Origin of the sequence: Pseudoalteromonas sp. SWXJ133, assembly GCF_015864365.1 — a bacterium.
In the GTDB taxonomy this organism is placed as follows: Bacteria; Pseudomonadota; Gammaproteobacteria; order Enterobacterales; family Alteromonadaceae; genus Pseudoalteromonas; species Pseudoalteromonas arctica.
Window position 1 is genome coordinate 115344 of record NZ_JADYXJ010000007.1, and the last position, 57671, is coordinate 173014.

59 protein-coding genes and 1 other RNA gene (2 of these 60 cut by a window edge) are annotated in these 57671 nt (G+C 38.9%); 29 read left to right on the forward strand and 31 right to left on the reverse strand.

From position 1 onward, the window contains the following. From I6F40_RS07505 to I6F40_RS07515, 4 genes are all read right to left on the reverse strand, one after another. A protein-coding gene (locus tag I6F40_RS07505; protein ID WP_166376755.1) for a PAS domain-containing hybrid sensor histidine kinase/response regulator crosses the window boundary here: on the reverse strand, positions 1-1054 show its beginning. Its footprint begins 1757 nt before the window's first position; 1054 of the gene's 2811 nt are visible here — the first part of the coding sequence; its start codon is at positions 1052-1054; the stop codon falls past the left edge of the window. 15 nt (positions 1055-1069) lie between these two features. Further along, positions 1070-1237, reverse strand: a complete 168-nt coding sequence (locus I6F40_RS19670; protein ID WP_331460299.1) for a hypothetical protein — start codon at positions 1235-1237, stop codon at positions 1070-1072. Between the two features lie 99 nt (positions 1238-1336). Next, complete coding sequence (locus I6F40_RS19675; RefSeq protein ID WP_231609323.1) at positions 1337-1594, reverse strand: hypothetical protein; 258 nt, start codon at positions 1592-1594, stop codon at positions 1337-1339. Between the two features lie 78 nt (positions 1595-1672). After that, on the reverse strand, positions 1673-2710 hold the full coding sequence (locus I6F40_RS07515; RefSeq protein ID WP_166376756.1) for a response regulator: 1038 nt from the start codon (positions 2708-2710) through the stop codon (positions 1673-1675). Between the two features lie 257 nt (positions 2711-2967). On the opposite strand from I6F40_RS07515, the gene I6F40_RS07520 reads away from it, so the two are divergent. Together I6F40_RS07520 and I6F40_RS07525 are read left to right on the forward strand one after the other, a co-directional pair. Continuing rightward, positions 2968-3231, forward strand: coding sequence for a GrxA family glutaredoxin (locus tag I6F40_RS07520; RefSeq protein WP_007585470.1), 264 nt, complete (start codon positions 2968-2970; stop codon positions 3229-3231). 160 nt (positions 3232-3391) lie between these two features. Next, the gene (locus I6F40_RS07525) at positions 3392-5257 is read left to right on the forward strand and encodes a DEAD/DEAH box helicase (RefSeq protein ID WP_166376757.1); all 1866 of its coding nucleotides are present in this window, start codon (positions 3392-3394) and stop codon (positions 5255-5257) included. Positions 5258-5455: 198 nt separating this feature from the next. Here I6F40_RS07525 and I6F40_RS07530 read toward each other — a convergent pair whose 3' ends face one another. The 8 genes from I6F40_RS07530 to prmB all read right to left on the reverse strand — a co-directional run bounded on the left by I6F40_RS07530 (position 5456) and on the right by prmB (position 11425). Then, positions 5456-5731 (reverse strand): YfcL family protein, encoded by a 276-nt coding sequence (locus tag I6F40_RS07530; RefSeq protein ID WP_002962183.1) that lies wholly within the window; start codon positions 5729-5731, stop codon positions 5456-5458. Continuing rightward, positions 5728-6891: an ATP-NAD kinase family protein gene (locus I6F40_RS07535; protein ID WP_166376758.1), complete on the reverse strand. Its 1164-nt coding sequence runs from the start codon at positions 6889-6891 to the stop codon at positions 5728-5730. The genes I6F40_RS07530 and I6F40_RS07535 overlap by 4 nt, the downstream gene beginning before the upstream one ends. Beyond that, positions 6881-7435 carry an elongation factor P hydroxylase gene (locus I6F40_RS07540; protein WP_166376759.1) on the reverse strand — a complete coding sequence of 185 codons (555 nt, stop codon included), beginning with the start codon at positions 7433-7435 and terminating at the stop codon, positions 6881-6883. The genes I6F40_RS07535 and I6F40_RS07540 overlap by 11 nt, the downstream gene beginning before the upstream one ends. A gap of 336 nt (positions 7436-7771) precedes the next feature. After that, positions 7772-8014: a hypothetical protein gene (locus I6F40_RS19680; RefSeq protein ID WP_166376760.1), complete on the reverse strand. Its 243-nt coding sequence runs from the start codon at positions 8012-8014 to the stop codon at positions 7772-7774. A gap of 62 nt (positions 8015-8076) precedes the next feature. Beyond that, positions 8077-8724, reverse strand: a complete 648-nt coding sequence (locus tag I6F40_RS07550) for a glutathione S-transferase family protein (RefSeq protein ID WP_024593902.1) — start codon at positions 8722-8724, stop codon at positions 8077-8079. A 106-nt stretch (positions 8725-8830) separates the two neighbouring features. Then, positions 8831-9208 carry a DUF4112 domain-containing protein gene (locus I6F40_RS07555; RefSeq protein WP_024591638.1) on the reverse strand — a complete coding sequence of 126 codons (378 nt, stop codon included), beginning with the start codon at positions 9206-9208 and terminating at the stop codon, positions 8831-8833. A 119-nt stretch (positions 9209-9327) separates the two neighbouring features. Then, entirely contained in the window at positions 9328-10425 is a 1098-nt protein-coding gene (gene aroC / locus I6F40_RS07560; RefSeq protein WP_166376761.1) for a chorismate synthase, read from the reverse strand. Positions 10426-10489: 64 nt separating this feature from the next. Next, the gene (gene prmB, locus I6F40_RS07565) at positions 10490-11425 is read right to left on the reverse strand and encodes a 50S ribosomal protein L3 N(5)-glutamine methyltransferase (RefSeq protein WP_166376762.1); all 936 of its coding nucleotides are present in this window, start codon (positions 11423-11425) and stop codon (positions 10490-10492) included. Between the two features lie 152 nt (positions 11426-11577). On the opposite strand from prmB, the gene smrB reads away from it, so the two are divergent. The 7 genes from smrB (at position 11578) to I6F40_RS07600 (ending at position 16066) form a co-directional block, all read left to right on the forward strand. Beyond that, positions 11578-12135 (forward strand): endonuclease SmrB, encoded by a 558-nt coding sequence (gene smrB, locus I6F40_RS07570; RefSeq protein WP_007377742.1) that lies wholly within the window; start codon positions 11578-11580, stop codon positions 12133-12135. Between the two features lie 27 nt (positions 12136-12162). Then, entirely contained in the window at positions 12163-13092 is a 930-nt protein-coding gene (locus I6F40_RS07575) for an AEC family transporter (RefSeq protein WP_166376763.1), read from the forward strand. A gap of 300 nt (positions 13093-13392) precedes the next feature. Next, positions 13393-13851, forward strand: a complete 459-nt coding sequence (locus I6F40_RS07580; protein WP_166376764.1) for a hypothetical protein — start codon at positions 13393-13395, stop codon at positions 13849-13851. 72 nt (positions 13852-13923) lie between these two features. Beyond that, the gene (locus I6F40_RS07585) at positions 13924-14526 is read left to right on the forward strand and encodes a DUF2589 domain-containing protein (RefSeq protein WP_166376765.1); all 603 of its coding nucleotides are present in this window, start codon (positions 13924-13926) and stop codon (positions 14524-14526) included. Positions 14527-14555: 29 nt separating this feature from the next. Further along, a complete protein-coding gene (locus tag I6F40_RS07590) occupies positions 14556-15215 on the forward strand; it encodes a DUF2589 domain-containing protein (RefSeq protein WP_166376766.1) in 660 nt (219 codons plus the stop codon). Positions 15216-15269: 54 nt separating this feature from the next. Beyond that, positions 15270-15491: a hypothetical protein gene (locus tag I6F40_RS07595; protein WP_166376767.1), complete on the forward strand. Its 222-nt coding sequence runs from the start codon at positions 15270-15272 to the stop codon at positions 15489-15491. Positions 15492-15715: 224 nt separating this feature from the next. Then, a complete protein-coding gene (locus I6F40_RS07600) occupies positions 15716-16066 on the forward strand; it encodes a hypothetical protein (protein ID WP_166376768.1) in 351 nt (116 codons plus the stop codon). Positions 16067-16141: 75 nt separating this feature from the next. On the opposite strand, the gene I6F40_RS07605 is transcribed toward I6F40_RS07600, so the two are convergent. The 3 genes from I6F40_RS07605 to sixA are packed head-to-tail and all read right to left on the reverse strand — an operon-like array spanning position 16142 to position 17736. Next, on the reverse strand, positions 16142-16879 hold the full coding sequence (locus I6F40_RS07605; protein WP_166376769.1) for an SDR family oxidoreductase: 738 nt from the start codon (positions 16877-16879) through the stop codon (positions 16142-16144). Positions 16880-16887: 8 nt separating this feature from the next. After that, complete coding sequence (locus tag I6F40_RS07610) at positions 16888-17241, reverse strand: RidA family protein (RefSeq protein ID WP_024591642.1); 354 nt, start codon at positions 17239-17241, stop codon at positions 16888-16890. A 24-nt stretch (positions 17242-17265) separates the two neighbouring features. Continuing rightward, entirely contained in the window at positions 17266-17736 is a 471-nt protein-coding gene (gene sixA / locus I6F40_RS07615; RefSeq protein ID WP_166376770.1) for a phosphohistidine phosphatase SixA, read from the reverse strand. Positions 17737-17928: 192 nt separating this feature from the next. Here sixA and I6F40_RS07620 point away from each other — a divergent pair, with 192 nt between their 5' ends. After that, a complete protein-coding gene (locus I6F40_RS07620; RefSeq protein WP_010554661.1) occupies positions 17929-20652 on the forward strand; it encodes an insulinase family protein in 2724 nt (907 codons plus the stop codon). Positions 20653-20706: 54 nt separating this feature from the next. After that, complete coding sequence (locus tag I6F40_RS07625; protein WP_166376771.1) at positions 20707-22959, forward strand: sensor domain-containing protein; 2253 nt, start codon at positions 20707-20709, stop codon at positions 22957-22959. Here the strand turns inward: I6F40_RS07625 and I6F40_RS19685 are convergent. Together I6F40_RS19685 and efpL are read right to left on the reverse strand one after the other, a co-directional pair. Continuing rightward, positions 22956-23150, reverse strand: coding sequence for a hypothetical protein (locus I6F40_RS19685; protein WP_231609324.1), 195 nt, complete (start codon positions 23148-23150; stop codon positions 22956-22958). The two genes, I6F40_RS07625 and I6F40_RS19685, sit on opposite strands and share 4 nt — an antisense overlap. A gap of 352 nt (positions 23151-23502) precedes the next feature. Then, a complete protein-coding gene (gene efpL / locus I6F40_RS07630) occupies positions 23503-24075 on the reverse strand; it encodes an elongation factor P-like protein EfpL (RefSeq protein WP_007580599.1) in 573 nt (190 codons plus the stop codon). Between the two features lie 194 nt (positions 24076-24269). Between efpL and I6F40_RS07635 the strand changes: the two genes are divergently transcribed. Then, positions 24270-24656 (forward strand): MmcQ/YjbR family DNA-binding protein, encoded by a 387-nt coding sequence (locus I6F40_RS07635; protein WP_166376772.1) that lies wholly within the window; start codon positions 24270-24272, stop codon positions 24654-24656. A gap of 36 nt (positions 24657-24692) precedes the next feature. Here I6F40_RS07635 and I6F40_RS07640 read toward each other — a convergent pair whose 3' ends face one another. The 3 genes from I6F40_RS07640 to fadI all read right to left on the reverse strand — a co-directional run bounded on the left by I6F40_RS07640 (position 24693) and on the right by fadI (position 28793). Continuing rightward, positions 24693-25202, reverse strand: a complete 510-nt coding sequence (locus I6F40_RS07640) for a GNAT family N-acetyltransferase (RefSeq protein WP_010554658.1) — start codon at positions 25200-25202, stop codon at positions 24693-24695. A gap of 73 nt (positions 25203-25275) precedes the next feature. After that, positions 25276-27483: a fatty acid oxidation complex subunit alpha FadJ gene (gene fadJ / locus I6F40_RS07645; RefSeq protein WP_166376773.1), complete on the reverse strand. Its 2208-nt coding sequence runs from the start codon at positions 27481-27483 to the stop codon at positions 25276-25278. Then, positions 27483-28793, reverse strand: a complete 1311-nt coding sequence (gene fadI, locus I6F40_RS07650; protein WP_024608908.1) for an acetyl-CoA C-acyltransferase FadI — start codon at positions 28791-28793, stop codon at positions 27483-27485. Before fadI ends, fadJ begins: the two co-directional genes overlap by 1 nt. Positions 28794-29099: 306 nt before the next feature. Here fadI and I6F40_RS07655 point away from each other — a divergent pair, with 306 nt between their 5' ends. The 9 genes from I6F40_RS07655 to I6F40_RS07695 all read left to right on the forward strand — a co-directional run bounded on the left by I6F40_RS07655 (position 29100) and on the right by I6F40_RS07695 (position 38408). Continuing rightward, the gene (locus I6F40_RS07655) at positions 29100-30056 is read left to right on the forward strand and encodes an AAA family ATPase (protein ID WP_024598407.1); all 957 of its coding nucleotides are present in this window, start codon (positions 29100-29102) and stop codon (positions 30054-30056) included. A 3-nt stretch (positions 30057-30059) separates the two neighbouring features. After that, positions 30060-31004 (forward strand): DUF58 domain-containing protein, encoded by a 945-nt coding sequence (locus I6F40_RS07660; RefSeq protein WP_010554656.1) that lies wholly within the window; start codon positions 30060-30062, stop codon positions 31002-31004. A gap of 2 nt (positions 31005-31006) precedes the next feature. Next, positions 31007-31441, forward strand: a complete 435-nt coding sequence (locus I6F40_RS07665; protein ID WP_004335624.1) for a DUF4381 domain-containing protein — start codon at positions 31007-31009, stop codon at positions 31439-31441. Further along, positions 31434-32420, forward strand: a complete 987-nt coding sequence (locus I6F40_RS07670; protein ID WP_033028574.1) for a vWA domain-containing protein — start codon at positions 31434-31436, stop codon at positions 32418-32420. Before I6F40_RS07665 ends, I6F40_RS07670 begins: the two co-directional genes overlap by 8 nt. Beyond that, positions 32420-34360 (forward strand): VWA domain-containing protein, encoded by a 1941-nt coding sequence (locus I6F40_RS07675; protein WP_166376774.1) that lies wholly within the window; start codon positions 32420-32422, stop codon positions 34358-34360. Before I6F40_RS07670 ends, I6F40_RS07675 begins: the two co-directional genes overlap by 1 nt. Beyond that, positions 34354-36012: a BatD family protein gene (locus I6F40_RS07680; protein ID WP_166376775.1), complete on the forward strand. Its 1659-nt coding sequence runs from the start codon at positions 34354-34356 to the stop codon at positions 36010-36012. Before I6F40_RS07675 ends, I6F40_RS07680 begins: the two co-directional genes overlap by 7 nt. 61 nt (positions 36013-36073) lie before the next feature. After that, complete coding sequence (locus I6F40_RS07685) at positions 36074-36631, forward strand: sigma-70 family RNA polymerase sigma factor (RefSeq protein WP_032827217.1); 558 nt, start codon at positions 36074-36076, stop codon at positions 36629-36631. Then, the gene (locus I6F40_RS07690) at positions 36631-37383 is read left to right on the forward strand and encodes a DUF3379 family protein (RefSeq protein ID WP_024608912.1); all 753 of its coding nucleotides are present in this window, start codon (positions 36631-36633) and stop codon (positions 37381-37383) included. Before I6F40_RS07685 ends, I6F40_RS07690 begins: the two co-directional genes overlap by 1 nt. 164 nt (positions 37384-37547) lie before the next feature. Beyond that, positions 37548-38408, forward strand: a complete 861-nt coding sequence (locus I6F40_RS07695) for a Tim44 domain-containing protein (protein WP_166376776.1) — start codon at positions 37548-37550, stop codon at positions 38406-38408. Between the two features lie 48 nt (positions 38409-38456). On the opposite strand, the gene ggt is transcribed toward I6F40_RS07695, so the two are convergent. Both ggt and I6F40_RS07705 read right to left on the reverse strand, forming a co-directional pair. Further along, positions 38457-40130, reverse strand: a complete 1674-nt coding sequence (gene ggt, locus I6F40_RS07700; protein WP_197192715.1) for a gamma-glutamyltransferase — start codon at positions 40128-40130, stop codon at positions 38457-38459. Between the two features lie 75 nt (positions 40131-40205). Further along, a complete protein-coding gene (locus tag I6F40_RS07705; RefSeq protein WP_166376777.1) occupies positions 40206-40643 on the reverse strand; it encodes a GNAT family N-acetyltransferase in 438 nt (145 codons plus the stop codon). A gap of 51 nt (positions 40644-40694) precedes the next feature. Between I6F40_RS07705 and I6F40_RS07710 the strand changes: the two genes are divergently transcribed. Next, positions 40695-41060, forward strand: a complete 366-nt coding sequence (locus I6F40_RS07710; protein WP_166376778.1) for a hypothetical protein — start codon at positions 40695-40697, stop codon at positions 41058-41060. Between the two features lie 103 nt (positions 41061-41163). On the opposite strand, the gene fabB is transcribed toward I6F40_RS07710, so the two are convergent. After that, positions 41164-42375, reverse strand: a complete 1212-nt coding sequence (gene fabB, locus I6F40_RS07715) for a beta-ketoacyl-ACP synthase I (protein WP_166376779.1) — start codon at positions 42373-42375, stop codon at positions 41164-41166. A gap of 178 nt (positions 42376-42553) precedes the next feature. Between fabB and mnmC the strand changes: the two genes are divergently transcribed. Both mnmC and I6F40_RS07725 read left to right on the forward strand, forming a co-directional pair. Beyond that, positions 42554-44563: a bifunctional tRNA (5-methylaminomethyl-2-thiouridine)(34)-methyltransferase MnmD/FAD-dependent 5-carboxymethylaminomethyl-2-thiouridine(34) oxidoreductase MnmC gene (gene mnmC, locus I6F40_RS07720; protein ID WP_166376780.1), complete on the forward strand. Its 2010-nt coding sequence runs from the start codon at positions 42554-42556 to the stop codon at positions 44561-44563. Between the two features lie 342 nt (positions 44564-44905). Then, entirely contained in the window at positions 44906-45541 is a 636-nt protein-coding gene (locus I6F40_RS07725; protein WP_166376781.1) for an NAD(P)-binding oxidoreductase, read from the forward strand. Between the two features lie 179 nt (positions 45542-45720). Here I6F40_RS07725 and I6F40_RS07730 read toward each other — a convergent pair whose 3' ends face one another. Next, the gene (locus tag I6F40_RS07730; protein ID WP_166376782.1) at positions 45721-46479 is read right to left on the reverse strand and encodes a sulfite exporter TauE/SafE family protein; all 759 of its coding nucleotides are present in this window, start codon (positions 46477-46479) and stop codon (positions 45721-45723) included. A gap of 184 nt (positions 46480-46663) precedes the next feature. Between I6F40_RS07730 and I6F40_RS07735 the strand changes: the two genes are divergently transcribed. After that, positions 46664-47668 (forward strand): YHYH protein, encoded by a 1005-nt coding sequence (locus tag I6F40_RS07735; RefSeq protein WP_166376783.1) that lies wholly within the window; start codon positions 46664-46666, stop codon positions 47666-47668. A gap of 35 nt (positions 47669-47703) precedes the next feature. After that, a complete protein-coding gene (locus tag I6F40_RS07740) occupies positions 47704-48000 on the forward strand; it encodes a hypothetical protein (RefSeq protein WP_166376784.1) in 297 nt (98 codons plus the stop codon). Between the two features lie 485 nt (positions 48001-48485). Here I6F40_RS07740 and ssrA read toward each other — a convergent pair. After that, positions 48486-48842: a transfer-messenger RNA gene (gene ssrA / locus I6F40_RS07745) on the reverse strand. 297 nt (positions 48843-49139) lie between these two features. Further along, complete coding sequence (rnt, locus tag I6F40_RS07750) at positions 49140-49826, reverse strand: ribonuclease T (protein WP_166376785.1); 687 nt, start codon at positions 49824-49826, stop codon at positions 49140-49142. A gap of 202 nt (positions 49827-50028) precedes the next feature. Between rnt and I6F40_RS07755 the strand changes: the two genes are divergently transcribed. Further along, positions 50029-50907, forward strand: a complete 879-nt coding sequence (locus I6F40_RS07755) for a flagellar protein MotY (protein ID WP_010554639.1) — start codon at positions 50029-50031, stop codon at positions 50905-50907. A 5-nt stretch (positions 50908-50912) separates the two neighbouring features. Here the strand turns inward: I6F40_RS07755 and I6F40_RS07760 are convergent, their stop codons facing one another. After that, positions 50913-51806, reverse strand: coding sequence for a DMT family transporter (locus I6F40_RS07760; protein WP_166376786.1), 894 nt, complete (start codon positions 51804-51806; stop codon positions 50913-50915). A gap of 216 nt (positions 51807-52022) precedes the next feature. Here I6F40_RS07760 and tyrP point away from each other — a divergent pair, with 216 nt between their 5' ends. Beyond that, positions 52023-53225 carry a tyrosine transporter TyrP gene (gene tyrP, locus I6F40_RS07765; protein ID WP_166376787.1) on the forward strand — a complete coding sequence of 401 codons (1203 nt, stop codon included), beginning with the start codon at positions 52023-52025 and terminating at the stop codon, positions 53223-53225. Positions 53226-53309: 84 nt separating this feature from the next. Here the strand turns inward: tyrP and I6F40_RS07770 are convergent, their stop codons facing one another. From I6F40_RS07770 to I6F40_RS07785, 4 genes are all read right to left on the reverse strand, one after another. Then, positions 53310-54500 (reverse strand): amino acid aminotransferase, encoded by a 1191-nt coding sequence (locus tag I6F40_RS07770; protein WP_166376788.1) that lies wholly within the window; start codon positions 54498-54500, stop codon positions 53310-53312. 80 nt (positions 54501-54580) lie between these two features. After that, positions 54581-55240, reverse strand: coding sequence for a GAF domain-containing protein (locus I6F40_RS07775; protein ID WP_166376789.1), 660 nt, complete (start codon positions 55238-55240; stop codon positions 54581-54583). Positions 55241-55296: 56 nt separating this feature from the next. Beyond that, positions 55297-56946, reverse strand: a complete 1650-nt coding sequence (locus tag I6F40_RS07780; protein WP_166376790.1) for a SpoIIE family protein phosphatase — start codon at positions 56944-56946, stop codon at positions 55297-55299. Continuing rightward, entirely contained in the window at positions 56946-57251 is a 306-nt protein-coding gene (locus I6F40_RS07785; RefSeq protein WP_002962948.1) for an STAS domain-containing protein, read from the reverse strand. The genes I6F40_RS07780 and I6F40_RS07785 overlap by 1 nt, the downstream gene beginning before the upstream one ends. A gap of 135 nt (positions 57252-57386) precedes the next feature. Between I6F40_RS07785 and I6F40_RS07790 the strand changes: the two genes are divergently transcribed. Next, positions 57387-57671, forward strand: the 5' portion of a protein-coding gene (locus I6F40_RS07790) for a stress response translation initiation inhibitor YciH (protein WP_166376791.1). The gene runs 45 nt beyond the window's last position; 285 of the gene's 330 nt are visible here — the first part of the coding sequence; it begins with the start codon at positions 57387-57389; its stop codon lies off the right edge, out of view.

Below are 57671 nucleotides of genomic sequence, written 5' to 3' on the forward strand. Positions count from 1 at the left end.
GTATATCAAAGCGACGTATATCACGCTTACCTTGTTTATAATCAAGCAGAGTGTTACTAATTTTTTCTACATCTTCTTTTGCTATAAACTTAATTATAGGTAAGCCAAGGCTCTCATCTACATTGCTATGTAAGACGCGTTGCCATGCTTGATTTATAAATAATAAATTGCCAAATGTATCAAGGCGTAAAACAATATCAGGAATATTATCTACAACAGAGTGGTAGTTATATTCTATCTCTGCCATTGCTTGTTCAGCTTTAACTCGCTGCGTAATATTAGTTTCTATAGCGATAAAATGCTTTACTTTACCTTCATCATCTCGCACTGGGTTTGCATCAATAGCAACCCAATAAACGTTACCATTCTTATCGTAATTTGTAGTTTCAACTTGAAAAGGAAGCCCATTTTTTACAGCGTGAGACATAACCTTACGACTCTTTTCACATGTTTTTGGCCCTTGTAGCAATTGACCTGGGCTAGTGCCTATAACCTCATCACAGGTGTAGCCTGTAAGCACTTCAAAACTATTGTTAACCCACTCAATCACACCAAACTTATCTGTAATAATTACTAAGTTATTTGTATGGCTCGCAACAAGCGATAAACGTTTAACATATTTTTGCTGTTGCGTTAGCAAAAATTGAGAATCTTTATGACGTTGAATGTCATAGAACGAGCCTATAAAGCCGCTTTTTTCGTCATAAACTAACCTTAACTCAAACCAGTTCATGAGCCCGGTGCTGCTTTTAATTTGTATTTCTACACTGGGAGCCTGCTTCCCTTCTAGTAAACAACAGCTATATGCAACAAAATGCATAATATCATCGTAATTCATTAACTTAGTAATATTGGAGCCAATTAATGAATCGTTTGAGTAACCTAGTTTTTTCTCCCAAGCTTCATTGATGTAAGTGAGATTTAAATGTTTATCACACTCAAAAATACACTCATCTAAAATAGCTAATAGCTTTGCTTGACGTTGATTACTATTGGAAAGTTTTTCAACTAGTGCATATTGGATTTGAACTTGTAGCTCATCATTATTATTCATGGTCTCTCTAATACTTCATAAAAATATTACTCTCACAAACTCGTGTATAAAGAGAGGAACCTTTTCACAGTAGAATGTTTGTTCAAAAGGAGTGCGTCTCGGTGTGCAGACGCTTAAAATAGTGACATTAGAACCAAATGCAACAGCAGTGCGCACAGTTGAATCAATACAGATAGAAGACACAGTACCCGCTAAAATTATATTAGTGGCCCATGTTTTTAATGTTTTCGGCTAAACCTATATGTGTAAAAGCATTTAAACCTCTTTTCCCTAGCACCACTTCTATAATATTACTAAAAGGTCTAGCTGCTTAATAGTTTGAGCGCCGTACGAACCCGTTTTAAATGCCCCCACCGCAATGGCTTTTAATATACCAATTCGATTTTTCAGCTCGCTGTAGTTTTGCGTAAAGTGAATGGGTGTATTAACAACTAAAGCAAATTGCTCTGCACATAAGGTCAATAAATAGAGTGTATTTTTTACCATGCCAGTAATTTTTGATGACTCTTCAACCGCGTCATAAAAAATGCCTTTTGGCAAAAAAAATTGTTTTGAAAACCAATTAAAATAAATGCTATTTTAGAGAAATTATCCATAACTCTCTCTTTATTAATCAATTTAAGAGGCTAACTGCCAAGGTTTAATAAATTTCTCAAGTACCGCTTTTGTCACTGGCTTTTGTAAATAGTGAGTAATTCCTTTATCAAATAACTCAGCTATTTGCTCATCGCCTGTTAACCCCGTTAAAATAACTTTAGGAGTATCGTTATTAGGTGTATTTTGCCTAACTAATTGCTGCGCCACATCGCTACCAAACATTCCTGGCATACGCTCATCTAAAAGTAGTAAGTCAAATTGCTCATTTTGAGCAAGCGTTAATGCACTAGCACCATTTTCTGCACACGTTACTAAGCAGCCCAGCATTTCAAGCATTACTTTTGTAGCAATTTGGCTCGGTAAGCTGTCGTCTGCAACTAATACCGATAAACGTGTTTGTGTGTGAAATGTTGTTAAAATAGTAATTAAGTCGGTATCAAAAAATGGCCAGCCTAATATTTTTTTAGAGAGTTTATGAGCTTGGCTCAGCTCATAAACATCGTTAATAGAGCACAACTTTATATGTGTATTTAAGCTGTCACTATTTAATTTATCAATTAATGCGTCACCACTAAGATGGCGTAAATCCTCGAGCTGTGCAGACTCTCTAAGCGTGCTATTGAATAATTTAAAATTTAGACCAAAACGGTAGTGAGTATCAGCTGACATTTTTAAACAGCTTTTGAGTAACGCCTCGCAATCAGTTAAAACGTCTACATTTTGTCTAATATCAAGCGCTAAACTAACAGATTTTTTAGTTACTAAAAGCCCGTGAAAATCCAACGTATTTACTTGTTCAGAATCATCAACCTGATAGTGAATACTAACCCCATGAATATTTTCTTCGAGGTTAAGTAAAAAGCACTGCTTTACAGCTGCTAGCGCCGGAATAAGAAACTCCTCGCATTGTGCAATCATTTGCTCAGGCGGAATTTGCAAACAGACATAGTTACATTGCAATTTGTTGATCAAGGTAATAGAGAAATTTCGACTTTGGGTTTCACAATATTTACCTATTACCCCTTGGATAATTTCTAAAACGTGACTATTGATATTCATAAAGTATTCTCGTTGACCCAATGTATAACTCTAGATTATCAAGTTATGTGCCATAAATTAATTCTTGTAAACACACCTGCATTCATAGACTTAAGTATTAGGCGAACAGGGCTCTGATTTGTTATTCGCATTTTGCAAATCATATTGCTATGCATAATATGATTTATGTTTTTATTAGAATGGTGCAATCGATTTTTTCCGCTTTAAATAATTTTTCAATCATTTAAACTGATATTAATCAAATTGAGGAGAAAACTATGTTAACCGTAATTTTTGGCCGTGAAGGCTGTCCATTTTGTGTTCGTGCGAAAGATGTTGCTGAGCAATTATCAAATGAACGTGATGACTTTAAATTTCGTTATATCGACATAATTAAAGAAGGCATTAGTAAAGCCGACCTTGAAAAGTCAGCGGGTAAGCCTTGCCCTACTGTTCCACAAATTTTTGTAGACCAAAATCACATTGGCGGATTTACCGAATTTGAAGCTTACGCAAAAGAAAACCTAGGCTTGTACAAATAAGCTTTGTATTAAATATGTTAACCAGTTTAATAAACCCTGCATTGGACTGGTTAAATTTCATCCAACATCAAACACATACAAATTAGTTTCAATTTATACAAGCATTTGCCTCGCGAATCCTATATAATGCGCGCCTCTTTAAATTCGTTGAGGCGTATTAATGTCAGAACCAGTCACGTTTGAATCTCTAAATCTTTCTCCTGCAATTTTGAAGGCAGTTGAAGAGTTGGGTTACAAGACACCATCTGAAATCCAAGCTCAATGTATACCGTTATTGCTAGAAAGAAAGGACGTACTGGGACTAGCTCAAACGGGTACAGGTAAAACCGCAGCATTCGCACTGCCATTGTTAAATAATATTGACCCGTCTGTAAAACAGCCGCAGATCCTTGTACTTGCACCTACACGCGAGCTTGCGATCCAAGTTGCTGAAGCATTCGAACAATTCTCTAAACACATTCGTGGTGTTGAAGTATTGGCACTGTATGGTGGCCAAAGCTACAGCATCCAATTAAGCGCACTTCGTCGTGGCGCGCAGGTTATTGTTGCAACACCTGGTCGTTTAATCGATCACATTAACCGTGGTACTATCAAGTTTGATGCTTTACAAGCACTTGTACTCGATGAAGCCGATGAAATGTTACGTATGGGCTTTATCGATGATGTAGAAAGCATCATGGAAAAAACACCGCGTGAAAAGCAAACATGTCTTTTCTCTGCAACCATGCCTAAGCAAATTCAAAACATCAGTAGCCGTTATATGAATAACCCTGAACAGGTTCATATTTCTGCGCGTAACTCAACAGTATCATCTGTAGAGCAGGTTTTTTGGAACGCTAGTGTACATAAAAATAAAGCAATTGTTCGCTTTTTAGAAGCTGAACAATATGAAGGTGCCATTGTTTTCGTACGTACGCGTAACGATACAGTACAACTTGCTGAGTTATTAGAGCGCGAAGGTTTTTCTGCAGCTCCACTTAACGGTGACATGAACCAGCAAGCACGTGAACGCACTGTAGAACGCTTAAAAAGCGGCATGCTTAATGTTGTTATTGCAACAGATGTAGCAGCACGTGGTCTAGATGTTGACCGCTTAAGCTTAGTTATCAACTACGATATTCCACAAGATTCTGAAGCCTACGTTCACCGTATTGGTCGTACAGGTCGTGCTGGTCGTACTGGTAAAGCAATTTTATTCGTAAAACATAACGAACGTTATTTACTTAAAAATATCATTCGCCATACGAAGTCTGAAATTGCACAAGTTGAATTACCAACTGCAAAAATCGTTGAAGAAAAACGTATTGAAGCGTTACAAGCAAAATTAACTATTGCGCTTGAAAACAAAGATATAATGTTCTTCAATGACGTAGCAACTAACATGGCTGAAAAACTTGACCTTCCTCTTGAAAGCTTAGCGGGTGCGTTACTGTGTTTAGCACAGCAACAGTCTCCGATTAAAGTTGAAGAAGTTAAGATTCAACCTCGTGAACGTAACGAGCGTAACGATCGCAACCCACGTAGTAACGACCGCAATGATCGCGGTGGTGACCGTGGGCGTCGTAACGAACGTGGCGGCGAACGTGGTGGTGAACGCGCTGAGCGTAAACCTCGCGAACGTAACAGCCGTGATGCAGGCCCTATGGATACTTACCGTATCGAAGTAGGTCGTGAACACGGTGTTCAGGTTAAGAACATTGTTGGTGCTATCGCTAACGAAGCTGACATCTCAAGCAAGTTTATTGGTGATATTCGTTTACACGACAATCACAGTACGGTTCAATTACCGCAAAATATGCCTAAAGATGTACTTGATCATTTCCAAAAAGTGTTTATTTGTAAACGTCCTATGGGCTTAACAATTACACAAGATCAAGGCCCTGCTGAGCCACGTGCAGAACGCTCTGAGCGTCCAGCTGGTGACAAAAAGCGCACCTTCAGTAAAGATAAAGACGACAGCCAACGCGGTGATAAGCGTACTGGCCCTCGTAAAGAACGTCGCCCAGTAAGCTTCACAGCTAAATAAGCAACGACTCTTTAATAAAAAAACCTTGCCACGAAAGTGACAAGGTTTTTTTGTGTCTGGGATAAACTCCCGCTTACCACATGTTAAGCCAATAAACAGTAAGCCTTTGCGTCGCGCACATAAAATAAAACCAAGCTAAAAATAAAAAACACGATCGCGCTAAGCAAGTCGTGTTTGTGTGTTGTGCTAAAAGAGCTGTTAAGCGAGGGCTTTAACTTCTTCCCACAAGCGTGCAACTAATGTCTTATCTTCTTCGTTAAGCTCACCATTACGATACGCTTTAACTAAGCTCTGCTCTACAGTTTCGTTTAGCTCATCTATACTGATTGTCAGCTTTTCTACTTCGGCATAACCAACTGCAAGATCAAAATGACCTCGTAAATAGCCGCCTGCAAATAACTCATCGTCAGTTGCTTTTATTACTAAATCATCGAAGTACTGCTGGGCTGCATCGATATAGTTCACTAAACTCATTTATTAATCTCCTGGTTTTGCAAAGCACCTGTATTTTCAAGGTTTTGGTGCCCTACTGCATACATAATATGGTCGTTAAATCCGGTGGTTACTTTAATATAACCCGTTAATTCATCATCTAATTCGCCATCGCCTGTATCACAAATAAGGGGGCGACCATTAAGCGCTTGTAGTTTTGTTTTAGTTGCTACTACAATAATGTTTTCTTTTCCAATTGCGCGTATAAGCGCAGGGCTCAATTGCTGATTACCACGGCCAAATATATGCCCTTGCCCGCCAATGAGCGTAATGACTAACTTAGTACTTTGCTCATGAGTAAGCTCAAGTAATTGCTTAGCCGTTAAATCTTGAGCAACTAAGGTTTGATCTTTTATTAAATCAACGCCAAGCAACGTATTCTCAAGTCCCATTTCTTCCATTATGGCCTCAACCGTTGAGCCGCTACCCATTATATAAAATGTGTCTTCATCCATTTGCGATACAATATGCGCAGCAATGTCGGCAAGTACGAGTTCGTCGGTTTCTTTGCCGCCATTTTTAACCGCTTGCATATAGCGTACTTCGCTAGGTGTTTGCATTTCGCCGTAGCGCTTTGCTTTTACTGTGCCTTGTCTAAAGGCATCTTCATCTATATCCATTACATCTGCATCAGCTAAGGTAACTAACTCCCCCTTAACCAGCATTTCGACTACGCGCCCTGCAGCTTTTGGTGTAATAGCGTAAACACCAGAGTGAATTTTACAGCCTGCAGGAATACCAAGTACGGGAATGGTATCCTCTATTGCATGGCAAATATTACGCGCTGTACCATCGCCTCCAGCAAATAAAACTAAATCAACACCAAAGTCTTTAAGTACTTTTGCTGCTTGTTCTGTGTCATCTGGGGTTGTTATTACTGCAGAGTTGTATACAACCTCTACATTAAAGCCCAAGGCTTTTGCTGTTTGCTCACCCATGTCACCGTTAACGGTGTAAATGGTTAAGCGTTCTTTATAAGGCAATAGCACTTCAAGCGCTGCTTTTGTTCGGCTATTTGCTTTTGGTTCTGCACCTAATTCGATTGCTTTAGCGGCTGTGTGTGCGCCATCACTACCTTTTAAAGCAACTGTTCCGCCTAAACCCGCTACTGGGTTTACAATTAAACCTAATTTAAACGCCATTACAAAGCTCCTTCGGATGTTGCCAATTAAATTGCTGCGCTGTTAATGGCCACTGTGTATTATAAAAATCAGAGAGTGCTTTTAAAAGTGACTCTGTACGAGAGTTAAAGCCATTTTCGATTAACGATAATACACGTGCATGTACTCGCTGCTGAAAATCAAACCGACATGTTTGCTCGCCGTTTAAGTTATCCACCGACACATTAAAATTAAACCCTGCTGCGGTGCTTAATAACCACTCTATAGCTTGAGGCTTTACTTCTACGTTTTCAAACTCAGCTTGTTTTTGTTTGTCGCGCCCATCAGGACAATACCAATAGCCGTAATCTTCTAATAAACGACGTTCATCGCCTGCAACCAACCAGTGTGCAACCTCATGTAATGCACTAGCATAAAAACCATGCGCAAATACAACTTGGTGATATGGCACGTGCTCTGTTGCTGGTAAATACACAGGTTCAAAATTGCCTTTTATCAGACATGTATTATGACTTTGATAAAAAGTGCGTTCAAAAATTGAAATTAGATCAGCTATTTGATGCATAAAATTAGGCTAATTTTTCTCGGTTGCAGCGCTATTTTGCGCAGTAAAAACGAGACGAATTGTACGGGCTTTTACAACTAAAGTAAAAATAAGGCGTGATAGTAAAATATAAGCGGACTAATCTTTCACTTTATTGATATTTTTAATAATACCTAAACAGTAAAGAGTATTACCAAGTTTTTTACGCTGTGTTTTTTCACCTGAGGTTTTATTGGCTAAGCTAGTTAACATATCGTACCGTTTACGTAGAGTTAGTATATATCTGGCATGTCTACGGCATTCAAAGCAATGAGTACAGTGTGAATCGACCCAAAATCTTAATGTTTCAAACCAATATTACTGCTCTTGAGCAAAAAAAATAAATGCCTTAGAGCAAGTCCCGCACTTCTCTTCAATATCAACATAAAGTGCCCGAGGATAAATGGCATAGTTTTGCTTTTTTATATCAGCCAATATTACCGTATTAGGGAAGTATTTAAGGCTCGAGTAACGCCAGTGCGCATTCTCTATCGCCTCTATTGTCACTGGGGTATTGGTAGTTATTGGTGTATTGCCATACCTTGGGTGATTTAGATACATGAGCTGCCTAGTTTAAACTTATGATTTTAAGGCATAAAACATGCCATATAAGAAAACAATAATTATACAGGCGTTCCTGCTTCATCACACTCTACTATGTCGGTCTCGGTTAATGCCTGAGTGATCCATGCTTGCAATACTGGGCAGCGCATAACAAAGTCACAATATTGCTGTGCCTCTGGCGATAACGTAATTTGATAGGTTTTTAAGCGCAGTACAACAGGCACATACATGGCATCAGCAATACTAAAGTCACCAAAAAACCACTCATTTGGAAACACATCTTGTTGCTGTGCAAATATCTCGTCTATACGGGCTATGTCTTTTAGTGCTTCGCTCGATAGGTCTACTTTACGGGTTGCTCTTATATTCATTGGCATTTCACTGCGCAGTGCCATAAAGCCTGAATGCATTTCAGCGCTTAGCGCACGCGCTTTAGCTCTTTGGGTAATATATTTTGGCCATGCAGCGCCTGATAAGTAAGCATCGTTAATATATTCACAAATTGCTAGCGAATCCCATACCTGTAAATCGCCATCAATTAACGCTGGGACTTTTTGCAAAGCAAAGGTCTTTTTTAGTTCATTGTAAAAGTCGGGGGTGTCGAGTACCAGCTGGGTTTCACTAAACTCAACATCAAATTTACTCATTAAATACCATGCACGTAATGACCAGCTAGAGTAGTTTTTATTACCGATAAATAATTGCATATTGTAGATACCAAAGTGAATAGACGCTCCTACCTTACTAGGTGATTTAACAACCAACAACATTTTGTTTAAAGTCTCTTTGCTAACTGTTACTTAAAGCTATTAATTACTCACTCAACTGCTTGTTTAAATGCTTTTTTAATAGTTGTGTATTACGCGTGTTAGCTTTAAAAAAGGCATCAAAAATATCACCAAAAAATGGCACTAAACCGCCCACAAAATCTATGAGCATATTGATAATCATCTTAGTTTTTATACGTTTACTCACACCTAAACGCTGGGCTTCTATCAGCACATAACTTGATAAAATTAGCCCTGCGGCATCACCTATAACGGGAATTAAACCAATCACAGCCTCCAAACCTATATTAAATTTAGTAAAAGGAATGCCAATGCTGCTATCAGTTAACTTACTGAATCGCTCTAAGCGGGCTATTGCAGCTTGGGCTTTTATTTGTGAGTGTTCATTAATATTATCGTTCATGATTGCTACCCTCCTTCTTGCAGTATATAGGGCTTACTTGAACAACTCCTGAAAGGCTTTAAACTAAATTACAGACATAAAAAAACGCGGTAATCCGCGTTTTTTATAATTATAAATACTTACACAGAGCCGTTGATTGGCCCGTGTTTGTGGTTTACATGTGGATTTTGTCCGCGTTGACGCAGTAAATGATCCATCAGTGTAATGGCCATCATTGCTTCAGCAATAGGCACGGCACGAATGCCCACACACGGATCGTGACGACCTTTAGTGATCATCTCTACCGCTTCGTTTCTTGTATTAATGCTGTTACCTGGGATGGTAATGCTCGACGTTGGCTTTAGCGCAATAGAAGCAATAATGTCTTGCCCTGTCGAAATACCGGCAAGTACGCCACCCGCATGGTTTGATGTAAAACCTTCAGGGGTTAACTCGTCACGATGCTCAGAGCCTTTTTGCTCAACTACGTCAAAGCCATCACCAATTTCAACGCCTTTAACTGCATTAATACTCATTAATGAGTGTGCAAGTTCGGCGTCAAGGCGGTCAAATACTGGCTCACCAAGACCTACAGGTACGTTGCTTGCCACTACTTTTACTTTAGCGCCAACTGAGTCACCTTGCTTTTTAAGGTCACGCATATATTCGTCAAGCGCTTCAAGCTTACTTGCATCAGGGAAGAAGAATAAGTTATTTTCAACTTCATCCCAATCAAACGTTTCCGCCTTAATAGGACCTAGCTGGCTTAAGCATGCTTTAACTTCAATACCATGAAATTGCTTTAAGTATTTTTTAGCGATAGCGCCTGCCGCTACGCGTATTGCGGTTTCACGTGCAGACGAACGACCGCCACCACGATAATCGCGCAGGCCGTACTTATGCCAATACGTGTAATCGCCATGACCTGGGCGAAATACATCTTTAATTTTGCCGTAATCTTGCGAACGTTGATCGGTGTTTTCAATTAATAAACCAATGCTAGTACCTGTGGTTTTACCTTCAAAAACGCCTGCTAATATTTTTATTTGATCGCTTTCGCGGCGCTGCGTTGTATAACGGCTTTGGCCTGGTTTTCGGCGATCTAAATCAATTTGTAAGTCGGCCTCTGTGATTTCAAGACCTGCGGGAGTACCATCAACAACGCCGCCTAATGCAACGCCGTGGCTCTCACCAAAGGTGGACACTTTAAATAACTGTCCAATGCTATTACCTGCCATTAACTTTCCTCATTCCTAATGACTACCAATAGCCAAGCACACGGCTTGGCTATTCATTTTTTACTTATTTTACAAAATACTCATCTAGCTGCTTTTTGCTAATTACAAATACACCTAAGCCGCCTTGTTCAAATTCAATCCATTCAAACGGCGCGCCCGGATACAGTGCATCCATATGTACCATAGAGTTACCAACCTCTACAAATAACAAACCGTTATCAGTTAAGTGTTCACTCGCTTCACTTAAAATAGTACGGGTTACATCTAAACCATCGTGGCCTGATGCTAGCCCAAGCTCTGGTTCATGATGAAATTCACGTGGCAGATCAGCCATATCTTCTGCATCAACATACGGTGGGTTTGCAACTATTAGGTCGTATTTTTGACCTGGCACACCGCTAAATACATCAGACTGAATGGGTAACACACGATCGTTTAACATGTAATCGTTAATGTTTATGTCTGTGACTTCAAGCGCTTCATACGATATATCTACCGCATCAACTTGGGCCTGCTCAAAAGCTTGCGCAAGTGCGATTGCGATACAACCCGACCCCGTACATAAATCTAATATGCGGTTAACCGATTGTGGCTCTTCAAGCCAGGGGGTAAAGCGATTACTAATAAGTTCAGCAAACGGTGAGCGAGGTATAAGTACACGTTCATCCACATAAAATGGCATACCCGCAAACCACGCTATGTTTGTTAAGTAAGGGACTGGTGTGCAGTCATTCATACGCTCTGCAATAAGACCCGCAAGTCGGTTTTTTTCTGTGCTTGTTAAACGCGCGTGCATTAATTCTTTTGGCGCATCAACAGGCAAGCTAAGCGCAGGCAGTAATAAGCTTACAGCTTCATCCCATGCGTTATCTGTACCGTGTCCAAAAAATATACTACTACTTGCAAATTGGCTTGTAGTCCAACGTAACCAGTCATGTAAAGTTGACAGTTCTGCAACGGCTTCTTCGAGTGTTGCTTCTTCTATTTGTAAATCGCTCATATATTTTTACCTGTATTAGCTTACTGACTGTTTTGAGTCTTTAAGACGATTGCATTGCCTATCTGCGCTGGGCAAATTACAATTGCCCCTCATTTAAGTATTGTACCGCCTTTTGCGCTGCGTTTTTACGTTTTTTTGTTTAGGTAATAGTTATGAAAAAAGACACTCCATCACATTCGTCCCTAAGCAATGACGACATAAGCTTATTTCGTCAAACGATCACAGGCGCCAAAGTATTTAAACAAGATACTCATCGTTTTGATACAAAGCCTAAGGTGTCACAAGCTAAGCAATTTGCCCAGCAAAAAAAGCAGGCTCAATCTGAATTTTTCTTCTCAGACGTTTATATTCCCGATATAGACACCCACGGCACGGTTAAATATGTAAAACCTGGCCAAGATACCTTCCTAGCTAAACAGCTTCGCCGTGGTGACTTTGCACCCGATTTGACGCTAGATTTACATGGCTTAAATAAAGAACTTGCTAAAGATGAACTCGCTGGACTCATTCACGAATGTAAAAAGCAGCATTACTATTGTGCATGTGTAGTGCATGGTATTGGTGGCGGTGTACTAAAACACAAAGTACCGCAGTATTTAGTACAGCACCCTGACGTAATAGCGATGCACCAAGCCCCTCTCGAATATGGTGGAAGAGGCGCTGTACTTATTTTAATTAATTTACCGCAAAGTGATGAATTTAGACGCTAACTTTAGCTATTACTAGGATGTAACTACGTGCATATTTTTTCAATTATTTTTCCGCTCATTTTTATTGTTGCGTTTGGTTACAGCTGTTGCCGATTAAAATTTTTCGAAAAGCAGCATATTGCAGGCTTAAGTAAATTTACTTTTTATATTAGTTTGCCTGCTTTTTTATTGTTAAATATGTCGCAAATTAACTTACAGCAAAGCATTAGCCTTTTTGCATTTTTGAGTTTTTACATACCCGTTCTGAGCGTGTTTGGGGTGGGTATTTTAATTGATCGCTTTTATTTAAATAAAAAGTATTTAAAAAATTACCAACAACACGGCGTCTTTGGACTTGCTTCTAGCTATTCAAATATGGTGTTAGTGGGTATTCCTATTGTTATTGCATCGCTTGGCAAAGAGATGATAGCCATTGCGTTTATGATCATTACTTTTCATAGCACATTGTTATTTGCACTTACTTTTTTAATAGGAGCTAAAGGCAGTAGCGATAAATTTTCGTGGTCGCACTTTGGAAAAAGTATGGTGTTAAACCCAATAGTACTAAGTATTGGATGCGGGCTTATATTAAACATATTAGGAGTAACATTGTTCATCGACTTAGCAAATAGTTTGGAGCTATTAGCTAAACCAGCAATTGCCTGTGCGCTATTTGTACTTGGTGCAAATTTAGCTTTTTATAAAATAGCTGCAAATTGGCAACCCGCGTTAATAGCATCAATTTTAAAAATATTTTTATTGCCTGCGCTAGTTTTATTGGTAGGTACTTATCTATTTAAACTAGACACGCAAATACTTAATGTATTGGTACTTTTAAGTGCGTCCCCTGTTGGCGTAAATGCTTATCTTATTGCGAATCAAATAAAGCAGCATGAAGCCACTCTTGCTGGGGCTGTCGTGCTTTCTACTATTTTAAGTGTTATTAGTTTTACACTTTGGCTGACTATATTGTTGTGACAAAATTAAAACTATGCGCTTTAACTCTTTTTAAATTAATTTTAGTAACTTGACCATAAATACATATACCTAACCTTAACCAGTTAGGATATAACAAAACATTCCCCGATCTAAAACCCATCATAAAGCACTGCAAAAAAAATAAAAAACAATTAAAACGAAAAAACTAACAAGATGTTAATTTCATATGAATCATTCTTATGTCCTTATTAGCTCCTGAAAACTACAAATAAAGAAACCCGTACAAGACTTTAAAGGTAACGTCTTTGAAGTGTACCCCTTCAGTTGGAGTCGCAAAGGATGCATTACGAAATTTTTGGTGCAATTTATACGAATAAAATAAATCATATGAATGAGTTATATATTTTTTATGAAGATTATAAGGTTGAAGTACTTGCCAGGCTGCCCTTTTTCTTATCCGAACTTGTAGAACTATTCACTGCCAATGAGTTTTATGATTTTATAGAAAAGCACGGTGGTAAAAAAATTTACTTAGGTAAACATAAGTCAAAATTAGAAATGAGTTTAAAGATAAGTTTAACAGAATCTCATTACCGAAAACTTTGCTCTCTTGCTGACTCATCTGGCTATATTGAAATTCCAAATAGGTGGGGCATATTTAGTTTACTTAGAAAAATAGCGTATGAGAATTCAATAAAAAACGGCATGGCAAACGATGAACTAATCAGAGTATTTGGCATTAGTCAGCGCACTATATCGACAGCAAGGAAAAGGATAGCCATTTCAAAACAATCATAAGATCAACTCTTATTAACTTATCTTCTTTTAATACCTATAACTGACATAACAAAGTCACAACGGAATACAAAGATGATTAAATTTAGATCGCTTATACACGAACTTCACTCAAGCATTAAGCAAGCCGCTAATGAGGTTGAAGCTCAAGGTATAAAACATATCAATAAGTTTTTTGAAATTGTAGAAATACCCATTGAAAACGTAACTGATCTTGATGATGAATCGATTCAAAAAGTTAAAACATTTATCGATAGTGATGATACAGAGTCAGCGCTTAACATTCTCAAAAACCACAATGAAAAACTAGCATCTAATAATCAAATTCGACGCGTACTTAAGCCCAAAACAATGCAAATGGCCTTCCCAGATAAGGACCATAATGGACCTAAGATCAGCTATGTTGATGTACCTATTATAACTCTGACACCAATCAGCTCACAAAAAATACACGAAGTTAGCATAAAAGCAAACCTAGAAGTAACTGCTAACGATCAAAACGAATTATTTGTCGCATTTCCAAAGCAAACTCAAAGAGGTATTTTTTCTAAATCACAAGAAAGAAGCACTTCTAATGTGGAAATCGAAATAAAACTTCAAGGAGGTGAAACTCCTGAAGGCCTTCAAAAACTTATTGAGGGCTATGAGCGTTCACTTAGGGCGCAAATTCCTGGGTAAAAAACGAACATTAGAAAAAGGATACTATAATGGAAAATTCACTAGTAAGTATGGCTCAACAATTTTCAGGTTTACCAATGAAATCTTTAATTGGTGCTCCTTTAAATGCAGCAGCTGATGCCAATGCAAACATGGCAATTACGCAAACGCAGTTTTTATTAGAAACTTGTTTTCAACCAATCGATGATAAAGATAAAGAAGGAGGTGTACGTAGACCTATTATGGTCAAGCTTGAAATTACTCGTCCTGTTATTAATCAAGATACAGGTGAGTCATCAACGCCTGCAGTCTCTACTTTAAATTTACCTATTTTAACTATTTTACCGTTAAACTCGCTTGCCGTTAAAAATGTTGATGTTAGTTTTGAAATGGAAGTGAAAAGCTCTTATTCACACGACACTGAAAAGTCAGATAGCCAGAGTGGAGAAGCTAGTGGTAGCTTTGAAGCTGGTTTTAGCTATATGGGATTTTCTGCCAAAGTAGAGGGATCCGTTAAATCAACTAGCCAGTCATCATCCTCAGATAAAGAGCACTACGAAAAGTCAAATTCCGCTAAATACACCGTAGCAGTTAATGCTGGACAGTTGCCACTTCCTGAAGGAGTAACAACAATAATCCAGGCATATACGGCAGCTATTCAGCCTATAATGATCAAAAATCCTAAAAATGAGGATACAAAACCTGGATAACAACTCATAAGCGCCTTTTAATAAAGGCGCTATTTAAAACATGTAGGAACTACTATGAATTTAACAAATACCATTAACTGTCCTCACTGTCAGCATTCTAAAATTATTATTAGTATTGAAGCCTTATGTGCAGGAGAAAAGTTTTGCTGCCAATTATGTAATACTGTAATTAGCTTAGCGGCAGAAGATAGAGTTCAAGTAAAATCCGCCAGTGAAAAGTTACAATCTAGCTCTGCAATAGGAAACTGTAATAGCGATTATGCTAAATTTAGTTAATAGTGCCTACATTTTATGTGACTTCTTTTAACCTCTCTCATTTATATACAATCCAATCTTAAAGTTGATCTCAATAGTGGAATCAACTTTTAATATTTCTATTGAACGCCTCTGCAATGCACTACATAGCTCATTGAAAATCATATGAACCACTCTTATACCTAAAATTGTTTATTGTTGCTATTTTTACTTAGCAACTTAATGCAACAACAAAGGTGAAAAATATGAAAACCATTAATATAAAATTGATTAAACTCATTGTATGCTCATTAAGCTTATTATCACTTAGTAGCTACGCGGAATGTATAGTCAGTGACGATGCCATTTTCCCTCAAGATCAAGGTAGTATCACTTTCTGGCAATGGTTAATCCGAAATTCAGATGATAACGCACTTGCTATTTTTTGGGATCAGGGTAATTGCTCTATCTCAAAAGGCCCTCACTATGGTGGGACAGCGCCAGCTACGGGCGATGGTTCTACATTGCATATAACGGTTAAAGACAGCTTTAGAACATGCCACGTTTTTAACCAAAAAAACAGTGAATCAAGAACACTGACAACTTGCAATCCATAGCTGAGAATAAGGGTATTTATCCTCAAAGCTTAACAGTCCAACATAGTGTCTCTTACTCAGCAAAATAGGTGACACTTACAAGCCACCAGCTACATCAATAAAACCACCTGTAGTGAATGAAGCGTCACTGGAAGCTAAAAAGTAAATTGCTGCAGCAACTTCCTCGGGTGTACCGCCTCTGCCAAGGGGTAATTTACTTTTAAGACGATCGACTCGATTTTTTTCACCGCCATCACTATGCATATCAGTGTAAATAAGCCCAGGTCTAACAGAGTTAACACGAATACCTTTACTTGCCACCTCTTTGGCCAAGCCAATAGTAAATGTGTCCATTGCACCTTTAGATGCTGCATAATCAATGTACTCATTAGGAGAGCCCGTTTTAGCGGCCCCCGATGATACATTAACAATACTACCGCCATTTCCCATTCGCTTTACTGCTTCACGACTACATAAAAAAGCACTAGTAATATTTGTTGTCAAAACTTCGTTTATTCGCTCAGCACTCATATCTAACAAAGGCATTTGTGGTTTTAAAATACCGGCGTTATTTATTAGTACATCAAGTCGACCAAAGACTTTATCTATATGCATAAATAAAGCTAAAACGTCAGCCTCTAGTGATACGTCACCTTGAATTACTTCAGCCTCAACGCCTAATCGCTTTACTTTTTCTGCCACCAATATCGCACTAGCTAAATCAGCTTTATAATTAATGCAAACATCATAACCATGCTTTGCAAAATATAGTGCAGTAGCTGCGCCAATACCTCGACTAGAGCCTGTGATAAGTACAACGGGGGAGCGAGTCATTAAAGCTATTATTCTTTTAAAGCTGCGACTACTGAAATTTCAACAAGCAGTGCATCACGTGCCATTTTAGCTTCTACGCAGGCACGTGCTGGTGCATAACCCTCGGTTACCCATGCATCCCATACTGCATTCATATCAGCAAAGTATTCCATGCTCTTTACATAAATAGTCGCGCTAAGCATATGTTCTTTTGAACTTCCCGCTTCATCAAGCAATGCCTCTACTTTATCAAGCATAGTTTGAGTTTGTTCTTTGATATCTTTTTGCGCGTCGGCGCATACCTGCCCACATAAATACACAGTGCCGTTGTGTTTTACAATGCGGCTCATGCGCGCACCTGTTTGTAAACGTTCTATTGTCATTTTACTTTACCCAATTATTTATATTTAAACGTTTTCTGGGGCATTTATACTTAAATAACTACTACGCTGGGTTTGCTCATCGTAACTAATAACAGCAACAGCACCCGTATTAAAAATGGGCATATTGCCAGGACTTAATTGGTCCACTAAATAACTTACAATAGGCATATGTGATACAACAAGCCATGTATTGCATTGGGGGTGAGTAGCAATAAGTGTTTCGATGTAGTCAGCAGCAATTTGAGGTTTGCCTTCGGGAATTATATCAGACGTGGTTTCGCTAAATTTAAATACGTTATTTTTAGCCACACCTGCAGCTGTTTGCTGTGCTCGAATGTAAGGACTAACTAACAGTGCATCAGGGTAATGTGCTTTACTGAGCCAAAGGCCCATTTTTTCAGCTTCTTCATGCCCTGCTTGGGTTAAATTTCTACCTGCATCATCAGCCTGCATGGGTGTTGCTTCGCCGTGGCGCATTATTAGGATTGTTTTCATAAAAAATCAACCGATTAAAGAATATAAAACAGTAGCCAGTTTGCCCGTTTGTCAGCTATATTAACAATATAAATCTATTTATTTCTAAAATAGTTCTTTCATGAGATTCAGGTAAATCTTTAAGCTGTACTTCGCTTTCCTGAAGCCATCATCTGTTGTTAACAAGTAAACGTTTAGTTTCAGGAGCATCATTTGAATATCAGCCGCAATGATAACAGAGCATACCGCGCCTTTACACTGGACAATGGTCTAAAAGTACTATTAGTGCAAGATAAAGATTCTACAAAAGCGGCAGCATCAATGGCAGTTAATGCCGGACATTTTGACGACCCTCTTGATAGGCAAGGCCTAGCACACTTTTTAGAGCACATGCTTTTTTTAGGCACTGACCAATACCCAGATTCAGGCAGTTTTAATAATTTTGTTTCGCAAGCTGGCGGCAACACCAATGCGTGGACCGGCACTGAGCATACCTGTTACTTTTTTGATATTAACAATCAAGAATTTGAACAAGCACTTACCCAATTTAGCCGCTTTTTTATTGCGCCTCTTTTAAATTCAGCCGAAACAGAAAAAGAACGTAACGCAATTGAAGCCGAGTTTAAACTAAAAATAAAAGACGACGGTCGCCGTATTTATCAAGCCCACAAAGAAACGGTAAATCCAGCTCATCCATTTGCTAAATTTTCTGTAGGAAACCTACAAACCTTAGCTGACAGAGAGCGCTGTATTAGTGATGAACTTCGTGACTTTTTTAATAGCCAGTACCAAGCTCAGTGGATGACTTTAGTTATTTGCGCAAACGAAACACTAGACACACTACAAAGCTGGACTCAAACTTACTTTGGCGCAATTAACGGCAACAAAAACCTTAAAAAGCCAGAGATCAGTGAGCCACTTTATCGCAAACAAGACATAGGAAAAATACTCCATATTGAGCCACATAAGCATATGCAAAAACTTATTATAAGTTTTGCTATGCCTAATATTGACGACTTTTATCGCCATAAAACAGTAAGTTTTATTGCCCACTTACTTGGCTATGAAGGCGCGGGTTCTCTTTATTCTATTTTAAAAGAGCAAGGCTGGATCAATGCACTTTCTGCTGGCGGTGGTATTAATGGCAGCAACTTTAAAGATTTTAATATTAGCTTAGCGCTTACCGATGAGGGTATTGAATACTTCGAAGACATTATTGAAATGGTGTTTGAATACATTTGCTTAATTAACGATAACACCGAAAAATTGCCACGCTTATACCAAGATAAAAAAAATCTATTACAAATAGCATTCGATAACCAAGAAAAGTCACGCCTGATTGATTGGGTCAGTAATTTAAGCATTAATATGCAGCATTACGATGAAGCAAACTACGTGCAAGGCGACTATTTAATGGAAGGCTTTAAAAAAGCGACCCACGAAATGGCCATGCAGTGGTTAACGCCACATAATATGCGCATCGTACTTATACATCCAGATGTAGAGCCTGAACATAAAACGGCATGGTACAACACACCATATAAAGTAGAACATATTTCACCTAGTTGGCTTGATGCCCTTAGCGAGATAAATAAGCCGTTGAGCGAAATGCTGCTACCTACAGCTAATCCTTATTTAACAAAAGAAGTGGTGTTATTTGATGTCGTAAAACCACAAACAAAACCCGAGTTATTAGTAAAAGAACCCGGTTTTGACTTTTGGTTTAAACAAGACAACACATTTCGTGTTGCTAAAGGCCATTTTTATTTGGCCATGGATTCTGATTTTGCCGTAAAAGATGTAAAACATATGGCACTCACCCGCTTATTTACAGATTTATTTATGGATAGTGTGGGCGAGCAATTTTATCCAGCAGAACTTGCGGGACTTAGCTACCACTTAACCTCGCATCAAGGTGGATTAACTCTACATACCGCGGGGCTTTCATCTAGCCAGTTAGAGCTTGTTGATCAATTAATAGATGCTTTATTTAATGTAGAGATCTGTGCAAAACGCTTTGCTGAATATAAAAAACAGCTTGTAAGGCATTGGCGCAATAGCAACCAAAACAAACCAGTCAGTGAGTTATTTAGCATTTTAGGCGCAAAAATAATGCCTTGGAACCCACAACCTGGGGAGCTTGCATCGGCATTAAAAAACACCTGTTTTCAGCAATTTAATGAGTTCAGAACAGACTTTTTTAAAGCACTACATGTTGAATCATTTTTACATGGTAACTGGCAGCAAAGTGATGCAATAGCCTTTCAAAAAAAGGTCGCAAATCACTTAAAAAACGCAACCATAATTGAAGATTTAAGACGCCCTCTTTTTGAAATTAAAAAAGTAACTCGCTACGAGTTAGAGCTTCCTTGTAACGACCATGCAATGGTTATTTACTATCAAGCGCAAACGGATTGCGTGGCCGAAAAAGTAAAAATGATGGCGTTAAATCATTTAATTAATCAAGATTACTTTAATGAATTACGAACTACACAGCAACTTGGCTACTTAGTAGGCGCAGGTTATGCACCATTTAATACGCGTGCTGGTATAGCATTTTATGTGCAGTCACCTAAGTTTGATGCAAAAACTTTATTGCATCGACATAACCGTTTTATTAAAAACTACCTTGATAACATTGATGCACTTGATGAAAACGATTGGCAACAGCAAAAACACGGCCTTAGTACTCATATTGCAGAAAAAGATAAAAACTTGCGCCTGCGCTCACAACGGTTATGGCTTGCTATAGGCAATAGAGATCATGAATTTCATATGCAACAACGACTTTTAGATGCCTTAAATGCGCTAACCCTAAAAGAACTAAAAGTTTATGCACTAAGCCTATTTGATGATAATAGACCAAGATATGAGCTTTTAAGCTCGGCAAAAGTCAATAAATCTCAAAATATGCCCGTTTACTCTCAATCTCTTTGACACTAGGTTTAGCTTGTTTTAAATTATCATTTGTAAATTAGAAGTAATAAAAAAATGATAAAAATAATAATAAAGCTAAGCATGCTTGTAGTACTTGCTTACTCATTTGAGCTTTTTGCCTTTGAGTCATCACTTAATTACAACTCCGACAATATACTTATACTAGCAAGCGCCATTATAGCGTTTGCTTTGCCCTACCTGTTATTTGTAATCCACAAACTTAGACGCTCACGCTGCCAACTCCATCTTTCTGAAAAACGCCTTAAAAGTACTGTTGAAGGTAGTGGCGATACACTTTGGGACTGGAACATAAAAACAGGCGAAGTTATTCGTATTAACGATAAGTACTTAATGGATTCAACTACCTTAATGGGGTTTCCGCCAAACAAAGGCCTTATTCACCCTCACGATATTAATAACGTTGAGCACTTGTTAAAAGTACACTTTGCACAGCAGTCTGCTTTTTTTGAAGCCACTTACCGGATAAAAGATACATTTGGTCGTTGGCATTGGGTGCTCGATCGCGGAAAAATAATTGAAAAAGACGCTAACTTATCACCTCTTAGAATGACAGGTACCGTTCGCGATATATCACAGTTAAAATCAACGGAAGAGCGCCTAAACCTTTTTGCTAAATGTGTTGAGTCGCTCACCGATGCCTTAGCAATTTACGATAAAAACTTTAAACTGGTTGATACAAACCCTAGCTTTTTAACCTTGTTTGGTGGCGTACGCGAGCAATACTTAGGAAAAGATTTTAACCTACCTGGGTATGAGCCAAGCTATACAAAAAAAATTATTGAAATAGTAAAAGAGCGCGAACATATCCAACAAGAAGTGAAGCTTCGTAATAGTGAGCGCGTTTTATTGCCTATAGAAATATCTATAGATGAAATTAAAAACGATCAAAATCAAATAACCAATTATGTCGTGGTTTATTCCGATTTAACAGAGCGTAAAAAAGCCGAATCGCAAATGCATAATCTATCGAATCGAGATCGTACAACCAGTCTGCCTAACCGAAATTTATTTTTTACTGATTTACATAAACTAGTAAAACTCAATTCGCACCACGCATTGCTTGTATTCGATTTAGATAACTTTAAAAAAATAAATGACTCGTTAGGGCATCAACTAGGTGACAGCCTATTAGCTAAATTAGCGATGCGCTTAAATAAACTAACCCGCGAAGATGATGTGTTTTATCGTTTAGGCGGCGATGAGTTTGCTCTGGTAATGTCTGACACTAACGACATACATGTAATTACACGCATGGCAAAACAGTTTTTAGCCGCCATTGCTACACCATTTAAAATGGCTGGCCACGAACTGGCAATCACCTCAAGTGTAGGTATTGTATTATTTCCAGAAGACGGTAATACACCTGAACTGCTCTTAAAAAATGCAGATACCGCCATGTATCATGCTAAAAAGAAAGGTAACAGCTACTTATTTTTTAACGACACGATGAACCGCCAAGCAGTTAAACGATTGCAAATTGAAAACCTCATGCGCTTTGGTTTAAAAGAAGACCATTTTGAAGTGTACTACCAACCAAAAATGAATATTCGCACAGGCAAGCTAACAGGAATGGAAGCATTAGTGCGCTTTATTACACCCAAAAAAGGCATTATTAGCCCAGGCGTGTTTATACCCATAGCCGAGGAAACAGGCCAAATAATTGAAATTGGTGAAGTGGTATTAAATAAAGCCTGCAGAGACGTAAAAGAATGGCTAGATAGCGGTTTATTTAGCGGCCGAGTAGCTGTCAACTTATCAGCAAAGCAATTTAGCCTCCCCGATTTAACTTCTCGTATTGACGTTATTTTGCAAAAAAACGAATTACCTTCTTACTTTTTAGAGCTTGAAATAACAGAAGGTACTGTAATGGACGACCCTAAAGAAGCCATTGCAATTATGCGTTCGTTAAGTGCCCGAGGTATTCATTTAGCAATGGATGATTTTGGTACTGGTTATTCATCATTAGCGTATTTAAAGCAATTTCCGCTTAATACACTTAAAGTAGATAAAGCATTTATAGATGACATGACCAACGAACGTGGGCGTAATATGGTCGACTCAATAGTCACTATTGCACATAACCTTGATTTGCATGTAGTTGCTGAAGGTGTAGAACAAGCTCATCAAATTGATATACTTAAAAAGCTTAATTGCGAAACAGTACAAGGTTATTACTATTCTAAACCACTATCAAAAAGTGAATTTACTGAATTTTTAAAGCAGCAACAAACTAAAGCAACCCCAAGCTTAATTAGAAAAAATAAAAATGTGGCGTCGATAAATTAAGGGCGCCATATACATGCATTTATTCCTACATTTCTAACTAAAGCACGACGATAATGTAGATTAAACAAGCACCAGGCCACAGGGCCAAGTATACCGCCTAAAATGAGCCATCGCTTAATTGGCATACCTTTTTTAATGGCTTCTAAATACATTAAAGCTATAAATGTAATACTTAGTAAAAATATAAACAAAGTCACCTCTTAAAGTTGCTCAAAAATACGGCGGTTATTCTAACGCTAACGTGATTAAATTTAAAGTCACAAATCCCCCGCGCGCACAAAAAAGCCGAACCTGTTAAACACAGATTCGGCTTTTAAAATTATAATTTATACCAATCTGCTTATATATGGGGTCTATTTAACGTTAAGAAAATTACGCTAGAACTAGGCAAAAGTTTTTATATCTAGTTGTTCTCGGCAATTGCTCCCTGCATTGCTCTACCTCCTGCATCCATGCAGTCGTAAATAAAAAACTTTTAACGACGTTATAGTGCAATTTAATTCGTTAAATTGATCAAAGATTTATGCAGGTTGGTATTACAAGTTACTTTTCAGCACGGCCCATAAATTTGTGTTCAACAGTATTAATACGGATACGGTCACCTGTTGAAATATGCTCTGGCACAGAAATATTTAAGCCAGTTGACATACGTGCAGGTTTTGAACGAGCACTCGCAGATGCACCTTTGATAGATGGGTCTGTTTCTTCAACAACAAGTTCAACACTTGACGGTAAATCAAGCCCTACTGGCGCGCCATCAATAACAATTACGTGTACGCCTTGTGTTTCTTCATTAACAAATAAAATTTCTTCGCTAATAGCATCTTTGCTTAAGTTGTAAGGCGTGTAATCTTCATTATCCATGAACACATACTCGTCACCATCAATGTACGATAGCATTACTTCACGGCGGGTTAAATCAGCCAGCGTTAGCATGTCACTGTCTTTGAATGTTTCGTCAACTTTACCACCTGTTACCACATCGTATAAACGCATACGGTATAAACTACCACCAGCACGACCTTGCGGCACAGAGCGCACAATATCTTTTACAACTAAAACGCGGCCATTGAAGTCAATAGCCGTACCTTTTTTAACATCACTCGCCTTTGGCATGTGTGAATTCCTATTATTTTTTTGATTGCCAGAAACATACCACGAACTGGATTTTGTTCAACTAAAATTACGTTGGTTTTACGCTACATGTTGTATTAGCTTGTAAAATTTTAATTTATACTAAAATACATATAATCAAATGTGAAAAAAACTGCTATGGTAGCTTTACCGAGTATGACTTCAAGGAATGGATCATGGACCAGAAAAAAGTACATGAGTATTTAGTTAAAAAACCACTTGTTCAGGTTACAAAACCATTTGCGCAAGAGGTTGATGTATATAAAGTGAATCATAAAATGTTTGCGACTCTTGCTATTGGCAATGACGGTCAAACTAATGATGATGGTGAGGTTATTTGGTGGCTTAACTTAAAGTGCGATCCTGATGAAGCAATATCATTGCGTGATATTTTCCCGGCAGTGATCCCTGGTTACCATATGAATAAACGCTTATGGAACACAGTAATTTTAGACGGCACAATTGCACAAGGTGAAATTGAGAGAATGATTGATAACTCATTTAATTTAGTCGTAGAAAACATGCCAGAAAAAGACCGAAAAGCTATTTCACTTCACTTGTAAACACTTTTTGGGCTAGGCTACTAGCCCATTAAAACCCTACACCTTAAGCGTATAAATTAAATCGTCATATAACTTTTCGCCTATTGTATGCACTTTAAAAAGTGTATCGGTATGGGTTAAACCGCACTTACCAAGCACCTTTTCAGAACCAATATTGCCACGCGTTACGACTGCTTTAAACTGCCTAATACCACATTCTTTCCAAGCCCAGTCAATCACAGCTCTTAGGGATTCTGTCGCGTAGCCTTTATTAAAATACTCTGGCAATAATAAATAACCAAGCTCTGCGGTTTCTCCGTCATAGGCAAAACCTGTAACACCCACAGGTTGTTTTGTTTGATTATTAATAATGAGTAAACACAGGGGATGACGTGATTTAGCATTCCACTTAGGCAAGCGTATCTCAAAGCGGTTTCTTACCAGTGACTCCATTGGCATATCAAAACAAAACTTAAGGACTTGAGGATCGCGATGAAGCGCTAGAAAAAGAGGCCAATCAGATTCTTCCATTTGGTACATGCTCAATCTTTGTGTAAATAATGTCATTAAGCTCCTCATTTATTTATAAAAACTATAAAAAAACCGCATTTAAATGCGGTTTTTTTATATAGCAGAAACTTTATTCTTTCGCTTCAATCTCTTTGGTAACTTCAGGCTCAGTTACACTTTGCTCTTGTAACTCAGTGCTTTGTACTTCAGGAGCTACAACCTCAACATGTGTTGCGTTATAAAAAGTAGCACCAGAGCTTGCCATTGTTACCAGTGATTCACATGGTGCAAAGTTAGCATCGCTGTTAGCTAATGTAGACATATCAGAGCTTATTTTACTCGCGCCTAATTTATCCATATATCTAAACGGGCCACCTAAAAATGGTGGAAAACCAATACCAAATATTGCACCGATATCGCCATCACGTGGGCTGGCAATAATGCCATCATCTAAACAGCGTACTGCTTCGTTAAGCATTTGCGATACACAACGCTTAGCAATTTCGCTCTTGTTTAAACGTGGAGCCGGGGTAACACCCAATAGTTCGTAAACTGACTCATCAACCTTTTTGCCTTTTTTATCGTATTCATAAAAACCACGACCCGATTTACGGCCAAGGCGTTTTGAATCAATCATACGCATAAATGCATCAGGGCCTTTAAAACGCTCGCCTAATTCTTTTTCAAGAATTGGGGCAATTTTAGAGCCAATATCAATACCTACTTCATCAAGTAGAGCCAGCGGTCCTACCGGAAAACCAAACTCAACAAGCGCTGCATCAATCTTTTCAATTGGCTCGCCTGCTAACATTAAGTTAGCAGCTTCGTTTAAGTAAGGCGCTAAAATACGGTTGACGTAAAAACCGGCCATGTCTTTTACAACAATTGGCGTTTTGCCTTGCTTACGTGCAAAGTTAACAACGCGGGCAATGGTCTCTTGAGACGTACCTTCGTGTGGAATAATTTCCACTAATGGCATTTTTTCCACTGGTGAAAAGTAATGCAAGCCAATTACATTTTCGGGACGTGCTGCCTGGGCTGCAATTTGCGATATTGGTAATGATGACGTGTTACTTGCAAAAATTGTATTTGCTTGGCATTGCTGCTCTACGTCTGCAACCATACCTTGCTTAAGAGCAAGATCTTCAAACACCGCTTCTATTACTAAATCAATGTGTTTAAAGCCACTGTAGTCAGTTGTACCTGTAATACGGTTCATTGTTAACTGCACATCAGCTTTAGACATAATACGACGCTTAAGGCGCTTGTCTAAAATTTTATAGGTGTAGCTCATTGCATTACTAATGCCCTGCTCTGCTACATCTTTAATACGTACCGGTACTTTAGCTTTAACAGCACTTACGTGCGCAATGCCTGCGCCCATTAGTCCACCACCTAAAACAGCAGTTTTGCTTATTGCGGGTGCGTCATCATTGCGCCACTCTTTTTTCATTTCAGTGGTTGCAAAGAAAATACCGCGAAGCGCTTTAGATTCGTCACTCATTACAAGTGTTGCAAAGCTTTCAGCTTCTGTTTTATACGCTTTTAGCTCATCAAGCTCTACACTAGCTCGCACTGCTTTAATAATAGCTAGTGGTGCTGGGTAGTGCCCGCCCGTTTTTTTAAGTACGTTTTCTTTGGCTTTTTTAAAGATAAAGTTACGACCAAACGGGTTTGACTCTAATAATTTACTAATATTGTCGAGCTTTGGCTCTTTTGCTTGTGGCTTTTTCTTAGTCGCAAATTCTTTTGCAACTTTTAGCAGCACACTGTGCGGTACGCAATCATCAAGCACGCCTGCTTTTTTAGCTTGCGTAGGACGAATTTGTTTACCGGTTAGCATCCACTCAAGTGCTTTTTGAATGCCGACAATTTTAGTTAAACGCTGGGTACCGCCGCCACCAGGTAGTAAACCAAGTTGCACTTCTGGTAGACCAATTTTTGTTAAATCACTGTCGGTACCAATACGGTAATCACACGCTAAAGCAAACTCTAAACCACCACCTAATGCAGCACCATGAATTGCACTAACTGTTGTATATGGCAGCTTTGTCATATCAAAAAATGCTTTATGGCATAGCTCGCTAATAGCTAAAGCATCTTCACGCTTTTGAACGCTATCAAGCATTTTTACATCGGCGCCAGCAATAAAGTTATCGCTTTTTCCGCTTATAAATACCATGCCCTTTACATTTTGCGACTTAGCGTCTTCTAGTAATACTTTTAAATCATCGGCAAAACTGCTGCGCAGGGTATTCATTTTCTCACCCGGCACATCAATCGTTACCACGGCGATTTTATTTTCATCTACCGCTAAATTAAATACTGAATCTGTCATTACGCGCTCTCCAATACAAAGGCTGCACCTAAACCACCAGCAGCACACGCTGTTGTTAATGCTAAACCGCCACCACGACGTTTAAGCTCGTGTAAGCTCTGCGTAATTAAGCGTGCACCTGTTGCTGCAAATGGGTGACCATATGCTAAAGAGCCGCCGTTAACGTTAAACTTATCCATGTTAATTTCGCCAATTGCTTTGCTGCGACCTAAATGCTCTTGTGCAAATTTGTCTGAAGCAAACATTTTCATATTGGCAAGTGTTTGCGATGCAAACGCTTCGTGCATTTCAATTAAATCTAGATCAGCAAGCGTAATACCCGCTCTATCTAGTGCAATAGGCGTTGAATGAGCTGGGCCCATTAACATATCTTTTTCTACGCCAATTGCCGAAAATGCAAAGCTACGTACGTAACCTAGTATTTCGTAGCCAAGTGCTTTTGCTTTGCTTTCGCTCATCATAAGTACGGCCGCTGCACCATCAGTTAATGGTGTTGCATTTGCGGCAGTAACAGTACCGTGCTGACGGTCAAAAACAGGTTTAAGCTTGGCGTAGCCTTCAACCGTTGAGTTTTTACGAATGTTGTTATCTTCTGAAATAAAGCTTTTATATGGCGGTAAATGTGCCGTCATTACTTCATCTTTTAACTTTCCATCAGCCCATGCTTGCGTTGCAAGTGAGTGAGAACGATGCGCTAACGCATCTTGATCTTCACGGCTAATATTATGTGTTTTAGCCATTTGCTCAGCAGTTTGCCCCATTGAAAGGCCTGTTGAGTACTCTGCAACAGCAGGAGGCACTGGTAATAAATCTTTTAAGCGCAGTTTTGAAAATATTTTTAAGCGTTGACCAAGCGTACGCGCTTTATTTAAATCAACTAAGCTGCCTGCTAGCTTTTTACTTACACCAATTGGCAATACTGATGACGAATCTGCGCCGCCTGCAATACCTACACTTACAGATCCCGCCATAATAGACTCAGCTACATTAGCAATAGCCTGAAAGCTGGTAGCACATGCGCGCGATACAGAATATGCATCAACCGATACCGGCATACCTGTGCCCAATACAATTTCACGTGCAATATTTGGCGCTTCTGGCATTTGTACTACTTGACCAAATACAAGTTGATCAATTTCTGACTTGTTGAAATTTAATCGTTCAAGCATTTCGTTAACCACCAATTTACCCATATCAAGTGCAGGTACATGGTGAAACGCTGTTGCTTGCTTTGCAAAAGGTGTACGTAAGCCGCTAACTATGGCAATACGGTCGCCCTTTGGTGTTTTTAGTATGTTTTGCTTAGACATTTATGCTCTCCCGCTGACAGGTCTGACCTGTTTGTTTTCCTCGATTCTAAACAACCCGTGTGCTAAAGCCAATAGAAAAACACAAATTTATATAAATAGTGTTTAATTACGACTATCACAATAGGCTTTTTTAGACGCATTTACAAAGTTTTGTGGTACGCTAAAAATCGTTAAAAAATAACGAACTATTTTAAAAAATACAGTCTAACTCTTGAGTTACCCAATTATAAACCTTATAAATAGGTCAGTATTTATCACCTAACACTATTAGGTACAAACCCAGCTGACGAGGACAGTCCACTTATTATGGCAGCTAACGCATTTTCACAATTAAAAACGTACTTAGATACACAAATCATTGGCCAGCCAGAGCTTACACAAGCGCTACTTATTGCTATTTTAGCTGATGGTCACTTATTAGTAGAAGGCCCTCCTGGGCTTGCAAAAACACGTGCGGTTAATGCACTTGCTAAAGGCATTGAAGGCTCATTTCAGCGCGTACAGTTTACGCCAGACTTATTACCGGCTGATGTAACAGGTACCGATATTTACCGCCAACAAACCAGCGAGTTTGTATTTGAAAAAGGCCCTCTTTTTCATAACCTAATTTTAGCTGACGAAATTAACCGTGCACCAGCCAAAGTACAATCAGCATTATTAGAAGCCATGGCTGAACGCCAAGTTACCGTAGGTAAAAACACCTATCCGCTTAGCGAGCTGTTTTTAGTTATGGCAACACAAAACCCGCTAGAGCAAGAAGGGACTTATCCGTTACCAGAAGCCCAGCTGGATCGTTTTTTACTGCACCTAAGTATTGGTTACCCTGGCGCAGAGCATGAGCTTGATATACTGCGTTTAACGCGCGGCGAAGCACTTAACGAGCAACAGCCGGTATTGCAAAAAATTAGTCAAAGCGATTTATTTGCAGCTCGTAAAGAGATACTAGGCCTTTATTTAGCAGAGCCGCTTGAGCAATATTTAGTACAACTTATTATTGCCACCCGTGAAGGCGCTAAATTAGATGCGCAACTAGGTAGCTGGATTGAATTTGGTGCAAGTCCGCGTGCAACAATAGCACTTGATAAATGTGCTCGTGCTCATGCATGGCTTCAAGGCCGTGACTTTGTAGCACCTGATGACATTCAAGCTGTTGTGCATAACGTACTGCGTCATCGCATTATTTTAAGTTACGAAGCCCAAGCCGATGGCATTACTAAAGATCAAGTAATAAGCCGTATAGTTGAACTTGTAGCCGTACCATAAGTTATGCAAAAACAATTGGAATCCCAAGCATGGCTCAAACAGAGCCATAGCCACGGTGTTAATTTAGCACTCAAAGAGCTGATGTATTACAAAGCCAAAGCGCAATTGCTTGAACTTGCCCCTAAGGTAAAAATAAAAAACACCTTAACAGGGCAATACCTTGCACCGCACAAAGGCCGAGGAATGGAATTTGCCGAAGTGCGACATTATCAGCAAGGTGACGATATTCGCTCTATTGATTGGCGAGTTACTGCGCGTACCGGCGAGACTCACACAAAGCTCTTTCAAGAAGAAAAAGAGCGCCCTGTGTTTGTATTTACTGATTTTTCTAACTCAATGCTGTTTGGTTCAAAGTTACTGTTAAAGTCGGTGCAAGCTGCGCATATAAGCGCTCTTGTTGCATGGTCGGCGTGTCAGCGCGGCGATAGAATTGGCGGTATTGTGTTTAATCAGCACTCGCATTTGGAGTTAAAGCCCAGCGCCCGTGAAAAAGCAGTCCTTAAGCTTTGTCATAATTTATGCGACAACCACCAGCAAGCACTCAACAACATTGATAAAACAGCCCCTAACAACTTTAGCGATAACCTAAAGCGCCTAAATCATTTAGCAAAACCAGGTAGCTTAGTGTATTTAGTGTCTGATTTTAATGCTCTGGATGATGCGAGCTTTAAGCAACTCGAAATATTAAGCCGCCACTGCGAGCTGATTGGTTGCCATATAAGCGATCCATTTGAGCATCAGTTACCTGCGTTTAAGCAAGCAGTCACCGTTAATGCAAATGGTCAAGACTTTGCCCTACCATTAATGGATAACAGCTTTAGAGAACGCTTTGCTAAAAATGCTGAGCAAGCATTTAGTACGCGCTTTAATCGCTTAACTAAATCGGGTCTTAATTTAATATCATTCAATGCAGCAACACCGCTTGAGCTGCAATTAGTGAGAAAATAACCATGCAAACCAATCCACTCGATGGCCTGCACGATATAATAGCGCCAAGCCAAGTTAATTGGTGGCCACTCGCCCCTGCTTGGTGGGTTATTATTGCACTGCTGTTTTTAGCACTGTGCGCAGCTATTTATATATTTTACAAAAAACATAAATTTAAAAAGCCTAAACGCTACGCAATACAATTGAGCCAAAGTGAGCAAAATCCTCAGCAACTGCATATTATTTTAAAACGTTTAGTGATTGAATATTACGACAAGCGCCTTGCTGCGCAATCTACCTCTAAATGGTGCACAACACTTAATACACTCACCGGTTTGAGCTTTACAGAACAAGAAATACTAAGCTTGTATAATCCCAGCCAAAAAGATACAACACTGTGCGAAAAATTTCGCCAAGGTATTAAGCAATTTAAAATAAAGGAGTCAGTAAATGTTTGAATTTAGCTGGCCATGGTTATTTTTATTACTGCCCTTGCCTTTATTACTTTTACTATTAAAACCCGCGGCAAGTAATGCCAGTACGCGTTTACGTATACCCAGTTTTGCAAAGCACAATTTAACCAGCCAAAGCATTGAGCCACACGCACGACGTTTAAATCCTTTCGAATGGATAATTTGGTTATTACTTGTTACTGCCGCTGCCAATCCAACATGGTTAGATGAGCCAATCTCATTACCAAATGAAGGGCGCGATATAATGTTAGCAGTTGACTTATCAGGCTCGATGACCGAACAAGACATGGCTTACAATGGCCAATATGTTGACCGCCTTACCATGGTAAAAGCCGTACTCAGTGATTTTATAGAGCAGCGTCAAGGCGACAGGCTTGGGCTGATATTATTTGGCGACACCGCATTTTTACAAACCCCCCTCACGCGCGACGTTAAAACAGTAAGTAAAATGCTCAGTGAAGCGCAAATTGGTTTAGTGGGGCGCGCAACAGCCATTGGTGATGCATTGGGTCTTTCGGTAAAACGCTTTGCCAATAAAGATGAAAGTAACCGAATTGTGGTGCTATTAACCGACGGACAAAATACCGCTGGTAATTTAAACCCAGAAGATGCACTACTGCTAGCTCGCGAAGAAGGTATTAAAGTGTACACCATTGGCGTTGGCTCAGATAATCCGCGCGGCTTTAGCCTCTTTAATATGGGTGGCTCTAGTGGCAGTAATTTAGATGAAAGCTTACTTAAAAAGATTGCCGAGCAAACTGGCGGATTATACTTTAGAGCCAAAGATGTAGCAGGCCTTCAACAAATTTACGCAGAGCTTGATAAACTTGAACCTATTAGCGCTGATGAACAAACATTTCGCCCACAAAGCTCATTATTTTACTACCCGTTACTTATCGCTATTTTACTTATTAGCTTAAAAGTAATGCTTAGTACACTGCGTGCATTAAAGGAGCCAAACTAATGGATTTTGAATTTATTCGCCCTGCTCTTTTATGGTTACTCATACCTGCTGTGGCATTATTTTTTGTTGCCTTAATTAAGCATAAAAAAACGACTAGTGAGCAGCTAATTGCACCGCATTTAGCACAATTTATAATGAGCGAAGCAAACACTAAAGCCAGCCAGCCACTTTGGTTAGTTGCTTTGTTTTGCAGCCTTGGCATTTTATTTAGTGCTGGGCCTAGCTTTGAGAAAAAACAAGTTCCTGTATTTCAAAGTAAAAGTGCCCGTGTAATTGTTATGGATATGTCGTACTCAATGTACAGCACTGATATTTTACCAAATCGTTTAATGCAATCACGCTTTAAAGCGCTTGATATGATTGAGCTATTTAAAGAAGGTGATACCGCGCTTGTAGCTTACGCAGGCACGGCCTATATAATATCGCCACTAACAAACGACGCCACAACACTTAGTAATTTAATTCCAAGCTTAAGCCCTGAAATAATGCCAGACAAAGGCTCAAACGTTTTAGCCGGTCTTGATATGGCCAAAGAGCTATTAACGCAAGCGGGTTATATTGATGGCGACATTATTTTAGTGACCGACGGTATTGACCAACAAGAACAAAGCGACGTGAGTAGCTTTACCAGTAACACCCAATATAGATTAAATATATATGGCGTGGGTACCGCTCAAGGCGCTCCAATTAAGTTACCTGAAGGTGGTTTTTTGAAAGACAGATACGGCCAAATTGTAGTACCTACTCTCAATGCCAGTCAGCTTAAAAATTTAGCATCGAGCAGTGGTGGTAAATTTGCTAGTTACCAGCCTAGTAATAACGACATAAATACGTTTGCCCCAAATGCACAGAGTGAATTATTGAAAGACGAAAAACAAAGCCACGCACTTTGGCGAATAGATGCAGGTATATACGGACTCTTGTTATTACTGCCATTTGGTTTGTATTTATTTAGACGCGCTGCCTTGCTGGGGGCTTTTTTAGCCTTTAGCTTTTTACCGCAGCAAAATGCGTATGCCGTAGAGCTTCCTACTCTTTTGCAAAATGCAGATCAACGTGCATTAGAGGCTTACAAAAATAAAGAATACGATGCAGCAACACAGGCGCAATCGAGTGAGTTAAAAGGCGCGGCGCTTTACCAGCAAGGTAATTTTGATGCTGCACTTAATGAGTTTAGTAATGATAAGTCGGCTAGCGGTTTATACAACTACGGTAATGCCCTCGCCAAAGCTGGCAAGCTTGAGGACGCCATTGAAGCCTACAAACAAGCCCAAACCTTACAAGACGACTTTACACAAGCAACTGACAACCAAGCTTTAGTTGAACAATTACTCAATCAACAAGAGCAACAAAACCAGCAAGATCAGCAAAGCGACGGCGACGACTCTCAAGACCAAGATGATAGCCAGAAAAAAGATGAGCAAAACCAAGGGCAAAATTCTGATGAGTCAAAACAGGATAAGCAACAAAATGGTGATAAAAGCGATTCTGAAAAAGGCGAAAACGAAAGTCAAAGCTCAAGCGATGAAGAATCTGATAAAGAATCAGATAAAGAGTCTGAACAATCAAAAGATCAACAAGGTGAGCCTGGCGAGCAATCAGACAAGCAAAATGAACCTGATATGCAAGCTCAGCCACAAAGTGAGCAAGGGCAAAATAAAGACGCTGACCAGCCTCAAGACGAGCAACAACAAAGTAAGCCACAAACAATGAGTGAGCAACCTGCTACTGATGAGCAAAAACAAAATGCTCAGCAACAAGCTATGCAAGCCCAAGCAAGTGAGCTCACTAATGAAGAAAAAGAAAAAGCACAACAGCTTAATCAACTACTTAGAAAAGTCCCGGACGATCCGGCTATTTTATTACGGAATAAAATGCAATTAGAAGCCCAAAAAAGACAATATAAACGTCGCCCTACAGGAGTCGAAAAATCATGGTAATGCGATTATTTTGCTGTTTATTGCTATTAAGTGCGATGCCTTCGTGGGCTGCCACCAAATTAGAAGCCAGCGTAGATAAAAACCCTGTTTTAGCGGGTGAATTTTTTATGCTTAATATATCCGTAGACGATACAGTTAAAGGCGAGCAACCAGACACCTCATCGCTGTTAAAAGACTTTGTGGTAGGCCCAACAAGCTTAAGCTCTCGTACCAACATTATTAATGGCAGCATTAATAAACAAACCACGTGGTCGGTTAAATTAATGACCCGTGCAGAGGGCGATTACACTATTCCTGCATTTAGCGTTGCAGGGTTAACCTCACAGCCTATTAAATTAAAAGTGGCAAAACGCTCAGTTGATGCAGATAAAAATAATGAAATATTTTTAAAAACGTCGCTCTCGAGTAATTCATTGTTTGTCCAAGAAGCCGGTGTTTACACTATTAAGCTTTACCTTGCGAAAGAACTGCTTGATGGTAGCTTAAGCACACCAAGTATGGAAGATGCTCAGCTAACCCAATTGGGTAAACAAACTGAAAGCTATGAGCTTGTTGATGGTAAACGCTACCTTGTTATTACTCGCGAGTATTTGATTCAGCCACAAAAAAGTGGTGCGTACACTATTGCAGGCCCCGCTTTTCAAGGACGAGTACAACAAAATTATCGTCAATTAGAAGTATCAGCTCTTGGCGACGATCAGCAAGTAGAAATCAAACCAATTCCGAGTGACTATAAAGGTGCATGGTTACCAAGCGAGCTGGTTAGTCTTGATGAAGAATGGCAACCTAACGACAACACCGTAGAAGTAGGTACGCCTATAACACGTACTATTACACTTACAGCGCTTGGGGTTACAAAAGAGCAATTACCTGAAATCTCTATGCCTACCATTGATGGCATACGCAGCTACCCTGATAAAAAAGAAAATAACAATGCAGTACGTGACGGACGCGTTGTATCGCAGCAAACTGCATCGTATGCATTACTGCCGCAAAAACCAGGTACTTACACTTTACCTGAAATACAGCTGCCTTGGTTTAATACTAAAATGAACCGTATTAGCGTAGCTACATTGCCAAAGCGCACTATAACGGTAACGCCAAGTAGTACCGCACCTAATACCGCCGTGGCAAACCCACAATCAAACCCAAACAATTTACCTGCTATTGAAAATATTTCGAATGAAGCGACAGGCACACAACGTATTGAAACTAAAAGTGATACTCCTCTTTGGTTAATAGTTGTTGCCGCTTTAGGGTATATTTTATGGATTGGTACTGTAATTTTTTACTTAATGACCCGTTCTACTAAAAATACGACTGAGAAATTACAACCAAACAACCGTGATATTTCTCAGCCGAGCTTAAATGAGCTTAAAACGCTCGCTAAAACACACGATGTGAAAGCTTTTTACACCGCATTAAATAGTTTTTCTGTAAAGGTGACTCACAAAAATGTTGGCGCTATTGATGAACTTTGCATCCGCGTAAACAGCAGCGAGCTTAATGGCCTCATTAGCCAATTGCAGGCACAACTTTATAGTAATAAAGGCGCAAACACGGATCTTAATGCTATTATTAAAATTCTTGAGAACTATCAAACTCAAGCATCAAAGTCGCAACAAGCTGTATTAAAAGACCTTTATGATTAATAACTACGATACTCAGGTCTTTTTTTGCAATAAATAATAATTTTTAATTAAAAAAGTGCTTATGCTTGGAAAGAAAAAATCAAACAATCAGGTCTTAATCGATATGGCAGAGAAACAAAAGCGTTATGAAGCCTTGGTCCACGTTTACAATAAAGAGCTTTATCGCTTTGCTTATTGGTTATGCCGTGATCCGCACATAGCAGATGATTTAGTACAAGAAACGTTTTTACGCGCGTGGCGTTCTCTCGACTCTTTACTTGATCAAAAGGCAGCTAAACCTTGGCTGCTTACTATATTACGAAGAGAAAATGCGCGCCGATTTGAACGTAAACAGTTTGATTACAGCGACGTAGAAAACGATACGCTTGTTGATGAAACCAGCCACTCATTAGATGATGAAATGGAGCAAACGGTTATCCAACGCCAGATCGCCCTGCTATCTGATGAATACCGAGAGCCATTATTACTACAAGTTGTAATGGGCTGCTCTGGTGAAGAGATCGCTGGCATACTTAATTTAAATAAAAACACGGTAATGACTCGTTTATACCGTGCCCGAAATCAACTTAAAGAGGCTTTAAGCCGTGATGATGAACAACTTAAAGGGGCATCAAAATAATGGATGAACTTGAGTTTCGTCGCCGCACTATTGCGCAGCCAAACGACATTGACAAGGAGCTCATGGAGTTTGCTAACAATAACCCAGAGCGACAAAGTTTTATTAATGATATGAAAGATTTTGATAAATTTATTCAAGACTCTTTAGATATACCTGTGCCTGAAAACCTTGCAGACCGCATTCTTTTAAACACATCGTTAAAAGAAAAAGCACTACAAGAAGAGCAAGCAACAGGAAAAAATGTAGTTGATGCCCGCTCGCGTTTTAAGCTTGACCGCGTGCATCTTGCATTAGCTGCATCTTTTGTAGTGGCTATTAGTGCCTTCTTTTTTAGTACAGAGCAAAATATTGCACACGAAGCGGGTGAGCATGCGCTTGCCCATGTGTACTACGAAATTAGTGCGCTTGATAAAAAAGAGCCCATTAGCCTACAAAGCGTTAACGACAAGCTTGCAGTATTAGGTGGTCATCTTGATGAGCTTCCTGGTGATGTAACTTACGCTATGTTTTGTGATTTTAAAGGCGAAAAAGGGCTACATTTGATATTTGAGTCTGACTTTGGTCCTATGACGGTATTTATAGTACCTTCTGAAAATAAATCATTTGGTTTTGGCGATGATAATTTCCGCGATGAGCGCTTTGAAGGTCATATTAACCGAGGCTCACAAGCAGATACTATTTTAGTGGCAAGTGTTGGAGCACCTCTAAATACTTATAACGAACGCGTTACTGGCGCTATTCGTTGGCTTTAAAATAAACAAATTTACCGCTTAGTCCCTACTAAGCGGTTTTTTGATTATATACCCACCAATAAACTTTTTCTTTTATACTCAAAACCTCTGATTTTTAAAGTAATTAATTAAACTCCTTAAGAAAGTAAATTATAATCGCGGCTCGATTTTAATTAGGGAATTTCATGAAGAACATCATCGTTATTTTTTCATTATTGGCATTATTATGTACTGCCAGTTTTGATGCACACACACGTAAAAAGTTTGGCAGTAGTAAACGCGGACAAACTCCTGCAACACAACAAACAGCACAAAAACAAAAAGCAGATACAACAACCCCAACAGCAGCACCTAAAGCCACATCAAATAAAAAAGGCATTATGGCTGGCGTTTTGGGTGGTCTTTTAGCGGGTGGCTTAATTGCAGCAATGTTAGGCGACGATTTTGAAGGTTTTCAGCTATTAGAAATGATTTTATTAGCTGGCGGACTATTTATTTTATTTAAGCTAGTAACAGGCTTTTTACGTGCTAATCGTGCCCCACAACTTGCAAATGCCAGTGCAGGTACAAGTGCTCAGCAAAATGCTTTTAAACAAGCACCTATCGAGCAACCAACAAGTACAGGCTTTGCTAACAGCGCCCCACAAGATGAAAGTGTCCCTTTTAATTTACCACCTAACTTTGACGTTAATGGCTTTTTGCAAGGTGCCCGTAGTCATTACCATACGCTACAAACTGCATGGAATAATGCCGATTACACCACAATGGCTGAATACTTAAGCCCTGCGCTTGTTGCCGAGTTTAAAGCTGAACGTGAAGCTATACAGAGTGTAGACACTGAAGTAATGTTTATTGATGCCGAACTTGTGCGTGCAGATACAAATGCGCAATCGTGGCAGGTTAGTGTTCGCTTTAAAGGTAAGTACCGTGATTTAGGCGATAAAAAAGAACAGCCTATTTTAGGAATTTGGCACTTAGAGCGTCTAATTTCAGACGATGCTCCATGGCTAATAGTGGGTGTTGAAGATTTAATTGATACTCAATAAGCTTTTATTATTTTAAACACCGCGCTTTTTAGCGCGGTGTTTTTTTATTTAAAAAACAATTGATTTACCGCGCCCTGATGCTTCAGAAGCAGCATCTAATTGCCCATTTTTATTAATAATAACGTGTAAGTCACCAAAGTGTCTCTCGTCTATGGTGTAACCCATTTTTGTAAGCTCTGCTTTCACGCTATCGGTTAAACCTATGTGCGTTCTAATTATATTTTTAGGCCACAATTGATGATGAAAACGAGGGCTATTTACAACCTGCTCTGCACTCATATCAAACTCTATCGCATTTAAGATAGATTCGTACACAGAGCTAATAATGGTTGTGCCACCAGGCGAGCCTGTCACCATTTTAACGGTGTTGTCTTTAAGTAATATTGTAGGTGTCATAGAACTCAACATACGCTTGTGTGGCTGTATTTCATTAGCTTTACCGCCTATTGCACCAAACACATTCATAACGCCTGGTTTGGCGCTAAAGTCGTCCATTTCATCATTTAAAATAAACCCCGCACCTTCAACAACGACACCGCTACCAAACCCTAAGTTTATTGTGGTGGTATTTGCTACAGCGTTACCCATTTTATCAACGATTGAAAAGTGCGTAGTTTGCTCACTTTCTTTAAGGCCCGGTTTAATATTTTCGGTAGTCGAGATAGCGGTCAACGAAATGCCATTACTGCGCTCTTTGAGGTAATTAATATTAGTTAACGCGTTTACTGGTACATCAAAAAAATCAGGATCGCCTAAATACTCTGCTCTATCTGCAAATACACGTTTACCTATTTCAGAAAGTAAGTGCACATACTGAGTCGAGTTATGCGCTAAGCCTGCATCTGGTTTTTGTAACTCATACATTTTGAGCCACTGTAAAATAGCAATACCACCTGAACTCGGCGGTGGCGAAGTAAGTACTTCATAGCCATTCCAACTTGCTTTAATGGGTGTACGTGATTTAGCGGTATAATTTTTTAAATCATCTTGATTAATAATACCACCATGCAGATGCATAAATTTAGCAATAATATTTGCAGTTTCGCCTTTATAAAATCCATCTTGGCCGTTATCACGAATACGCTTTAGCGTTGCCGCTAACTCTGGTTGCTTAAAGACTTTATTGGCTTTTACATCAGCAAAATATTTTTCAAAGTTTACATTTATTTTTTGCTCTTTTAGATGAGCTATATAATGGCTAACACCTTTTGCTAACTTAGGCGGAACTACAAACCCTTGCTCAGCCAACGTTACAGCAGGCTGTACTAGTGCTTCCCACTTTAAAGTGCCATGCTTTTGATGGGCAAGCCACATACCCGCTACACTGCCAGGTACACCGCTTGCGTGAATGCCATATATTGATTTGTTTGCAATAACATTACCTTGCTCATCTAAATACATATCACGATGAGCCGCTGTTGGCGCTGTTTCGCGATAATCTATAAAATCGCCTTTGCCATCTTTTTGAATAAGCATAAATCCCCCGCCGCCAATATTTCCAGCTTCAGGAAGCGTCACTGCAAGTACAAATTGTGCCGTAATAGCCGCATCAACAGCATTACCGCCTTGCTCTAATATACTTTTAGCAGCATCGGCACTGAACGAGTCAGGCATTGCGACCGCGCTTTGCGCTAAAGGTTCTGCTGCGAGATTAAACACGCTTAGCTGTAAAATAAATAAACTTTTAGCAATAAACTTGCTTCTAGAGAAAAATAGTCCCATGGAACATCCTTAATTTATTGTTTATGGCAATCTGTATTGATATTTTCTGATACGAAATAACGTTCACACGCTCTATTAATCTATGCTCTTTGAATAATGTACTGAAGCTACATCAGCACCTTGTTCTTTTTGTGTGTAGTTTTTAACAAATTGCATGCCTAACTTTTCCATAACCTTTATAGAGGCTAGGTTATTTTTATTAGCCGTCGCACTGATTTTTTTTACATCTTGTTGCTTAGTTATCTCATTAAACATGGCACAGGCAGCTTCTGTCGCATAGCCATTGCCCCAGCTTTCTTGTTTTAATCGCCAACCAATTTCTATATCACTAAAATCAGGTAATTCACTAAATAAATCCATTGGTTTTACAATTATATAGCCAATAAAAATATTACTTTTTTTTATTGTTACTTCCCATAATCCCCAATACGTTTGCTCATATAATTGTGAGCCTGTATCTTTATGCATTAATTTTAAATTTAATCGTTCTGTTCCGAGTGTGTTCATTTTCATTGTTGTATAGTCCGCCACGAATTAATTATCAGTCTCTAAAGGGGATAGCACATGAATAAATTAGCAGGTTTAGCTTTATTAGGCACTTTAATTACGTTAACTGGTTGTGAAGATGCCAACGAAGTAAAAGAAGATGCAAAAGATAAAAGCGCACAAATGCAAGAAAAGCTTGGTGATGCATGGAACGACGTTAAAGAGACAACTAACGATCTTAAAAATGATGAGTCTTTAAACGAGCTATTAGAGCAAAGTAAAACAATGGGCTTAGACATGTACGACGACGGCAAAGAGATTGCGGTTGATGCGTGGATTAAAAGCAAAGAAGCTGCTGGCGAGTTAACTGAAAAAACTAAGCACAAAGCGCAAGAAATTGCTGACGAAATTGAGCAAGCACGTAAAGAACATAACGAAGGTTAATTTAACTTTCGATAATAAAAAAGGAAAGCCTCGGCTTTCCTTTTTTGTTTTAAGCTATTTAGCCCAGATATGTGTTTACATATTTAGGGCTTATAAGCTCAAATTAACCTTTGTACTTACTCATAACTAAAGTCGCGTTTGTGCCACCAAAGCCAAAGCTATTAGACATTACAGTATTTAACTCAACATCACGACGCTCAGTAATAATATCTAAACCTGCCGCTTGCTCATCTAGCTCATCAATATTAATTGAAGGCGCTACAAAGCTGTGCTCTAGCATCAATACTGAGAAGATAGCTTCGTGAACACCTGCAGCACCGAGGGCATGACCCGTCATTGCTTTAGTTGCGCTGATCATTGGTGACTTACCACCAAACACTTCTTGAATCGCACCAAGCTCTTTAACGTCGCCTACAGGTGTAGATGTACCATGCGTGTTTAGGTAATCAATGCTGTCTACATCTTGCATAGCTTGGCGCATACAACGTGCTGCACCTTCGCCAGATGGAGCAACCATGTCGTAGCCATCTGATGTTGCACCGTAGCCAACAATTTCAGCGTAAATGTGCGCGCCACGTGCAAGTGCATGTTCAAGTTCTTCAACTACAACAATACCGCCGCCGCCAGATATAACAAAACCATCGCGATTTGCATCGTATGTACGAGACGCTTTTTCTGGTGTTTCGTTGTACTTAGTAGAAAGTGCGCCCATAGCGTCAAATTCCATTGCCAATGTCCAGTGTAGTTCTTCACCGCCACCAGCAAAAACAACATCTTGCTTACCTAATTGAATTTGTTCTACTGCATTACCAATACAATGCGCAGATGTTGCACATGCAGAGCTAATTGAGTAGTTAACACCTTTAATTTTAAAGGGTGTTGCTAAACAAGCAGATGTAGTGCTCGCCATAGTACGTGGCACCATATAAGGCCCTACACGTTTTACGCCTTTTTCACGTAAAATATCAGCAGCTTCTACCTGCCATTTAGACGAACCACCGCCAGAACCAACAATAATACCCGTGCGCTCATTTGATACTTGGTCGTCAGACAAACCTGAGTCTTCAATTGCTTGAGTCATCGAAATATAAGAATATGCAGCAGCATCGCCCATAAAGCGCATTGCTTTGCGGTCAACATGTGCTTTAACGTCAATATCAATTTTACCCGATACGTTACTACGTAACTTGTAATCGGCAAATTCTTGGTTAAAAGCGATGCCGCTTTTGCCCGTTTTTAACGATTCTAATACTTCTTCTTTGTTGTTACCAATGCTTGATACAACACCGATACCTGTAATTACAGCTCTTCTCATGGGTAATTCCCTTAGCTTAATACTTAATTGCATTCTATTTTACGCGAATTTAATCACCTAAGTGGTCAGCTTTCTAGCGTACACTTGTACTCTGAACTGCTAGCTTATAAATAACGCCAGACTATTACAAAGAAAACCCGTAAAATAATTAAAAATATATCTATAAATTTAAAAAATTATGATTAAGAACGCACATAGTCACATTAATAATTTAGGTACACCTTTGACTAATGACTCCGGTGATATTTATTTTTCTAATGACGATGGCTTAGCTCAATCGCATTATGTGTACTATGAGCAAAATAATATAGATGTACGATTACAAAATCATGACCAATCACATTTTGTTATTGCCGAAACCGGTTTTGGCACCGGTTTAAACTTTTTAAATACGTGGCAACGCTTTAAAGACCACCTTGAGCGGATGCAAGTTCAAAATGAATGTGAAAAAAGCGTAAAACGCCTACACTATATTTCGTTTGAAAAGTATCCCTTAACATTAACAGACTTAAAACAAGCATTAACCGCTTGGCCTACCTTAAGTTATTTTAGTGAGCAATTAACAGTAAACTACCCAATTAATTTAGAAGGATGCCACCGGCTCGAATTTAATAATGGCAATGTTGTTCTCGATTTATACTTTGGTGATGCGCTTGAATCAATACAAGCAATGAGCTACCCGCAAACAGGAATTGTTGATGCTTGGTATTTAAATGGGCTTGAGCCAAGTGAAAATCCTGATATGTGGCAGCAAAGTTTATTTAACTCCATGGCTAATATAACAAGAGCTAATGCAACCTTATCGACTTTTACTGCCGCTGACTTTGTTCAACGAGGATTAATAGAGGCTGGCTTTAGTACTAAAAAAGCCAAAGATTTTAATCAAAAAGAAGATATGCTTACTGGCCAACTTAAACATGTTAATAACGCTCAATCAACCCCCGCTTATTTTAATCAAGATAGCAGTACTTTAAAAAATGTAGCGGTCATTGGCGGTGGTATTGCCAGTAGCTGTATTTTATACAGCTTGGCTAAACGTGGCATAACCAGCCAATTATTTTGCCAAGATGAAAAGCCTGCAATGGGGGCTTCGCACAATGTGCAAGGCGCTATTTACCCTCACCTACAAGCTAAAAACTCGCCGCACAGCGAATTGTTTGCACATAGCTTTTTATACGCCAAACGCCTATATAACAACTTACTTAGCAGTGGTTTTAATTTTGATTACGATTGGTGCGGCGTATTACAACACGCAGTGAAAAAACCTCTCGCTGATAAGCACGAAAACTTAGCACAAAAGCAACTGTGGCCAACCCAGCTAATGCGTAACGTAACCGCAGAGCAAGGCGATGAAATAGCCGGCGTAACAACAGGTTATTCAGGCGTGTTTTTTGAACAAGGCGGCTGGGTTAACCCGCCACAATTAGTAAACGCTATGCTTAGCGCTGCAAATAGCATAAACCCATTTAAAAGCGTATTTAACTGCGATATAAAACAGCTTAAAAAAACTGACAACGGTTGGTTTTTATTAACGAATGATGAGCTGTTAGGCCCGTTTAGCGATGTAATTATTTGTGCAGGTGAGCACAGCGATGCATTTGAGCAAACAAAAGCGCTACCTATAGTAGGCGTACGCGGTCAGGTTTCACATATTGAGGCAAGTGAGCAATCACGCAAACTTAAAACAGTGCTATGCCATAAAGGCTATTTTACACCGGCTTATTTAGATCATCACTGTATGGGTGCCACGTTTGAAAAAAACACTAAAAGCCGCCAAGTTACCGAGCTAGACAACCTAACTAATAAAGAACAGTTACTTAGTTTTTACGACCAAAGTGAATTTGCCGCCACCCTTGGCAATATAACCTCAGCAAAAGCGGCTGTTCGCTGCACATTTATAGATCACCTACCAATAGCTGGGCAATGGTGTGAGCAAAGTGATTATACAATGGCTTTTGCTAATCTACGTTTAGGTAAACGCTACCAATATGAGCAACTCAATAAGCCACAACAAGGCCTACATATTTTTACCGGTTTTGGCGCACGCGCGTTGTGTAGCGCACCACTAAGTGCAGACCACCTCGTAAGTTGTTTAAATAACGAACCCCGCCCATTAAGCGAACGTGTAAGCCAAGCTATTCATCCTGCACGATTTATAGTGCGAGACTTAATTCGTAATAAAATTTAAGCAACAGCGGTGCTTTTTGGTAGGTTAAAAACATCGCTCAAAAAATTATAATTAAAAGCATTCCCGACAAAAACGCTACACCACCTAAAAATATAACTGCCAAAAAGTATTGTTAACTTACACCATCACGATAGTATGTAAAAAGCATAACAGCCAAATAAAAACTCTAAAAAACACACCAAAAGCAGTTAATTTTAATACTCAGTTAAGCATCGCACTTTAATTAAAGTATTTTTTGAAATTAGCTCATTTAAACTCTTTTTTACCCTTTAAAAATAATCCTCTACCCCAAGGTCTGTTTGTAAGCACATTACTTTTACTATTTATTGGAAGGAGTTAATTATGAGTAAGACCCTAATTATTGGCGCAAGCGGACAAATAGGTAAAATGGCAACTGAGCTACTTTTAGAAAATGAGCAAAATGTTGTGGCATTAGTGCGCGACAAAAATAAGTTAAGCGATTTAAACAGCTCTTTTTTAACTATTGTTAAGCAAGATCTTGAAGGCGATTTTGGTGACGCAATGAAAGGCTGTGACCAAGTGATTTTTGCTGCTGGTTCTGGCGGAAGTACAGGCGATGATAAAACTGTACTTATTGATTTATGGGCTGCAACAAAAGCAGCTACATTCGCTAAAGAGCACGGCGTTAATCACTTTATTATGGTCAGTTCGATTGGTGCTGACGATCCAGATTCGATTCAAGGTGATTTAAAACCTTACTTAGTTGCTAAGCACATGGCTGACGAGCATTTAATAAATAGTGGTTTAAATTATACCATTGTTCGCCCTGGTACACTGACTGACGATAGTGCTTCAATGCAAGTAACTACGCAGCGACCAAGTGATCGTTCAAAAGCCAAAGTTAGCCGCGAAAACGTAGCTAATGCATTATTACATATTGCGACCAACTCATTTATTAGTAACCGCATTTTTGAGTTGTTTGATGGCGACAAGCCAATTAAAGCCGCTGTTAAATAAGCTTTAATACCAATTTAATTAAACGTATGAACAATTATTACAAAGAATATGTAATTCATCGATAAGGCAAAAAATTACAGCGTAGTCGCTCTATATTAGTAACTTTTTGACGCAGTGAATTATTTAATCCGCTTAAATAATTTATGTTTAATAAAATTAAATTTACTCCACTAAGCAAATTAGTGGAGTAACATTTTTATACCTTGCCAACCTAGTTGCAGCGTTAATAACGTTAAAATCACCCTAAAAATACGCTTGAATTTATCCCCAGACATGCTTTTAAATAGTTTAATTCCGAACCAAGTTCCTACAGCACCACTTATTATCATAGCAATTACAAGCGGTATCCATTGCCAAAAACTAAAGCCAACAGCACCATAAATTATCGCTTTTAATAAATGCTGCACACTCATAATGCTCGAAAACGTTGCCGTAAATTTTAACTTTTCGTAATTATTTATATATAAACAGCTACCAACTAATGGGCCACTTGCCCCCACAAACATAGAAATAAAAGTAGTTATGCCACCGGCGACCATACGCCACACCTTAGAGGTTAATTTTATAGGTGGCGTTTTACCCCACAGTAAATAAATAACAAAAATAGCGACGACTAACTTCATAGCATCAAGTGATATATCATCAATTACAAAACTTGATAACCCCGCCCCTACTAAGCCGCCTAACGCAAAATATACAAACATGCTTTTATCAATATGCCTAAAGCTGAGTAAAAACCTATTTGCATTAGAGCCAAGCTGTACTAAACCATGCACAGGCACAACAACTGCCATTGGCATAAACGACGCCATAACAACAAGCAGCATTAATCCACCACCAGCACCAAATGCAGCAGATATAAAAGAAGTAAAGCCAGCGGTGATCATTAACAATAAAAACAAAAATAAAGACATGCTGTCGGGAAATAAAAAATCCATAAAACTCCACTGCCTATTTAAGTACTTTTAAGTCGCAGTATTTAAACAATAAAAGGTACTAAGCACATTTATAGCAACTTTATCAGCTTCTATCTCGTGCTATGTACTATGTTGCGTTGTTTTTGCACTTTGTTTGCACATTTAACAAATATTATACATTCAACTTCATTACCGGATATTTTTGATGAGAAGATTTAACACACCAACTTTGACACCGCTTGCAGTGTGTATATTTGCACTGGGTTTAGCTGCCTGTAACGGTAGCGATGCTGAAAGTACCGTCGTAACTGAAACAACCACCGATGAGGGAACTACAACAGATACTTCAACCGATTTTGTTGTAGAAGTTGACCCTTTTAACTTTGAAAGCGATGCACTCATTTCATCAATTACCACTCAAACATGTACGCTAAGTAATGGCGATGAAGCCTCATGCTACAAAATTGATATTGCCGGTGCGCCTTCAAATTACGAGATTGGTGTATTTTGCCCTCAAAATATCACCTCAACAGCAGACGAAGCCGGTATTTGGTTTGATGGCACCGGTGAGGTTTACGATATAACCGGCGACTTTATTTTAAATCTACCTACATTATATAACGATAGTCATTGGCAGCTATACGACGAAGGTACAGGCCTTGTAAATGTAACCGACACACAAGAATCGTGTGATGGCGCTGCACGTCCAAATGTAGAAGAACAATACCAAAACCACTGCGTAGAATGCTCTATTGATTATGTTGATGGCGGTATATCAGAATCATTTTTAATTCCAATAACGCCTGTTGCAACCACTCAAAATAGCAGTATTGGTAACGCCAATGTAGGTGTTGCTCTCAATGGTGTTGTACTTGCTGCACCCGCGCCTGTTGAGGCTATTTTAGGCGCATACACTATTGCAGCCTTTGATGATTGCGCTGGCCATATTAACTTAGTAGCAGGTTATCACTACCATGGTGAAGCAGGTTGTAGCCAAACACAAATTCAATCAGACGGTCATGCCGCCATGATGGGTTATGCACTCGATGGATTTGGTATCTTTGGCATGCTTAACGAAAATGGATTAGAACCCACTGATTTAGACGAATGTAGAGGCCACACCGACGATACACGCGGATACCACTACCATGCAGCCGATGTATCTGAAAACATGTTTATTGGTTGTTTTAAAGGTGCTACCGCAAGATAACTCGTATTCTAGCTAAATAATTAACTGAGATACTAATGAAAATATTTAACGTGATAAAAGCACTAACCACTGGCTTTTTACTTGCTGCCTCATGCTCAGCGCTAAGTCATGCAGGCCACGGCTCAAATGCGCCTTGGGAAGCATGTGAAGCAAAAGCCATTAATGAAGATTGCAGCTACACAAGCCATGATAAAAAAGCGACAGGCACATGCCAAGCAATGAACAAAGTACTTATGTGCGTTCGAAATAAACCACCTGAAACATTAATAGACAAAGCAATCCAACCAGCAAGTGATCAAAAGCAATCTGTAAAATCACTCGCTAAAAGATAAAGTAACAGCTACACGCCAAAGCCTTAACGCTGTTTGTTAGGGCTTTTTTAATCAAAAATTATTGAAAAGTGTAATCCTTATCTGTCGAATTAGTTTCATATAGCAAACAATACAACAATCAAAAAACTTGGATAATGACACATACAATGAGATCACTCAAAATACTGTCCTGCCAAAGTGCAGTGGATAAATGCTGTTGATTGGATTAGCCAAATCCATATTAGACAACATCAAAACACACAAGCCATAAACACCACTGCCAATGCAGTTTAGGTGAATAAAGCCAATACTTAATTTAACTTCATAATAAGCATACTGTCGTTATTTTGTATTTTAATAATTGTCATAAAAGTGAAGTTACGTGCTATAGCTATAAGAGAATCTCAACTTTCACTTTATGAATTCCATAAAAAAACCCGCAAATTTGGGTTAACAAATTTGCGGGTTTCTTATGGTTTTCGAATAACGAGTTCAAAAACCTTTATTGGTGGAGCTGGGGGGATTTGAACCCCCGTCCGAAAAGCCTCGACCGTCGGTACTACATGTTTAGTATTGTCATTTAATTAACCTTTAAGTCCCGGACAAACACGGTAAGTAAAGGCGAGGCCGCTTAGTTTTAGCGCTTCAACCCCGGCCAGGGTTTCCGTCGCGATCAGGTGTTAGGGTGACACTCCAAAATCCAGTCCACAAGAATACATGGAAGGAGCGCTAGCCAGCCTAAGCTGCTAGAGAGTAGTTATCGTCGTTTGCGATTACTTTAGGTTGCGGCTGTTTAACGAGGCAAACCGCACCTCGACATGCACCTTGGGCTTCTTGAATTCCGTCGAATCCTAATCAGCCCCTGAATTAGTAACTCAATTCAGAGCGTACAAACAGTATAACCGAGTAAAGTACTGATACTCAAGGCCTAGTAACGGTTTATTTTAATTGCATGCATCAATCGTACGTTAAACAACCGAAAATCACTTATCAAACAAAAATAGTCCAATTACTTGCCTGTCAGTCGCTATTTAAAAGTAAAATACTAATGCACTTTGATACGGAGCTTAGAATAGCGAAGGGTTCTAAACAATTTTCGCGTATTTATCCGCCCCACCTAGTTAAGCTAACTGAGGGTAAAATTACTCAGACGTTTTAGTTTATTCGTTATTTTGTGTCTCAGTTTCAACTTCGGCATTAGCGTCGCAATCGTCGGTTGGCGCTAATGGCCAACCACCTAATTGCTGCCAGCGGTTTACTATTAAACAATAAAGCTCAGCTGTACGTTCTGTGTCGTAAAGCGCAGAGTGCGCTTGGCTGTTGTCAAACTCGATACCTGCCGCTCTACATGCTTTTGCTAATACAGTTTGCCCTAACGCTAAACCTGCTAAAGATGTTGTATCGAAGCTTACAAACGGATGAAATGGCGTACGCTTAATGTTGTTACGCTCTATTGCTGCATTTAAAAAGCCATGATCGAATGCAGCATTATGCGCCACAATAACTGAGCGTTGGCACCCAGCGGCTTTTTGCGCTTTGCGTACTACTTTACATATTTCTTTAATTACTTCACCTTCAGGCACTGCGCCACGTAATGGTGAAAACGGGTCTATACCGTTAAAGTCGATGGCTGCTTGTTCTATATTAGCGCCTTCGAATGGCTGAACATGAAAATGAACAGTATGATCTATGCTGAGCAATCCTTCGTCATCCATTTTTAAAACAGAGGCTGCTATTTCTAATAAGGCATCTGTTTCTTTGTTAAAACCTGCAGTTTCAACATCAATAACAACAGGAAAAAATCCACGAAAGCGTTTTGCGAAAGGTGTTTGCTCAGTATTTGCCATAGTCTTCTTTGTTTATACGTGTAAGCTGACTATTATGTCAAAATTGATGCCCCCTAGGCTAGGGGATTTAAGTATTTATTGCTTTAAAATTGTAGGCACATAACTTGCTTTAACTTATGAGTTAGTTATATAGAGAACAAACTAATCATTGCAGTCGTTAATTTGCCAAATTATTGGCATTCCCGGATAGCTGGAGAGCACCATGAAGTATAAGTTGTTATTTATTAGCCTTAGTATAAGTGCAGTGCTTTGCAGTACTCACTCGCAAGCTGCTATGCGCCAATATACAGCAACCCAAGACAACTCCAACTGGGAAGTCGTTAAAACAACGCGCTTACAATGCCAATTAAATCATGAGGTTCCTTATTACGGTGAAGCTATTTTTAAAGCTTCAGCAAGTAAAAATAAAAACTTAACGTTTAATTTAGATATGGTTGTTCGCCCAGATAACTACGCAATTGCAGGTTTAAAAGCAGTGCCACCTACATGGCGTGCAGGATTGCCCGCTCGCGATATTGCAAACATGAAATTACTTAAAAAGTTTGATGGCGAGCTAGGCAATAAAACAGCATGGGAAATGCTTACCGAGCTTGAAAAAGGCTACTACCCTACTTTTTATTATCAAGACTGGCAAAACAGTGCCGATAAAATTGCCGTTGGTATATCGAGCGTAAACTTTAAACAAGCTTACTGGGCTTTTTTACAGTGCCGCGATGAACTACTCCCTTACAGCTTTGAAGATATTTCGTTTACTGTAATGAACTATCAATCTAACAGCAGTAAATTAACTAAATCGTCGCAACAACGTCTTGATAAAATTGCTGAGTATTTAAAAAATGATGCAAGCATAGAGTCTATTAGTATTGACTCATACACTGATAGCTATGGCGGACGCTGGAATAACTTAGATTTATCGCGCAAGCGCGCCAAAACTATAAAAGATTATATGGTGAGCTTGGGTGTTGATGAAGCCAAAGTACAAACAACCGGTTTGGGCGAAAAACGCTTTGTTGATAATAACGATAACATTTTAAGCCGAGACAAAAACCGTCGTTTAATTATTCAAATAGAAAAAATGTAGTAAAGCTAATTTGCGCTTACTTTACTGCGTTTTAAAAACTTATCACCAAATTGAAAAAAGCCCAGACTAATTAAAATAATAACCGCACCAATTATTAACTCTTGGCTTAATGACTCATTATTTAGCCAAGCTCCCAAGCCTAACGCAAAGCTAGGAGTTATAAGTGTAGTAAGTGATACCGTGCTTGCATTAAGGTTTTGCAGCACATGAAAATACGCCAAAGCCCCTACTAAAGATCCAAATATTCCTAGATAACCAATAGCCCACAATGATTTTGCACTCCAGTTTTGTATATGCAACTCACCATCTAATAACCACCAAGCAATAAAAAAGAGTGGGGTTACAAAAACTAAGGCACCAAATGTTGTTGCCATAGGATGAATCGCAATCTGCACACGCTTGATCATCACACCACTTAAACTAAAAAAGCAGACAGCCATAAACACATAAAGCAACCCAAGTCCTTGAGTTTGCGAGTTTTGTACTTGGTTATAACTAACAAAATATAAGCCAATTAAGGCGCACGCTAACGCAACTAATTTAATCGGGCTAAATTTAGGTTCATTTAATAACTGCTGAGCAAGTAACCCCGACAAAATAGGTGCAAGGCCAAACATAAGCGAAATAATACCCGAAGGGACTGTTTTAGCTGCCATATAGCTCAACAACATACCGCCAAAAATACCTATACTCGAATAAAAATAAAGTAAGCACGCATTTTTGCTCCAAGGTACTCTAATGTTTGTTATGGCAACAATTAAACCACCTAAAAACAACCCCACCAGCATACGCATTAATACAGCAAGCGTTGGCGATACTGTTTCACTGCTCCACACAATCCCTAGAGGTGTAGTAGACCAAATGAGAACCATAAAAAAATACGATGCTTTTACCGGCACATGCCAATCCTTAGCGTTTTATAACGCAATCCAACGTACATAAAATTATACCCTCACCACCCTATTTTAATACTTTTAAATGCATACAAGTCCTTAATAAATACAGTTGTAAATTGTAAGTTACATTTTAATACTGCTCTTTTATTACAAAACTATTTGAGATTTGAGTAACTAGTTATATCGTGCATGTATATTAATAATAATTAAGGTAATTAAGTGCTTAAAAATAAAACAACTGGAAGCATGTTAATTGTTGCAGGCACCACTATTGGTGCGGGTATGTTGGCATTGCCAATTGCATCTGCCGGGCTTGGGTTTAGTACTGCGCTTGCATTAATAATTGCTAGCTGGTTACTAATGACCTACACCGCACTACTCATGTTAGAGCTACACCAGTATGCACCACGCGATGCTACATTAAATACATTGGCTAAATTATGGCTTGGAAAGCGCGGACAATACATCGCGAATTTTTCGATGATTTTTTTATTTTATGCTTTATGCGCTGCTTATATTGCAGGTGGTGGTGCACAACTTCAAGCGCGTATAAATATAGGCTTTGATGTAGATATAGCCCCACAGTTTGGCTCTGTGATCCTCGCTGTTATTATTGCAAGTGTGGTAACACTAGGCACTAGCAAGGTAGATAAACTAAATAGAGTGTTATTTACAATAAAAATTATTGTATTAGCTAGTTTGTTTTACATGCTTACCCCTTATGTACAAGGTAAGCACTTATTAGAGATGCCCGTAGAGCAAGGATTAATCCTTTCGGCTATACCGGTTATATTTACTTCGTTTGGTTTTCATGGCTCTATCCCTTCTATTGTTAAATATGTTGGTGTAGAAATAAAAGTACTGCGCAAAGTAATGATTGCTGGAGCCGCCCTACCTTTAGTTATTTATATTTTTTGGCAACTACTTAGCCAAGGTATTATGAGTCAAACTGATTTACTCAACAGCGAAGGTCTTAATGGGTTTGTATCTAGCGTGGCTAGTATTGCGCATAACCCAAGTGTGGCAACGGCCGTTAAGTTATTTGCTGATTTAGCACTTGCGACATCATTTTTAGGGGTGAGCTTAGGGTTATTTGATTTTTTTGCTGATGCATTTAAAAAGGGTGACAATAAAACAGACCGAATTAAAACGGCTTTAATTACGTTTATTCCGCCACTTGGCTTTGCATTGTTTTATCCTCAAGGCTTTATTATGGCCTTAGGGTACGCTGCAATAGCACTTGTCGTCCTGGCAATATTTTTGCCTGTAGCAATGGTTTATAAACAGCGTACAACATCAAATAAAACAGGCTACCAAGTTAAAAGTGGGAATGTTGGGCTTGGTATAGCGGCTATATGTGGCATAACTATTATTGCTGCGCAGTTTATGCAAATGGCGGGGCTTATTCCTGCTATCGGTTAAAGGTTGCTGCTGTTTGTTTAAATTTAGATAATAAAAAACCGCACATCATTAGTAATGATGTGCGGTTTTTTATATTAACTGCGTTTATTTACAAACGTCAGCTACAGCATTTGAAAAGTATTCAATATTTGAATGACTAACACCTGCAACATTTACGCGGCTAGAGCCAACTATGTAAATGCCGTATTCTTTTTGTAGGCGAGCAATTTGCTCTTTATTAATACCTAAGAAAGAAAACATACCGTTTTGGCGTTCAATAAATGAGAAGTCTTGAACAATATCTTTAGTTGCTAAGCTTTCTTTAATTAAGCTACGTAAGCCATTTATACGACTACGCATTTCATCAAGCTCAGAGTGCCACAATTGTGTAAGCTCTGTACTGCTTAAAATAGTATTAACAATGTCAGCACCATGTGCTGGCGGCATTGAGTAAATACTACGTACAACGCTTAACATTACCGAGTTTGAAATATCTGCTGTTGCGCTGTCTTTTGCAATTAGTGAACATGCACCAATACGCTCGCGGTATAAGCCAAAGTTTTTAGAACATGAAGAACAAATAATTAGCTCTTCCACTGCATCGGCTAAAATACGTAAGCCACGTGCATCTTCTTCAAGTGAAGCACCAAAGCCTTGGTATGCAATATCAACAAGTGGTGTAAAGCCAACTTCTTTTGCCAGTTCGGCAACCGTGTTCCACTGTGTTTCGTTTAAATCCATACCGCTTGGGTTATGACAACATGCATGTAGTAAAACCACATCGCCTTTAGGCACTTGTTTAAGTGTGTTGATCATTTCATCAAACAGTAAATCTTTATTTTCGTAATCGTAATATGGGTATTCTTTTACTGTTAAGCCTGCAGCTTCAAACAAGCTAATGTGGTTAGCCCATGTTGGGTTAGTTACCCAAACAGTCGCGTCTGTATTACAACGCTTAATAAATTCAGCTGCAACACGAAGTGCACCCGTACCACCTGGCGCTTGCGCAGTACGTACGCGATTTGCTAGCAATGCTTGATGCTCGCCTAATAGTAACTGCTCCATTTTTTGGCAGTAATCTAAATTACCCGCTAAACCAATATAAGATTTGCTCATTTCGTTTTCAAGACGAAACGCTTCAGCTTTTTTAACCGCTTTAAGAACCGGTGTATTGCCTTGCTCATCTTTGTAGACACCTACACCTAAATCAATTTTATTAGGGTTTGTATCTTGTTTATAGGCCGCCATAAGGCCAAGAATAGGATCTGTTGGTAATGGTTTTAATACTGAGAACATTGGCTATCTCTTATCGTTATTTAGGGGTTAGCTGTTAAGCTAAGCTTAACATAAAAGCACATCATATTGACTAGCGTTATTTACGCTAGAAAGTGAGGAATTTTAATACAACATGCAATTAAAACGGCAAGCGTCTTTTCATCAAAAAAATCATTTTTAAAGGCTTCTGCATCTACAATACCAACACATTCATTTTTTGCGTTGAATAAAGGTAAACAAGTTTCTGACTTAACTTTAGGATCGCATGTGTAGTATTCACCGCCTTGTGATAAATACGCTTCAACGTTATTAATAATGCGACCTTGATGAGATAGCGCAACTTGTACGTTATTACTCCCTGCTGCAAATGCTTGCGTTAAAGGAAACAACGGGCGACTAGGCGCACCATGATAAGCTAATTTTAATAGTTGATCACCTTCAGGGGTATTAGTTGATTGATAAATACCATACCAATCAACGCCTGTTTGCTGTTCGATGTAGCTTACAATACTTTGTAAATTAGCTAACTTAAGTTGTGTTTGCTCATCACCTTTAAGATAGTCAGTTAATTTGAATGGCTCATCTTGTAAGTAACCAAATAAACTACACGCTCCGCCCTCGCCAAGCTCAGGTATTTGATACTCCCAACGCACATCAGGTAAAGTTGAGTTTGTAAGATGCAGATCAAGCTTTTCAAGCTCTGTTGCAATCAAAGTAGGATTAGCACTTAATTGTGCTTGTTTTAGGTAAGAAAAAATCATTTGGCCATCCATACATCTAAAGTTTCGAGAATAATAGCATGGATATTTTTACAGAGCTAGCTCAACTTGTAGCACATTTCAACTTGGTTACCACTGGCGTTATAAGTAACTTTTTCGGCTATTTCTTCTAATAAAGACACGCCTCTGCCAAATTCGTTATTAGCCTTTGCCAACTCATCGTGCTTACTACTAAACCCTCGGCCTGAATCGCAAATAATAAAATATAAACTGAGCGTGTCGGGGCAATAGCGCATATCAATAATAATCATGGCATCTGTAAGTTTAGCAAGGGCAGCCTCTCTCAACTCGTAATATCTAAAAAAACCATCTTCTTGTTTTTTAATTTCTGAGTTAAGGCCTAATACACCATGATCAAGCGCATTGTTATAAGCCTCAGACAGCAGTAAAAATATATTAGAACGATGAGTATTTAGCCCCTCAACACTACTTAAAATATTAACGACATCGTAAACGGGGTCTGTTTTTTTTATTTGCTCTGAGTTTAAGCTCAAAGACAAATTAAAAGCCAAAGTAGAAAATGCTTCTCGCTCTTGTTCCTCAGGAATTAAAGGCAGGCAGTTTAGTAAAACAATGCTTAAATCGTCTTGCTGCTTAGTACCATCTGCAAACTTAGTAACATTAGCAACTATGCCTTCACTACTAATCATCGATTTACTTTTTAAGGTTTGTAAAAAACGCTCTTCCCCAAAAAATATATCCTCTTTGTTTGCTGTTTCTATAATTCCGTCGGTTGCTAATACTAGACGTGTATTACTATTTGTTTCAAAATGAATAACTTCATATTCAAATTCTTGTTCATCTAAAATCCCTAGCGCCATATGCTGTGATTCTAATGTTTGTTTTACATTACCGTCTTTATCTATTAGGTAGGCATCGGGTAAGCCGCCCATCCATGCAGAAACACTTTTACCTGATGCACTAAGCTCTATAATGGTTGCAGCACAAAACATATGCCCAGGTAGTAGGTTGTACAGTAGTGTATTTAGCTCACAGGCAATATCGTTAACCGCCATGCCTTTTTGTACCATAGTATAAAAAACACGAGAAGTTGGTAATGCACCAATAGCTGCAGCAAGGCCGTGACCCGTAAAATCTCCCAACATGCAATACAAATTACCGATTGGGCTTTGCGCTACTAAAAACATATCGCCGTTAAACATAGAGGCCGGTGATAAATTAAAATCTAAATACTCTTTAAACTTACCTTGGTTTTCTAATGAGTTATTAAAGATATGTTCAATTATTTCGTGTTCACGTTCAATTTGATTGTGATGATATTCAAGCAGTTTTTTTTGTTGATTTGCTTTTTTACTCAGTTCTCTGGTGCGAATATGTGCTTTAAGTTTTGCATGCAGAATAACTTTTTCAAATGGTTTATGAATAAAGTCATCACCACCTACTGTAAGGCAGCGCTCAAAGCTTGCTTGATCTTCTAAGGAGGTTATAAAAATAATCGGTAAGTAAACTTCACTATACTGCTGCTTTATTTTTTCAGCAGCTTCAAAACCATTCATTACAGGCATTAAAACATCGAGTAAAACAACGTCTATTTGCTCTCTTTTAAGTACATTAAGCGCATCTAGCCCGTTATAAGCCACTGATATTTTATAACCCTCTTGCTCAAGCATTTTACTTAGTAAAATGCGATTGAGCGCCTGATCATCCACAATTAACACATGTATCATTAGCTAATATCAAACTTCTTATCAAAACGTGAAATTTGTAGAATTTTTCTAAGCTGTGGTTGGCAATTGCTTATTTCGATAGTTTTCACTTGGCTATCAATGGTTTTTTTCATATTAAGTAACATGCCAAGTGCTGAGCTATCCATGTAGTCAGTCTCTCTTAAATCGATAATAACCTTTACAGTTTTTTCGCTCATTTGGGCGTAAGCTTGGCGAAAAGATTGCACTAAATTAAAGTCAAATTTACCTTTGATTTGTATTGTTAATGTAGTGCCATCGACTGATTCATTCTTAGTTAAACTCATATTAAACTCCAATAATATTTCCTTTGAACTAAATATAACCTGTTAAAAGTATTTAGCAAAAAGAAAAACACACAACTTCAAATTTGCTATCATTTACGCCAATATTTAATTAATTTTTATCCATAAAGGTAAGGTATGAGTGATAGTCACTTAGTATATTCAACAAGTACTGGTCGCATTGACCAGCCAAAACCAGAAAAAGAGTTAGTAGCCAAGCTTTTTAAAGATGGTTTTATTCGTATTGAACGTCAAACAAAAGGGCGTAAAGGCAAAGGCGTAATGTTAGTTGTAGGCATTGATCCAAAAGATCACGATTTAAAAAAGTTAGCTAAAACTATAAAAAGCAAAATGGGCCAAGGCGGCGCAGTAAAAGAAGGCATTATTGAAGTACAAGGTGATGACCGCGATAAACTAAAAGCC

Bases quoted from the DNA above. Each gene is read 5' to 3' on its own strand.
- I6F40_RS07515 (WP_166376756.1), bottom strand. From the start codon at position 2,710: ATGAATATCAATAGTCACGTTTTAGAAATTATCCAAGGGGTAATAGGT.
- I6F40_RS07520 (WP_007585470.1), top strand. From the start codon at position 2,968: ATGTTAACCGTAATTTTTGGCCGTGAAGGCTGTCCATTTTGTGTTCGT.
- I6F40_RS07525 (WP_166376757.1), top strand. From the start codon at position 3,392: ATGTCAGAACCAGTCACGTTTGAATCTCTAAATCTTTCTCCTGCAATT.
- I6F40_RS07530 (WP_002962183.1), bottom strand. From the start codon at position 5,731: ATGAGTTTAGTGAACTATATCGATGCAGCCCAGCAGTACTTCGATGAT.
- I6F40_RS07535 (WP_166376758.1), bottom strand. From the start codon at position 6,891: ATGGCGTTTAAATTAGGTTTAATTGTAAACCCAGTAGCGGGTTTAGGC.
- I6F40_RS07540 (WP_166376759.1), bottom strand. From the start codon at position 7,435: ATGCATCAAATAGCTGATCTAATTTCAATTTTTGAACGCACTTTTTAT.
- I6F40_RS19680 (WP_166376760.1), bottom strand. From the start codon at position 8,014: ATGTATCTAAATCACCCAAGGTATGGCAATACACCAATAACTACCAAT.
- I6F40_RS07550 (WP_024593902.1), bottom strand. From the start codon at position 8,724: ATGCAATTATTTATCGGTAATAAAAACTACTCTAGCTGGTCATTACGT.
- I6F40_RS07555 (WP_024591638.1), bottom strand. From the start codon at position 9,208: ATGAACGATAATATTAATGAACACTCACAAATAAAAGCCCAAGCTGCA.
- aroC (WP_166376761.1), bottom strand. From the start codon at position 10,425: ATGGCAGGTAATAGCATTGGACAGTTATTTAAAGTGTCCACCTTTGGT.
- prmB (WP_166376762.1), bottom strand. From the start codon at position 11,425: ATGAGCGATTTACAAATAGAAGAAGCAACACTCGAAGAAGCCGTTGCA.
- smrB (WP_007377742.1), top strand. From the start codon at position 11,578: ATGAAAAAAGACACTCCATCACATTCGTCCCTAAGCAATGACGACATA.
- I6F40_RS07580 (WP_166376764.1), top strand. From the start codon at position 13,393: ATGCATTACGAAATTTTTGGTGCAATTTATACGAATAAAATAAATCAT.
- I6F40_RS07585 (WP_166376765.1), top strand. From the start codon at position 13,924: ATGATTAAATTTAGATCGCTTATACACGAACTTCACTCAAGCATTAAG.
- I6F40_RS07590 (WP_166376766.1), top strand. From the start codon at position 14,556: ATGGAAAATTCACTAGTAAGTATGGCTCAACAATTTTCAGGTTTACCA.
- I6F40_RS07595 (WP_166376767.1), top strand. From the start codon at position 15,270: ATGAATTTAACAAATACCATTAACTGTCCTCACTGTCAGCATTCTAAA.
- I6F40_RS07600 (WP_166376768.1), top strand. From the start codon at position 15,716: ATGAAAACCATTAATATAAAATTGATTAAACTCATTGTATGCTCATTA.
- I6F40_RS07605 (WP_166376769.1), bottom strand. From the start codon at position 16,879: ATGACTCGCTCCCCCGTTGTACTTATCACAGGCTCTAGTCGAGGTATT.
- I6F40_RS07610 (WP_024591642.1), bottom strand. From the start codon at position 17,241: ATGACAATAGAACGTTTACAAACAGGTGCGCGCATGAGCCGCATTGTA.
- sixA (WP_166376770.1), bottom strand. From the start codon at position 17,736: ATGAAAACAATCCTAATAATGCGCCACGGCGAAGCAACACCCATGCAG.
- I6F40_RS07625 (WP_166376771.1), top strand. From the start codon at position 20,707: ATGATAAAAATAATAATAAAGCTAAGCATGCTTGTAGTACTTGCTTAC.
- efpL (WP_007580599.1), bottom strand. From the start codon at position 24,075: ATGCCAAAGGCGAGTGATGTTAAAAAAGGTACGGCTATTGACTTCAAT.
- I6F40_RS07635 (WP_166376772.1), top strand. From the start codon at position 24,270: ATGGACCAGAAAAAAGTACATGAGTATTTAGTTAAAAAACCACTTGTT.
- I6F40_RS07640 (WP_010554658.1), bottom strand. From the start codon at position 25,202: ATGACATTATTTACACAAAGATTGAGCATGTACCAAATGGAAGAATCT.
- fadJ (WP_166376773.1), bottom strand. From the start codon at position 27,483: ATGACAGATTCAGTATTTAATTTAGCGGTAGATGAAAATAAAATCGCC.
- fadI (WP_024608908.1), bottom strand. From the start codon at position 28,793: ATGTCTAAGCAAAACATACTAAAAACACCAAAGGGCGACCGTATTGCC.
- I6F40_RS07655 (WP_024598407.1), top strand. From the start codon at position 29,100: ATGGCAGCTAACGCATTTTCACAATTAAAAACGTACTTAGATACACAA.
- I6F40_RS07660 (WP_010554656.1), top strand. From the start codon at position 30,060: ATGCAAAAACAATTGGAATCCCAAGCATGGCTCAAACAGAGCCATAGC.
- I6F40_RS07665 (WP_004335624.1), top strand. From the start codon at position 31,007: ATGCAAACCAATCCACTCGATGGCCTGCACGATATAATAGCGCCAAGC.
- I6F40_RS07670 (WP_033028574.1), top strand. From the start codon at position 31,434: ATGTTTGAATTTAGCTGGCCATGGTTATTTTTATTACTGCCCTTGCCT.
- I6F40_RS07675 (WP_166376774.1), top strand. From the start codon at position 32,420: ATGGATTTTGAATTTATTCGCCCTGCTCTTTTATGGTTACTCATACCT.
- I6F40_RS07680 (WP_166376775.1), top strand. From the start codon at position 34,354: ATGGTAATGCGATTATTTTGCTGTTTATTGCTATTAAGTGCGATGCCT.
- I6F40_RS07685 (WP_032827217.1), top strand. From the start codon at position 36,074: ATGCTTGGAAAGAAAAAATCAAACAATCAGGTCTTAATCGATATGGCA.
- I6F40_RS07690 (WP_024608912.1), top strand. From the start codon at position 36,631: ATGGATGAACTTGAGTTTCGTCGCCGCACTATTGCGCAGCCAAACGAC.
- I6F40_RS07695 (WP_166376776.1), top strand. From the start codon at position 37,548: ATGAAGAACATCATCGTTATTTTTTCATTATTGGCATTATTATGTACT.
- ggt (WP_197192715.1), bottom strand. From the start codon at position 40,130: ATGGGACTATTTTTCTCTAGAAGCAAGTTTATTGCTAAAAGTTTATTT.
- I6F40_RS07705 (WP_166376777.1), bottom strand. From the start codon at position 40,643: ATGAAAATGAACACACTCGGAACAGAACGATTAAATTTAAAATTAATG.
- I6F40_RS07710 (WP_166376778.1), top strand. From the start codon at position 40,695: ATGAATAAATTAGCAGGTTTAGCTTTATTAGGCACTTTAATTACGTTA.
- fabB (WP_166376779.1), bottom strand. From the start codon at position 42,375: ATGAGAAGAGCTGTAATTACAGGTATCGGTGTTGTATCAAGCATTGGT.
- mnmC (WP_166376780.1), top strand. From the start codon at position 42,554: ATGATTAAGAACGCACATAGTCACATTAATAATTTAGGTACACCTTTG.
- I6F40_RS07725 (WP_166376781.1), top strand. From the start codon at position 44,906: ATGAGTAAGACCCTAATTATTGGCGCAAGCGGACAAATAGGTAAAATG.
- I6F40_RS07730 (WP_166376782.1), bottom strand. From the start codon at position 46,479: ATGGATTTTTTATTTCCCGACAGCATGTCTTTATTTTTGTTTTTATTG.
- I6F40_RS07735 (WP_166376783.1), top strand. From the start codon at position 46,664: ATGAGAAGATTTAACACACCAACTTTGACACCGCTTGCAGTGTGTATA.
- I6F40_RS07740 (WP_166376784.1), top strand. From the start codon at position 47,704: ATGAAAATATTTAACGTGATAAAAGCACTAACCACTGGCTTTTTACTT.
- rnt (WP_166376785.1), bottom strand. From the start codon at position 49,826: ATGGCAAATACTGAGCAAACACCTTTCGCAAAACGCTTTCGTGGATTT.
- I6F40_RS07755 (WP_010554639.1), top strand. From the start codon at position 50,029: ATGAAGTATAAGTTGTTATTTATTAGCCTTAGTATAAGTGCAGTGCTT.
- I6F40_RS07770 (WP_166376788.1), bottom strand. From the start codon at position 54,500: ATGTTCTCAGTATTAAAACCATTACCAACAGATCCTATTCTTGGCCTT.
- I6F40_RS07775 (WP_166376789.1), bottom strand. From the start codon at position 55,240: ATGATTTTTTCTTACCTAAAACAAGCACAATTAAGTGCTAATCCTACT.
- I6F40_RS07780 (WP_166376790.1), bottom strand. From the start codon at position 56,946: ATGATACATGTGTTAATTGTGGATGATCAGGCGCTCAATCGCATTTTA.
- I6F40_RS07785 (WP_002962948.1), bottom strand. From the start codon at position 57,251: ATGAGTTTAACTAAGAATGAATCAGTCGATGGCACTACATTAACAATA.